Raw genomic sequence first — 57,671 nt, forward strand, 5'->3', positions numbered from 1 at the left:
GGCGAGTCAATAAAAAGCACCTCCTAGTAAGTTGATATGTTCATCATACTAGGAGGTGAGGTGATCTTATATGCGTAGTTTTATTGGGGGCTTACGTTATTCGCCACATTCTTATTAGTATTCGCCTAAGTAGTCGAGCTACTCCAATCGCTTCGCTTTATTCGCCAAAATGAACTACTTATTTGCCAGTTTCATTGAGTTATTCGCCACATTCTTATTAGTATTCGCCTAAGTGGTTGAGCTACCGCAATCGCTTCGCTTTATTCGCCAAAATGAACTACTTATTCGCCAACTACATTGAATTATTCGCCACTTTCTTAATAGTATTCGCCTAAGTAGTCGAGCTACTCCAATCGCTTCGCTTTATTCGCCAAAATGAACTACTTATTCGCCAACTACATTGAATTATTCGCCACTTTCTTAATTGTATTCGCCTAAGTAGTCGAGCTTCGGCTATGCTGCTCTGTTTCATTCGCCAAATCTTGTTTGAGTTATTCGTAATCCCTGAATTACTTACCCACTCACACTCACCCGCCCACAACATACTATAGTAAAAAGAATGGAGGTGTTTAAATGCATCATTCTCGAAAAACTTGGTCTCCGATTGAAGTGGTTGGGTTAGTTATTGTCATCGTTGCGCTGGTTGCATTATTATTTGCTCCACATTCACTTTCCCAGTTATTCGATTTAACGATCAATGAAGTTTATAACGTTGTAGTGCCCATCTTTTTAACGGGGACTGTTGGTATTGCCATCATTGTAAGTGTGATTTTAGGTAGAATTTTAGAACGACTCGGATTTACAGATGCGTTGATTCGTTTGTTTGTTCCAATTATGAAATGGATGCGTATCAATCCAACAGTCATAATTCCGAGTGTTTATAATATTTTAGGAGATATTAATGCAGCAGGAAAAATAGCAGCCCCTGTGTTAGATAAAGCACACGCAACAAAAGCAGAACAAAAAATAGCAGTAGCTACAATGATTCAATCTCCACAATCCTTTGCAACCTTTGTTCTAGGTTTATTTGCCCTATCTGCTGCAGGTATTAGTTTATTTCCAGTAATTGTCCTTTCAATTTTTGTTCCCCTAATCATTGTTCCATTTTTACTTTCAAGAACTATTTACCGAGATACAAAAAAAGTAGATTTACACGAACTACCACGTTTCACACCAAAAACAAAACCACTAGAAACTCTATTCCAATCAGCAAAAGAAGGAACAGAACTTCTATTATTAGTCATTATTCCTGCAGTGGCTGCAGTATTTTTCATCATTGGTATTTTAAAATTTATTGGTGTATGGGAATTTATTAACTCAATTCTAACGGTTACTTTAACTTATTTAAGTATTGAACCATCTTCTGGTATTATTTCAATTCTTGCTGCCCCTACTTTAGCTGTTGCACAATTAGCGGAAATTGCGAATTCAATTCCGCCTGGTCTTGTTGTTGGTTCCTTTGTTCTTGCAAATTCTGGTTTACCACTTTCGGTAATCTTTGGTCAGATGCCAGCAACGTGGAAAGAATGTTCAAGTCTGAAGGAAAAAGATGTTATAGAAGCTGCACTTGTTGGACTTGTAATTCGTTTTGCTACAGCATGGTTCCTTGGTTTTGTAGTAACTCCATTTTTGGTGGTGTAAGCGTTGTCAATTACGATTGTGAAAGCAAAGAAATTTGTAACGGTTTCAAACCTTGGCACTATCGATGATGGAGCACTCGTCATCCAAAACGGAAAAATACTCGACATCGTTCCATGGCATGAAATCAAATTAACATACAAAGATACAACCGAAATAACCGACTATGGAAATTTAACTATCTCACCTGGACTCGTTGATTGTCATACACATTTGCTAGAATTTGCTCCTACATCCCTTTATCCTGTAACAAAAGAAACCCAAAACCTTGCTGCAAAAGCAATTTTATTAAAAACACTTGCTTCTGGTATTACAGCTCTTGGTGAACAAATATGCGGAAGCCCCATGTTACACTCTGATGTAAATGAATTAAAAAACTCGATAAAAGATTTCCCTTTAGATATCGCATTTGCAACAACAAGTATTAGTATAGGTCTTGATCCAATTCTCCATTTTACTTCTGTAACAGGTTCCCTTGCAGTTGAAAGAGACGTTCTCGTTCAAAATAACATTATTATGTCAATTGCCCAACATAGTGAGTTTGCAGGGGAAAATATTTTCATTAACGCAACACCTGCAAACTTTACGCAGGATCTTATACCAAATGCAGGTGAAATAATATATTCACAAGAAGAGTTAAATACTATTGTCTCTATTTTCCACTCTATGAATCGTAAAATAGGAACCCATGTAGCAGGCGAAAAAGGTATTGATATGGCCCTAAATGCCGGATTTGATGTACTACATCACGCCCATGGTATTACTAACGAACAAATAAAACAAGCCGCGAATCAAAACATAAAAATAGTTGCTACCCCACTTGGAGGAACCCACCTACTACCTAATACTATTGAGGAAGTTATGAAAATGCACGATGCTAACATTACAGTTGCCATTTCGAGTGACGGCTTTTTACCACCACATAAAAACACAGTTACTTTTCCAAAGATTATGCAAGGATTAATTGGACCGGATTCGCTCATGGCAATTGCCAACCCCTATTTAAAAGCAATGATTCAAAACGGAATTAGTGAAAATGAGGCACTTGCTCTTATTACATTAAATCCTGCAAAGATCCTAGAAAAAGATAATCGTTTTGGAAGTTTAGAAATCGGTAAAGATGCCAATTTCTTAGTATCGGAAGGAATTCCAGGCGTAGAAATTGTTGATGTCGAAAAGATTAAAGCCGTGTATTTCCGAGGAGAAAAAATGATACAACGTAATGTATAAAAATAACCCGTTTCTGTAAAGGGATTTACCTTTTAGAAACGGGTTTTTATCATTATTTCGATGTTTCATTATTGCCAGCATTAGCTAAAGCAGTTTTTAAATCATCCCCTGATGGATTTTGGAATATGCGTATGCCGAACTCTGGAGCTACAGCAAATAGATGGTCAAAAATATCGGATTGAATCGTTTCATACTGAGCCCATACTGTTGTATTGGCAAATGCATAAATTTCTAATGGTAAACCATTTTCAGTCGGTTCTAATTGTCTTACCATTAGTGTAGATTCCTTATTGATTCCCGGGTGGTTTTGTAGATAATTTCCTATATAAGCACGGAATACCCCAATATTTGTTAATGCTCTACCATTTACACTATTGCTACGGTCGAATTTATTTTTTATATTGAAGTTTGTAATTTCTTTTTCTCTATCTATAATGTAATCCTGTAAATAGTGAATATTTTTACATTTCTCAATTAGTTCCGGAGAACAAAATGAAATACTCGTCGTATCGATTAACAGTGAACGTTTTAATCGACGTCCTCCAGATGCTTGCATTCCTCGCCAATTGATAAATGAGTCCGATATAAGCGCATAACTTGGAATCATTGTAATTGTTCGGTCAAAGTTTTGGACTTTAACTGTATTTAAAGAAATATCAATGACATCCCCGTTGGCACCAAACTTTGGCATCTCAATCCAGTCACCAACTCGAACCATATCATTGCCACTTAATTGAACGCCCGCAACAAATCCTAAAATTGAGTCTCTAAAAATTAACATTAATACAGCTGAAAGCGCACCGATACCACTTAAAATAATAACCGGGCTTTCCCCCATCAGATTTGCAATGATAATAATCGTACCAATGATGAATAGAACAATTTTCGCTACTTGGATATACCCTTTAATCGGGCGAACTTTTGAAATTTCATAGGTTTGATAAATATCATTAAGCGCATTTAGCAAACTATTAATGACACTCATTGCAACAATGATAATATATAATACTGCAAACTTTTGAATTATTCCTGTAAAACCTGTGAAGCTCGTTGCAAAATAGTGAATAATGATCGCAGGAACTACGTGAGAAAGTTTATGAAACACTTTTCTCTCGAGAAGTATATTGTCCCATTTGTACTTATTATTATTGATAATATGTGTGATGAATCGCATGACGACTTTCTTTGTAATAAAATTGGCAATTATACATAATAATATTATTGCTAATATCAGAATCCCCAAAGCTAGATAGTCAGCCCAAACATCATCGAACCCAGATTCAAGGAGGTAATCATGAATGAATCCCACTACTGTTCCTCCAATCTATGTATTATTTAATGAAGTGTATTCTAAAAACAAAATCTATTATACCTACAAGATTTAAACAAGCAAAATTAAAAACCATTTCCTTATGTTGAGTGGTACCAGCACTTAACGGAAACGGTTTTCTTTTTTGAATCGCTTGTATTCTGTTTTTATTATATAATGGCTAAACTAAACAAACAACCGGTAATTTCAACCAATGGAATTATCAAATCGGCTTGCTCCAACCTGCGAAGCCATAAAAGTTTATACATTCTCTCCGTTTAATGCTTCTTTCCATACATCATAAAATTCTTCAACGGAAGCAAACCTTTCATCCCTATCATTATTGACTGCTTTAATTGCCACGTCATATAGTTTATGGCTAGCTTCCCATTTCGAAATGTCACGGTCAAGCTCCCCTCCAAGCAGTCCGAATGAGATTGCCCCCATATTAAATACGTTTGTTCTTTCATCAATCTTTGCACCTAGCTCAAATTCCTCTGGGGACATGAATCTTGACGATCCCCACATCCTTCCCATTGTATTTATAACGGGTTTCTTCCTATATAAATCTATATCACAAATTTTTGTTTCTTTTTTACTAAAATCATATAGAATACTACCATCGTAAAAGTCAATGGCTTCATAGCCCTTCTTTTCCATATGTACATGAAATTCTACTATACTAAGAAACGATTTTAAACGTTCGCCTATAGGTAGCTGTCTGTATTGAAAATAAGGCGATTCTGGATGTTTGTGTTTATGAGGGGGTGGAAATTTCCAATGTGGATGAAGATTCTCACCATCAAACCATTCAAAAACTAATGCGTACCCTACTCCAATTTCAAAATGATCTATCAAATTAACCAAATACTTATGCTGTAAATCTTTATAAATCTCTACCGAATTTTTTAAAGTCACAATTGCATCTTCAGGTTTTCCTGTAAAGTTAATTGGTTTAGCACCTGCATACTTCACAAATTGTTTAACTCCATCTTTTTCTATGCCAAAACTAACATTTCCCGAATCCTGTTCAGGAAAAACCGTAAATACCTCGCCTAACTCTTCTAACCAGTTAAAACAATGCTCTGTTTTTAATTGAAAAGCAACCTTACCTACATGTACATTATATAAATCATTCACAGAAATCCCTCCAATTACTATTCGAAGAAAACATTATAATGGACTAGTTCTACTATGTATTTATACTTTGATACTTTAATTTCTACATAAAATACTATAAATCCTTCATTATGTTTCAATACTTGTTAGGATGTATTTGAGTCGTCAAATTAAATAATAAAATTTTAAAATTCAACTTAAGCAGATGTACAAGAACTCGATGAAACCAGAAATGGAAGCCTTTTCAAAAAGTCTTCAACAAAATATTTCCAAAAGTAAAATTGCAAGCGAATTCATCATTTTGCCTAAAAAAATTATGTCTTTTTTTTAAACTCTACGTGACTATTTTATGAATTAAACACCGTTTTTACAGTGAAAACATTTTTTATCGGAAATTATTCTATTACAATGAATGTAATGATTATAAGAGATCATTATGAAAAAAAGTTTTTGGTATGTAAAAGGGGAAAGGAGTATCCTAATGAAAATTAAATGGGCATTGTTAGTATCACTAACATCGCTTGCTGCCATTCTTGCAGGTTGTGAACCATTACTTGTATTAGATCCAAAAGGTCCACAAGCAGCAAGACAAGCAGGTGACATTTCATTATTGATTGTGTTAATGGCATTTATCGTTATCGCAGTATTAACTATTTTAGTAATTGTACTATTTAAATACCGCGCGTCAAAAATGCCTGACGATTATGAACCACCTCACATTGAGGGGAATATTTGGGTAGAAGTAATTTGTATAGGGATTCCTATTATTATTGTTGCATTTTTATCTTTTGTTTCGGTAAAAAGTAACTATATTGTAGAATCAGCTCCAACTGGATATGAGGAAGAACCTTTAGTTATTTACGCATCTTCATCAGACTGGAAATGGCACTTCAGTTATCCTGAACAAAATATTGAAACAGTTAACTACCTATATATCCCTACTGACCGACCACTTGAATTCAAGCTTTACTCATATGGTCCAATTACAAGTTTCTGGATTCCACAACTTGGTGGACAAAAATATGCAATGGCCGACATGGTCACAACATTACATTTAGCAGCGGATGAGCCTGGAGAAATGCTTGGGCGAAACGCAAACTTCAGTGGTAAAGGCTTTGCAGAAAATAGATTCAATGTAACTGCAATGTCACAAAAAGATTTTGATGAATGGGTTGAGGAAGTTCACGAAACAGCCGATCCACTCACAGAAGAAGAATTTAACAGATTATTAGAACCTGGTCACTTAGGTCAAATGACGTTTACAGGTACGCATTTAGATTTCAGTCCAGCTCCTGAACATGATCATGGTTCAGATGCTGATGAACATGAAGAACATTCAACACACGATGAAACAAATGAAGAATCTGACCATAGCGGTCATTAATCTATTATGAAAAAGCTAGATTTTGAGAATACCCTTTAAATCTAGAAAGGAGAATAAGGATGGAATTCTTTGAACGATTCGCCGTACCTCATGCAAGTCCAATGATCTATGCCTCAATGGTTGCCATTGCGTTAGTATCTATTGGTATTGTTGTTGGAATCACGTATTTCAAAAAATGGGGTTACTTATGGCGTGAATGGTTTACAACTGTCGACCATAAAAAAATCGGGATTATGTATTTAATCTCTGCCCTACTCATGCTTTTCCGTGGAGGCGCAGACGCGATTTTAATGCGTGCACAACTTTCTGCACCTGAAATGAAATTATTAGACGCACAACATTATAACGAAATCTTCACAACTCACGGGGTTGTAATGATTATCTTTATGGCGATGCCATTTATCTTCGCCTTTATGAACTTAATTGTTCCATTACAAATTGGGGCGCGTGACGTTGCGTTCCCACGCTTAAATGCTCTTAGCTTCTGGTTATTCTTTGCAGGGGCAATGTTATTTAACATTTCATTCGTAGTTGGTGGATCACCTGACGCTGGTTGGACATCATACTTCCCTCTTGCGGGTAATGATTTCAGTACATCAGTTGGTACAAACTACTACATGATTGCAATTCAGATCTCTGGTATCGGTTCTTTAATGACAGGGATTAACATGATTACAACAATTTTAAAAATGCGTGCACCAGGCATGACTCTAATGAAAATGCCAATGTTCACTTGGTCAGCATTTATTGCTAACGTAATTATCGTATTCGCTTTCCCAGTATTAACAATTGCTCTATTAATGGGTACTACTGACCGTTTATTCGGAACAAACTTCTTTACTACGACTAACGGCGGTATGGATATGCTTTGGGCAAACTTCTTCTGGGTATGGGGACATCCAGAGGTATACATTTTAATCTTGCCTGCATTCGGTATTTACAGTGAAGTTATTTCAACGTTCTCAAGCCGTAACCTTTATGGTTATAAATCAATGGTAGGTTCAATGGTACTCATTTCCCTACTTTCGTTCTTAGTTTGGACGCACCACTTCTTCACAATGGGTCAAGGTGCTTTAACGAACAGTATCTTCTCTATTACAACAATGGCGATTGCTGTTCCTACCGGTGTGAAGATCTTTAACTGGTTATTTACAATGTATAAAGGGAAAATCCGATTCACAGTACCAATGTTGTACTCTCTTGGATTCATTCCATTATTTACAGTTGGTGGGGTTACAGGGGTTATGCTTGCAATGTCAGCAGCGGATTACCAATTCCACAACACAATGTTCTTAGTAGCTCACTTCCATAATACGATTATTCCTGGTGTTGTATTTGCGATGTTAGCTGGATTAACTTATTACTGGCCAAAATTCTTTGGTTTCATGTTAAATGAAAAAATTGGTAAAATTACATTCTGGTTATTAACTGTAGGTTTCGTACTTGCCTTCTTCCCAATGTATATCACTGGTTTAGACGGTCAAGCACGTCGTATGTACACTTACTCAGAAGCAACTGGATTTGCTCCATTAAATATGTTGTCATTCGTAGGTGCTGCTTTAATGGCGATTGGATTCGTAACAATCGTTTATAACATTTACTATAGTTTCAAAAACTCACCACGTGATATCGGTAGTGACCCTTGGGATGCACGTTCATTAGAATGGGCTACTCATACACCAGTTCCAGAATACAACTTTGCTAGAGTTCCACAAGTGGCATCAAGTGAAGCATTCTGGGATATGAAGAAAAAAGGTCATCAGTTATTTAAAGGTGAGATTAAAGATATCCATATGCCAAATAATAGCGGCGTTCCATTCGTTATGGGTATTATCTTCTTCATCGCAGGGTTCTCATTCATCTTTGCTATGTGGGTACCTGCAGTAATTGCTTTAATAGGTATATTTGTTTGTATGGCTCTACGTTCATTTGAGCAAGATCATGGACGCCATATTCATGTGAAAGAAATAAAAGAGATAGAAGCACAATACGGGGAGGTGCCGGGTAATGAAAATCGATCACACACAACCACTAGAGTATAGTACTGATCAAAATCAGTTAAATATTTTAGGCTTCTGGATTTTCCTTGGCGCTGAAATTATGTTGTTCGCTACCCTATTCACGTCTTACTTCATTTTCGAAGGTAGAACGGGTAGCGGCCCTACACCTGCAGAAATTTTTGAAATTACACCAGTACTTATTGAAACATTTGTTTTATTAACAAGTAGTTTCACAATCGGTCTTGGTGTGCATGCGATGAGACTTGGTCGCAAAAATGCAATGCTAACTTTCTTTGGAGTTACACTATTACTTGGTTTAGTGTTCCTTGGTGTAGAGATTTATGAATTTATGCATTACTACCATGTTGGTGCAACATATCAAACAAGCGGCTTTACAGCTGGCCTGTTAACATTATTAGGTACACATGGTGCTCACGTAACGTTAGGTTTATTCTGGGGATTATTCATCATCCTTCAAGTGAAAAAACGTGGATTAACACCTGAAAATGCAAACAAATCATTTATCTTCTCACTTTACTGGCATTTCTTAGACGTAGTTTGGATCTTTATCTTCAGCTTCGTCTATCTGAAAGGAATGATGTAATATGAAAGAATTATTTCCTGCCAAACAGGTGATGGGCTTTGTCTTTTCATTGATTCTAACAGTAGTAGCGTTACTAGTTTACTTTACGGATATGTCCTTTGCAGTAGGTATGACGGTACTATTAATAACAGCGTTCATTCAGGCATTTTTACAACTAGTTGTATTTATGCACGCTGGTGAATCAAAAGATGGATCAGCCATTTATACGAATGTATTTTATGGTGTAGTTATCGCCTTAGTTACAATTTTCGGTTCTTTACTAATCTTAATCTGGGATATGTAAAACATAAAAAAGCTTGAGAGTTCATCTCAAGCTTTTTTGTTTGATTAAAATACACCCTATTCAATATTTAGTCTTCTATTACTAGCCTTCTGCGTATGATTTTCTGACTTATTTTCTAATAAACTAAAGAACATCCCGATGATAAAAATATACATACTGCTTTTTGCAATTTCGATTCCATACCAAATGGAAAGGCTTCCAAAAGCACTTATACCCATTAACACAATACCTACTATAAATAGAAAAACAGAAAAGTATTTAAACCCTTTTACCATTGTGATGCCACCCCTTTTTCTCATTCATATGCGAACAGTTTTACGTTCACATTTTAGACACCCTTTGTTAACAAAATTGTAACATATTAACCATAAAAAGAAAATACTTCTTTCTCAACTATTGACAAAGAGTGATTGATTGGTGAAAATAATTCTTTGATGCTAAAATAAAGTAATTATATTTATATAGTTCATATTTATTAGTGGCAAGATTTCGAGGAGGATCTAAAAGTGGATTTAAATTTGTCTGAAGTTATAATTGAACGTTGTGATAAAGAAACAGAAGATGTTATTTCAAAAGAACAACCTTCTTTTTTAAACACATCATTAAAACATGTAAAAGAGTTTCCGAATGAGTTTATTTATATCGAGTCCCCTACTTTTGAACAGATTAAAGTAGACGCAATTTCATTGGAATTAGACGATGTTTTTCAAACTTATACAGCTTTACTAGGACTAAGAATGCAAAAGAAACATACAGCCGCGATTAAAAACTATTTTAATGAGCATTTAAAAGGTGAAAACAAATATTTTAGTGCAAGTTTTTCTGGAGACGAAGGTATGTGGGACTTAAACATTCCCCTTGATTATATGGATGGTTTTTCAGAAGATATGACAGTTAACGATGCAATTTCCTTAACTTATCTTTTAATTGAAACATTAGTAAAAGAAATTGAACAATAACAAATACAAGAAAAATGCCTTTTTAATTATTTGCATTAAAAGCGAATGATTAAAAAGGCATCTTTTATTATTTTGTATTTTAATGTGCGCTCGACAACATCATAGATCTTGCGATATTATACAAATCCTCGCCATTCAGTCGAATATCTGATCCCAACGAGACTGACAGCTCGTACTTACCTAACTGATCTTCACGTATTTCGCCTACTCCATTAAATACAACAACTTTTTGAATAGTAAGCAATTCTTTAATTGCCCAAAATTTGTCTAAGTAACTTTTGTTAAGCGGTTCTTTTTTAAAACTCTCCTCAAATACTATTTTAATATCTTCATCCTCATACCCAACTATAATTTCTGCAACTGAATCTATTAGTTCAACGTCTTTTACAAATCCTTTAATAAGGCGTACTTGTCCAATGTCTGTTGAACTTATTGCATTAACAAACTTTGATAATAGCTTCTTACCTTTAAGTTGCTCATCACCATCATTAAGTTCTCCACCAAATAATTTCATTTGAACAGTTTGATCTTTAATTTCTCCCTCTTTTTTCGGGCTTTGGTTTGCAATAGGTTTTAGTTTGTTATGTTCTGTGTCATCTGAATCTAATTGAACCATTGATTTATAAGCTCTTGTCAATGCGTTATACTTTCTTTCATTACTAATATTCATCGTAATGACGTTCTTATGACCGAGTACGAATTTTCTGCCTGTTCGTTCTAATCTGTATATACAATTTGATGAATGGTTACTATGTCGCCAAGTTTTATAATGTGCTTTCGGACCACTACAATAGGATAGTTTTGCCATACAATGATCAGTCGGACAATAAAGATTTCCTTTATAAATAGCTTCGTACTTCTTCTTCGTTATTTCTTTAATTGTTATTATCTTGATGTCATCTTCTGTTATATATCTTGCTGAAGGAATTCGCATATATATACCTCCATGACTCAATATTTTCTATTTCAGATGCTATTAAATTTATTATAGACTTTATTACTGACAATAGAAAGAAAATTCAAACAATTTAACAAGTAAACTTAAGAAAATAAAAAACCAGTCATTAACTTTAACTGACTGGTTTAATGGCAATTCATATCTTCATAATATTTTTATTACCTATTTTCTTTTTTCTGAACTGGAAGCCACACTTCACTGTATACCTTGTCTGTTGACCCACCATGTTTTGTAAATGAAATACTTGGTAAATCTACAATCTCATAATCTGATGAAGGCAACCACTCAGAATAAATTTTTGCAGTAGTTTCTTGTAGTGCTTGAGGAAATGGACCAACATTTGGGAATATTGCCCATATACTTTGTTCAATCGTAATTTGCTCTAAATCATCAAATGTATTTTCCTTTGTTGTTGCAAAACCAATCATATGTGTCAAATTTCCCTTTTCTTCTAAGCGTCCCTCATCAAAATCATATGATACATTCAACACATAATGAGGATATAAGTCTGCAAGCTTGTGCATTTCCTCTCTCTGCTGCTGGGTGATTGACTGTGCCAATTCTAATATTGACTGACTTACTCCTTCAAATTGAATCGGCACCCTTTTAGATACTCCAACTATATTAAATTTTTCTTTCTTTTCTATTTTGAATTCCATAGAAACCCCACCTTTTATATCGATAATAAATGTAAATTTAGGAAATGACTTTTGAATTTTATTTTTTGCAACTTCTGAAGGTAAAAAACCACTCCACTCACGAAATGCTCTCGAAAACCCTTCAATCGATTGATATCCGTATTTAAAGGCAATATCAGTTACTTTCTCACCGTTTATTAACTCCACATTGGCTAACGATAATCTCCTGTTTTTTATATACTCATTTAACGACATACCAGCTAAATACGAAAACATTCTTTTAAAATGATAGTCGGACATTCCTACAATTTTTGAAATATCATTACCCGAAATTTCTTCCGTAATATGATTCTCAATGTAATCCATTAGCTTATTGAATTGTTGGATCATCCATTTCCCTCCTTTACATCTACATCGTACCGTGAAAATTAATCATTCACTCGATAATTTTTATACGGAAAATATCGAAACTATTCTAATTAAAGAAAGTGATTTCAAATTTAATTTTCACTATAAAAGAGACTTACAATACATTAGTAAGTCTCTTTTAACATACATTTATTCACAAACAATCACTTGTCGTTCAAACTGTTGCTTCTTAGCAATTCCTCTATCTTTAATTGTGAAACCTGCTTTTTCGATCAGGTGGTCAATGGTATCGACAGTAATAAATACAACACGATCTGCAATGCGTCTAGCCTGTTTGACAATGTCATATTCTTCTTCAGGTGTAACATGAGAATATATATTATAAGGCATATCAATAATAGCCACATCATAATGTTCGTTAACCTCAGAGATTGGACCCTTTGTGATAGTCCCATCCAGCTCAAAATATGCTAAATTTTCTCTTGCACCGACACATACAAGGGGACTAATATCTCGTCCAACAATATCAACGCCCATTGAGAGGCCTTCTACGACAACGGTCCCGATACCACAACAAGGATCTATAACTTTCACATTATCAATGACCGGAACAGCAATATTAACAACTGTTCGTGCTACTCTTGTACTTAGTGCAGTTGAATAGCTCTTTGGTTTATGCATATGTTTACGCCAAACAGATTCCGATTTTACATGGATCCCGAAATACCAATGATTCTCCAGTAAAAGTAACCCAAAAACGATTTCTGGATGATCTAACTCCGGTTCCCCTTCTATACATAGTCCAATTTCACGCTCGATCAAACGTCTATCGGGATGATGAATCTTCTTCGTATCTCCCAAATCCATTGTATTTAAACAAACTACTTTATACGACTCTGCAGTAATGTTTAACTTTTCTACGAGTTCTTTCATCTCTTCAATACTATTACTTTCATACAATACTTCGAGACGATCTTGAATAAATGGGCTCCTACTTGGGGCCACCTCAATATCACTCATTAAATAATTCAGTTCTGTATCAAAATGAAAAAAAGATCTCATTTCCAAACGACATAGATCGTATTCATCTTCGTGGTGGGAATAAGTGTATATAAATTTACGATTTGTTTTATTTAGTTGCAATCTTAGTACCATCCTTACTTAATAATAAAAAATAGACAGTCGAAAATGACTGCCTTGTTATTCATTTTATTTCTACTCAAATTTTCTTATTATAATATTAGTATACACTTAATAGAAAAGCATTTCTATTGAATCCGTGATTTTACAGGTTTTAACACGAAACAAAAAGCTGAACCAACAAACTGGCTCAGCTTGAATAATTATTTTTGATAGTAATCTAATATACTACTTAATTTCAAAAGTTGGGAAAGATCCCCTTTTGCTTTAATCTTTCCAAAGAAAAATGCAGTTTGCGGGTTCAATTCACCTGCAACAAGTTTTTCAAAGTTTTCACTCGTAATTTGTACAACACAAGCTGCCCTTTCAACATTTTCGATAAGCACTGCCTTATCGCCTAAAAATTGAACACTATACTTTTCGCCTTGATCTGTAAACTCAAATTGAATAATATTTTCATAACCTTTTAACCCACTACCATCTTGGTCTATTTTTTCTATCAGATTATTAATTGCAACAACACTCATATTTTTATCCCCCTTTTCAAATCCCCTATTTCTAATTAAATAATACCAATATATCCTTACTTTTCAACTATAATTTCTACTCTGTGCAAATTTCTTATCCAATCTGATTTATATTAGTATTCAACAGATAATATAAATATTTTAAGAAAATAATAAAGACACTCTAAACACTTTAGTTTAGAATGTCCATTAGAGATTAATTGTTTAATGAAAAACGATCGTCTTATTCCCTTCAACGATAATACGATTTTCCAAGTGCCATTTTACTGCCTTCGATAATACTCGACGTTCAATTTGACGACCAATTTTCTTTAATGTCACTACATCATCACGATGATCAACACGCTCAACGTCCTGTTCAATGATTGGTCCTTCATCTAAATCGTTTGTGACATAATGAGATGTTGCACCAATTAGCTTAACACCTCTTATATGAGCTCGTTCATAGGGGTTTGCACCTATAAACGCTGGTAAAAAAGAATGGTGAATGTTAATGATACGATTCTCGAAATGATCCACAAATTGTGGTGTTAATATTTGCATATACCTCGCCAATATTAATAAATCAACATTATATTCTTCCATTAGTTGAATTTGCTTTTGCTCCACTTCTTTTCGAATTTCTTTATTTGCAGGCAAATAATAAAATGGTATTCCATAAGATTCAACAATTGGCCGCGCATTTTCATGATTACTGATGACAAGAGCAATATCAGTATCTAAATCCCCATTTTGCCATTCCCATAAAAGCTCTAGTAAGCAATGTAACTCTTTTGAACAAAAAATAGCGGAACGTTGACGTTTATGTAAATAATGAAAATAATAATCCATAGTATATTCTCGAGCAATTTCCTCAAATTCGTTTTCTAATTGAGAAGACTTATTAGACAGTCCATCACAGTGAAATTCAATTCTTATAAAGAAAGTTCCGTTTTCAGGGTCACTTGAGTATTGGCTCGACTCTACAATATTCGCATTATGTTTAAACAAAAAACTAGATACTACTGATACGATTCCTGGCTTATCAGGACATTTCACTAATAATCTTGCTCGATTTTCTAATTGTCTTAATTCCATTACTTGTTCCATGTAAACCTCTCCTAATCTTATAAACATTTCTATTTTCACAATTATCTATTATTTTGACAAAATGAGCAATAAGCTATTTTCCTTCTTGTACCTTCTTCCATGTCATAAATATCGAGTAAAAAATAGTTACTAAAATTTCCGAAAAAAATATTGTAGTGGCTAGGAATAATTGGTAATTTTTCCGCATATAGTTGAATAGCTTACGAGAATTCTGCCCTAATTCAAGTAATGGGCAGTTTCTTATAGGGAAAGGGAGAATAATATGATCGTTAAACAAAGGTATTTATTAAAAGATGATGTAGTATTTTGTAAAGAATCCGACCCTGCCTCAAAAGTATTAGAAAAATTGTACGAATCAGGCTACAGATGCATCCCAGTTTTAGATGACGCAGAAGAAAAATTTGTTGGAAATGCTTATAAAGTACACATACTTGAACATCAACTTGAACATAAAGCAGATGTACCAATTTCCGAACTACTTGTTGACCAAGATGGTGTGATTAGTAAAGAAAGCTCCTTTTACAAAGTCTTTTTCTCCATAAAAAAACTACCTTATTTAGCAGTAGTAGATGAGGATGGATTGTTCGCGGGGATTCTTACTCACTCAAAGATTTTTGAAATCCTTGAAGAAGCTTGGGGTTATAAAACAGGTAGTTGTGCATTAACTATCGTATTCCCAGAGACTGACGGAATTTTAGCAAAAACATTATCAGAAATTAAGAAAAAACATCCTATTCAATGTGTTTTATCATTAGATGATCAAGAATGGTACTTAAGAAAAGTTATTGTTACTTTAAGTAAAGGTGCAACATCTAAAACAGTAAAGAACATTGAAACACTTCTCCATAAGATTGGTGCGCGAATCATTGATGTTGAAGTATTTGATAAAGATAATTTTTAACAAACATAAAGGCCACTCACATGGAGTGGCCTTTTTTATTGGATGTATTCTTCTAAATTAAAATGATAAATTTTGCGATCATTTAATGGTTGAATGGGACGGTTATTTTGGGAATAGATCTTTGCAAAAGCTTCTATTTGAACGACCGACATTTCAATCGGATCTTCAAATAATATCCAAGTTACTCCTTCTGTACATGGAGGTGTTGTTAAAGAACCACTGTATTGAAACACATCCAAGTCGTCTGGTAGCACTTCGAGTAAATCAATTGATTGATTCATTTCATAAGGTTGTCCATTCATTTCATAAGGCATGACAGACCATAACTCAGCCAAATCATTATTTAATTTACCTTCTTTAATAAAAAAACCAATAACTGCTATTTTTCCATCTTCTGAATGATGCACGAGATGACCTTCCATATTAAACGACTGACCATTTAACTTATGTTCACTTGGTAGATGAAAATGAATTTGCACCAATGTAAATTTCTGATCATCGATTGTTATTGTGTTTTCGCCAGATGAATCCCTTACCTCTATGGTATGGCCATTATTGACAACTATAAATTTTGTAGGATGATAATCTAGATGAATCTTTTCAAAGCTCCTCTCTTCCCATATACTTTCTTTCTCAATGTTTATAGGTGATTGTTCGTATCCACCACCACAAGCATAATATGAAGGGTCAATACTTACCCATTCCTTTGGGCCATTTTCTTCACTATATGTCCAATATACTTGTTGGGCCTCTTTATTTTCGACTGGGGCTTCTTCCAACTCCATAGGAACCGAACTTAATGAAACATAAACAATAATGGCAATAACTATCTGAACAGATAACAAAAACAAATAATATTTTACCCTACTCAAATCGTTCCCTCCCTTGCTGTAATTACATGCTGTTATTACTAAATTATCCAAAAACTTCGTATCTTAACTGCTTCAAATAAAATAAAAACACCTTCCTATTAATTGGAAGGTGAAAAGGAGGGGTTTCTGGGTTGATGTATTAAATACATCATTAAGAAATTTTGCTACAAATTTTGCTACAGTAGGAATTGAATTGGATAGCAAATTGAATATATAGTTCTCGTTCCTATTCGAAGGATATTCCCAGTTGGTGATGGGTTGCCATGTGAAAAATGGCAACCTAACTTTTTAAATAAAACAACCCGCCATTAATAATTTCCACTTTAATTCTCGGATTGAAACGTTCTTCAAGTGCTTTCTTTTCTATTTCATAACTTTCAGGTTTTTCTTCGACACCTTCATAAAAATAATCTAATACTTCTTGCTCTTTTTCCCATCTCATTTTAGCTTCTTGTGCCCATGAATGATCATCATTTTGTACAATGGATTGGATCATTTCATCTAATCTTTCTAATCCTCTATGGGGTTTAATAATGTATGGTAAACAATAGATATTCTCTGTTGGTTCATTAGTTAAATTAAGATTACAAACAGATTCATGAAAATCATCATGTATATTACCATTGACCAAATTTATCCCTAAAGAATACATTTTTTCTTTTGTTTGATCGCAGTAATAAGAGATTTTATAATTTACACATAAATAGGGTGTTAAAGTAGATCGGTTTCCATTTTCAGCTTGTTGTACTTTTTCATACATTTGAACGAACGCACCGAGCTCTTTTGTAGCCTTAAAAATTTGATTTAATCTTCTTGAACCAAAATGGATAATTTCACCCATAAATGGATTGTCAATTTTACTTCGGTCTGTAATTAATGTTAGTCTTGCTGGATTTGGAGGGCTACCTGTTGTTTCAATATACTGCCAGTAGAAAGGACGATTCATGATTTTCTTGTCTATATCAATCGTTAATTGGACAGTCAACATATATCCTTCATCGGATTCTATTTCACAATTTGTCTCATGAAAGAAGGTTCGTAAATATTCATGAACTTGTGGTGCAAACATTTGCTGTATTCCCCTTTCCATTACTAAAGCTATTAAATCAAGTTGCTAATATGTCATCTAAATCACCAACAACTTTTTCAAAGACGTTTATTTTATCTCCCAATAAGTCTAATATTTTTTGTTCAATAGTATTTTCAATCGCTAAATTATAAATATGAACATCCTCTTCTTGACCTAAACGATGAACACGTCCAATTCGTTGTTCAATTTTCATCGGATTCCATGGTAAATCGTAGTTAATAACATGATGACAAAATTGAAGGTTAATCCCCTCACCACCGGATTCCGTTGCAATTAATACTTGATCTCTTTCTCTAAATAATTGTTTTACCCAATCTCGTTTACTTTTACTAAATTTACCGTTAAATAGTACACTTGAAATGCCCTTTGTATTTAAATACCATTGCAAGTAAGCTTGAGTTGCACGATATTCTGTAAAGATCAAAACCTTCTCATTACATTGTTCAACTATCTCTAGCACTTTTTCTGCCTTGGAATTCACTTCTAAATACATTAGTTTATTAATAATCTCTTCAATATAATCGATTTCTTCTTTTGTTATACACTTTTCTAGCATCTTTTTAAGCGTTAAATACGTTGCTTCTTTACTACTACACATTTCTTTCAACAACGTAACCATCGTAAAGGAGCTTGAAAATACAGAAGAAACGTTTTTTAAATTATAAAGCATATCGTAAACTTCTCTTTCTTCTTCTGTAAAATGAACCGGTATCGTTTGAACTTTACGATTTGTCCATTCAATTCCTGTATCCTGCCTACGATTTCGCACCATTACTTGATTGACAAGTTCTTTTAAATATTTTTCCTCTTTTAAACTGTGTTTTGTTGCAGAAAACGAGGATTGGAACGTTTCAAAATTGCCTAAATGTCCAGGTTTTAATAAAGAAACAAGATAAAATATTTCAAATACATCATTTTGAATCGGTGTTGCTGTAAGTAGTAAACAAAACTTCTTTTTTAAACTTTGTACAAATTCATATATTTGAGTTTTATGATTTTTTAACTTATGAGCCTCATCAATAATGATCATGTCATAATCTTGTTCATAAATTTTCTCTCTATGAGGGCTTTTTTTTGCCGTATCCATACTCATAATCACCACATCATAATGATCTAATGGGGTATTCTTTCTATAAGGAATAGCTGGGATGAAAAAACGAACGTTTAATTCAGTAACCCATTGGTTTTGTAGTGAAGCTGGTACTAATATGAGCGCTTTCTTTACTAAACCTCGAATCATATACTCTTTTAAAATCAACCCTGCTTCAATGGTTTTTCCAAGACCTACTTCATCACCAAGGATCGCCTTGCCGTTCATTTTTTCTATGACGGTTTTAGCCGCTTCAAGCTGATGTGGTAGTATTTGAAGATTTGTTAAAAACTTCGGTGCTTGTAAGCCTGAAAACTCAGGAATTAAGTTCATTTTTTCAATTTCGTAACTCATTTTATATAATGACCAACTATCCCAAGGCCCATTTTCTTCAAATCGTCTATTAAAATCTTCTCTCCAATTGGTTGGTCTTTCTATATTCAATGAAATCACCTCACAATTTCTCTATCTTATATTGTCCAAAATAGAATAACGTATGTCCTAATTTTACTCACTTCTCTCTAAAGGATAATTAGTATTTACGAATTTGAGATTTCTATTAAATAATTGTAAATTCTTTTTAAATCTAGTTAATTTATTCATTTCCAATGCATAGACTATATAGAATGGGAATATTGTGGTAAAATTCGACTTACGATATATATGAATTCACTAAGTTAAAGTATAAAGGGGGTACTATATATGCCAACAAAAAGAGAAATGTTAGAAGAAATTTTGTGGAAATTGGAAAGTATTGTGGAATCACAAAGTGAAATGAAATCATCGATCCAAGATTTACAATCATCACAATTTAATTTAAGACAATCGATTAACGAACTAGAGAAACAGCACAATCAACTAGATCCTGTACTTGAACAATCGCCCAATTCTGAAGTCGAATCAGAAATTGAATTATCTACTAGTACGGATTCCCAAAGTAACTTTTTAGTACAAGCATTAGTTTTAATTGATTCTTCACAAAAAGCCATGAGTTCCTCCATAGCTGAACTACATTCTGAAATTAACCATATTAAATCATCTCTATTAAAACAAGAACTTGAGAACCAAGCTAACTCAATTAAGTTTGACGATAAAATATCGAACACTTATGTAAAAATTAATGAAACACAAACCTCTATTTCAACTTTACAAAAATCAATCGATCAAATAACAGTGACTATCAATGACTTGCACAATTCACAAAGCATATTGAATAATCAAGTAATAGAAATTAATGCCTCACAAGCTAATTTGAAACAATCATTCGATGAAATTTCAAATACAGAAACTCAAATTGACCCTCAATTCGTCGAAGAATTAAAAATACCAATAGAGAATTTACAAGATTCCATTGATGAAATCAAAAATTCAATCTTTGAATTACAAGCTGCTCAAAGTATTTCAAACGTAACTATTAATGAAATGAAAGAATTACAAACAAATTTACAACATGCAGTAGCTGAACTTCAAATTACAACTATCGATTTAAATAATACAATTTTTGAAGTTTCTACATCGCAGACAAAGATTGAAGAAACAATTACTAAGTGGCAGACTTTTGATGAAATTAAAAACGAATTTGCAGATTTAGTGCAAATTGATTTACACCCAATCACTAGTCAAATTGAAAAATACGGTAACCGTATTAATCTTCTTAAAAATTATATTGACCGTCTTAATGATAATATAGAAAGAGCATTTGAAGAAATCGACACAATTAAAGGACATTCTATTAAGAACTCCACACTGTTGACACCGTTAAATCATATCGTTCCAAAGGTATTGCAAATTGAAGCTGATATGAATAGCTTGAAAAAACAATTGGAATCAAGTTCTTTTCATTTAACACAGGAACTTCTTAAAAAAGTAAATGTAATGAATCCTTAAACAAATTAAAATAAGGCAGAATCCTATTATAGGGTTCTGCCTTGTTTAATTTTTCAATTATTTTGATTCCGCTACTCTTTTCACACGATCAACGAACTGTATAACCACTTTATCTGATGCGAATTTAAGCATAATTTTAATAAACCACTTTAATGGGTTATTTGTAGTAGTATATTTAAAATATGTTTTGTTTTCTTCTAACCTTTTTAATTCATACGCTGCTGTAATATCAAACATATTGGCAAGGTTAAATGTGATTTTCAGTTTTTTGATTTCAGGATTGTTTTCATACTCAAGAACTTTTACGTCATACTCCATTATTCGTTTACCCTCACGATAACTTTGTCGGTGGATACTACCAACCTTATCTTCAGTTTCGTGGATCACTTCATTTGCTACTACTTGTGGCATTATCTTTTGCATATCTTCCAAATTACCATCGAAAAGTTGCCATATTTTTTCAATCGGTGCGTTTATTACAATATCTTTAGTCCAAGTTTTCATTTCGTTCCTCCATATAATGTAACGAATTTTTAATTTTATAATAGCACATAAACTTTTAATGATTTTGGCTCAACTGAATGTATTTAACCGAAATAAAACACTCTTTATATATATATTTGTGTGTTTGCCAATGTTAAGAATAGTCATATACATAAAATATGAAGTGAAGAAGAAACGAGGTGTAAAAAATCATGTCGAAAAACGAACATTCTGACCATCATGGTACTGGAGCAAAATTTCTTGTTGCCGGTGGATTTATATCCTCTCTAGGTGAATTTATTCAAGCAATTGGCGGCTCACTTCTAGCCATTGAAAAAATACAAAAACATAAAAAAATGGAGAAAGAATTCAATCATAAAATTTATGAGTTAGAAAAGGAAATCCATATTCTAAAGAATGAAATTCATAACATGAAAAAAAGTAAAAACAAGTGACCCTAGTATTTTAATTCATAAAGCTATAATAATTTAAATTATTAATCTTTGAAAATATGTCGTCATTTCTTTTATTTTTAACGGCTGACAACTACTCGTAAAAGTGTAGATACTACAATATGCATAACGATCTTGATTGTCTAGAGTCACCGCACCATTTACAGCACCGACTAAGTCGTTACATATAATCGATTCTAACTTTAATTCTATTACTGGTAATTTACCATTACTTTCCATCATTTCAATGACATTATCTTTTCCTTTCAATCTTTTTACTGTGAGAATATTCCAAGTAATATCATCAGTAATATGATCATAGAAGAATTGCATATTCGTTTTTGCCATTTGAATATTTAATTCTTGAATAAATTTAATACTTGGTGAATGTCCACTATTTGGTGGAGGTATAATTGATATTTCAGTTTGTTCCATAATATTTCCTTTCTAATAAATCATCTATCGATACTATATCTTAATTTTCAGATAAATTCTATTTAAATGAAACAATTTCTCGTTTAAATACATATTTTGTTTTTAATAGATTCTAAATTATGAGTTATTTAATTTGTAGACAAAAAAAGATAATAGGTTTTTGAACAATATGTGAATAGTTTCACTTTCTATTTCCTTATTTCACTTTTGAGTGTACAATGGATTCAAAGATTGATATATAACACGATTCAAAAAAGAGTTGATTTGTGAATTTGTTATATAACAAATTCGCAATATAAAAATCTAAAATAAAAATTTATACCTAGGAGGCGTTCCCAACATGAAATGGATACTTACAGTTTTTGAACAAGACACTATTCATATGTTTGAATATGAAACAAAAGAGGAAGCACTACAAGCTCAAGAAAATACAGAAAGTCCTTCCATTATTACATTTACGAATTTATCTTTAGCTGCATAAGCATTGTAACTAATAGACGACCTGTATGTTTACAGGTCGTCTATTGTCTTTATATATACGTTTTGTAAAAGATTTTGTGTATTGATAATTTAATTTAAAAAAACATGCTTCCGATCATTACGAATAAAGCCATTAATAAAAGAGTAATATTGAAAGGAATGTCTATATACTCTTTTCGATTATAATGAAAGATCGTAGCAAAGAACATAAGCACCACGAATATAAAAGATGAAATTGGTGTTAAAATCCTAAAATGTTCATAAACGATTGGTATAATTAACCCCAACCCTGCAACGATCTCTACATAACCTACGAATATGACCAGTGATTTCGGTACATCTCTTACCCAAGGTATATTTTCTTTTGCTATTTCATATTGGAACGCTTTTAAAACGCCATCCATGACAAATATTAACATGAGTCCAATTTGTAAAACCCATAAAACACCATTCATTCAACTTCCCCCCTGTAATTGAATGATTACACAAATTTACTACAACATACGAATTGTCAATTTTCATCTATTTATCTATAGAATATTCAGTTTGCGTAAAATTGGGAGTAAAGCATGAACATGTTTTGAAATAAAAAAACGCATGGAAGGATCATACTTCTTCCATGCGTTAATTTTTTATACATTTAAAGATTTTACTTCCCCGATAAATTCAATAAAAATATTTACTTTTGCATCAAGGAAATTTAAAGTCGATTCATCTACAAGACGCCCTGTTGATGCATCAAACTTTTGAGCTGCAAAATTCACTAATACTTCATTTGAAGCTGGTGGCAATAATTTTGCTTGAATACCCGGTGAGGATAAAATATCTCGTAAATGTAATTGAGCACGAATTGTACCCATTGCACCCGGTGTTGCACCAACAACCATTACAGGTTTACCAATAAATACTTTGTCTTCTCGAGAAGTCCAGTCAATTGCATTTTTAAGTACGCCAGGAACTGACCAATTATACTCAGGTGTCACAATTAACACCCCATCAGCCTGGGCAATTGAAGTTTTAAAATCCTTTACAACTTGTGGAGGGTTTTGTTCTTCGTCCTGATCAAAATACGGTAATGCCCTTAAGTCTGCTACTTCAATTGATAACTTGTCTTTATAACGGTCTTTCATTGTAGTTGCTAACTGCATATTGAATGAGTCTCTTCTTAAACTTCCTACTAGTGCGATAATTTTCACAATAATCCTCCCCTTCTATTAGATTACAAGATTCACTATATTGTTATAATTTGCAATTGTCAAATTCATTCCATTCCTACTCAATCATATATTGTTAATAATTTGTAAATTAGGATTTAACATGTATCCTATAATTTTACAATGAGTAAAATTAGTTTGATAGCAAGGTGAAAGCACGAAAGCATAAGTACAACATTAATTAGGAGGAAAGACGTGAAAGCTTATTTTACAAATAAATATGGTTCACCAGATGTTTTAGAACTCCACGAAGCTGAAAGACCACATTTTAAAGAAGACCAGGTACTAGTAAAAGTAAAGGCAGCTTCGATTAACTACGGTAATATTGTATTGTTACGTGGTAAACCCTTTATAGCACGATTTGCATTTGGAATTACCAAACCAAAATATAAAATACCTGGTGGAGATATTGCAGGAATAGTTGAAGCAGTTGGTAAAAATGTTACACAATTTCAAATAGGAGACGAAGTATTTGGTGATTTATCAAGTAGTGGATGGGGTGGTTTTGCAGAATATGTCGCTATTCCAGAAAAGGCAATTGCAATTAAACCAAAAAATAGTTCCTTCGCAGAAGCAGCTTCTCTACCAATGGCTTCCACTACTGCACTTCAGGCATTACGGGACAAAGGAAATATCCAGAAAGATCAAAAAGTTCTAATTTATGGTGCTTCAGGTGGTGTTGGAACTTTTGCTGTACAAATTGCAAAGGCACTTGGTGCAAATGTGACAGCTGTTTGTAGTACAAGAAACGTTGAAATTATTAAATCTTTAGGTGCAGATCACGTAATAGATTATAAGAAAGAAAGTTTTTCTGAAAAAGGAAATAATTATGACTTAATACTTGGAGTAAATGGTTTTCAGCCACTATCCGATTACTTAAAAGCGCTAAAACCAAATGGGAAGTTTGTACTCGTTGGTGGTTCTCCTAAGCAAATGCCTAAAGCAATGTTTCGCTCTATCGTTAATAAAAAGATAAACATTTTCATGCAATTTCCTAAAAAAGAGGACTTACATTTTATAAAGGAACTTGTTGAATCTAGGAAACTAAAAGCAGTTATTGATAGAAGTTACCCATTTTTAGAGTTGCCAGATGCTATAAAGTACTTTGAAGAAGGCCATGCACGAGGAAAAGTTGTTATTACCTTTTAACGAAAAAGTGGATGTCAGGAAAGTATGACTTTCTTAACATCCCTTTTTTCTATTCTAATTAATACCCTAAACTTCTGGGTATAAAACAATATTATGCATGTTTTTTATATAATATTTTGTGAAATCGTTAACAAATTGAATAATTTGTGAAACAATTCACTATCTATTTATTTTTACTAATTTTGGATGTACAATAGGTATAGTTGATATATAACACATTTACAATCAACGTAATCATATTACATTGTTATATAACAACAGAATTTACTTGAGAGGAGATTTAACCATGTGGGTTGTTACAGTTTTTGAACAAAATTCTTTCAGAATGTTTGAATTTGAAGAAAAGAACGAAGCTGCAATGGTAATGGCAAACTTTACAGGATCTGCAATCTTATCTTATACAAAGTAAATTAATAGATAACATCATTTTTTTTCATAGCATTTTGAATTTTTTAAAATAAATATCATATTTTCACCATGTAATTATCTGGTTTTAATATATGATAATTTCAAACAAATTTTTATAAAAAACTATACCGTAATACAAAGTAATTCTTACCTAAAGCGTCGAATTTTCGATGCTTTTTTATTTGACTTTTTTCATTTTACCGTTTTTAGAATCCATTTTTAACACAAAATTTACTCGAATCTACATTTTTCTTCTATCATTCGTCATATTTCTATGAATTTTCACGCAATTCAGAATTTAATTGTGAACAAATGAACGGTTAAATTGTGACAAATTTGTGAACAATGCTTTTTCGAACACAATCCGACAAAATTTTTATATTTTCTATTATACAATGATAAAGCTTCAAGAGTTTTAATAGAGTTTGATAGAAAACGATCACGATAAATATACGGAGGAAGGAAATTATGAAAGACTTTTTATTTAGAAAAGTTCTAAAAGTAGCCATCGAAATGAAGAGAAAAGATATGTACAAAAAAGCACACGACCTTGGATTTACACATCCAGATACAGTTACTTGTAGCCAAGAGCTAGATGCTTTACTAAATGTATATTCTCATAAAGTGGCTTAAACCAACTAAATATAAAGTAGGAAAAACTAATATAATATTACATATAAAATATATATGTCGATGCCAGTAAAGCTAGATTTTAATCTACTTTACTGGTTTTTAATTTTCCCAAAAGTAGATGAATATACTACATCATGGTACAAATTATAATGAAATAGGAGAGCATTATGACTCAGTCAAAAGTTCATCAACCTCAATTTCATTTAATAACTTGTCTTTTGTCGATTTCTGGACTATTTATTTTAATGAGTATGTATGTACCTATACCTTTAACAAAAACTTTCATGTCACATTTTACAGTTACGGAAACTGAAGGGATTTGGATTGGTAGTTCATTTTCTCTTTGTTATGGAATTTGTTGTTTAATTTATGGTCCCCTTTCTGATCATTATGGTCGAAATGTATTTTTAATCTTTGGAATCACTTTTTTAAGTATCGTTACTTTACTTTGTGGATTTGTTGACCATTATCCTACTTTTGTCTTCTTAAGGATCCTTCAAGCAATCGGAGCCGCTGCATTTGTACCCATCTCCTTGGTTTATGTTGCAGAATTATATCCACCAGAAAAACGGCTGACAGCTATCGGTTTTATAACTTCCGGATTTCTAGTTGCCAGTGTCGTATCTCAAATTTTTGCAACAATTATTCATTTCTACTTTGGATGGAAAACTATTTTTTTCATTCTAGGTATCATTTACTTTCTACTTACAATTGCTTCTATTACCTATTTACCCAATATAAAAAATAATAAACATGAAAAAAGTATATTTTCTCAATTTTCTAAAATAAAATTACTTTTTTATAAGAAAGAATTGTTATTCTCATTTTCAATTACGTTTTTATTATTATTTTCATTAATCGGGATGTATACGATTTTAGGTGAGTTTTTGTCTGAATCACCTTTTAATTTTTCCGAGCAATTTATTTTATTTGTACGTGCAACTGGTTTAATTGGAATAATAATTACGTTTTTTGCAAGCCGCATTTCAAAACGATTTGGTGTAAATAGTACTTTCCGGTTTAGTCTTATTATTTCTTCCTTATCTCTTTTTTTGATGGGTATTAGTAGTCACATAGTATTTGTAATTGTTTTTAGTGTGTTTTTTGTTGCAGGAATTGCCCTATTAGTCCCTATTAATATTATGCTCATTAATATATTTGCTGGTGACCAGAAAGGGACTGCTGTATTATTTAATGCGTTTATATTGTTTATTGGCGCAAGCGTAGGACCATTACTAGCTACCTTTTTAATGCAAAAAGGAAATTCATTAATAGCTTTTACTAGTTTTAGCGTCATTCTTTTTTTAGGATTTATCCTATCAATTTTTATGAATAAAAGAGATGTAATTTCTTAAATGGGTATACTAATTACTTCCTTTTTAACCCATTTCCAAATAGTTAGACTAAAATTAATGAAATTAGTTACAAGCAATTTCTAATTTTTTTTTAATTATATTCTTATGATTCCTAATTTTAAAAGGGGTGAACCTAACTCAAATGTTCGTTCACCCCTTTCATCATCATTTTTGTATTGGATTATCTATACCTTCTCTGCCAGAATAGTTTTGTTTTGCATTCACAAACACAAATTCTTTTTCCGGATATCGATACGTCGTTAATTTACCACCAAATACTAATCCTTGGTCAATATTAATCGTATTATTTATAATCATTGGTTCTGGTTTTGGATCGTGCCCCCAAATAATCAGTAACTCTCCTTTATGGTTTAAAAACCAATCCCTTCTTATAGGTTTACCATTTTCATCAGTCCCAGCAACATCGCCGTAACGACAAAAATCTTTTATTCGCGAAGTTTCTCTACCTATAAATTCATCTTTTATGCCAGCATGTGTACAAACAATTTTATCTATATTATTTTCTTGGAGAATATAATGAGAAGGTGTATTCATCAACAAATGTTTTAGATCATTTTTTAATTGTTTTGTCCTTTTAGTACCATGCAGTTGTTCATAAGCCAAAAATTCTTGTTCCACTAGTTCATCACCATGTTTTAACTGAACTTTACGACCATCTAACCATCTTGCAATTTTCCATCCATGATTGCTATCCGTCATATAAGCTAGCCCAGCTTTCACATGTTTCAGAAAAAACTCCATACACGCAATCGATTGTGGACCTCTACTCATTACATCTCCTAAAGAAATTAATGTTCTACCTTCTGGGTGTCGGTAAAGTCCATCTCCACCATTTCTATAACCTAGTTTTTCTAACATTTCAAGAAATTCTTCAAAACATGCATGAATATCACCAATAATATCTACACCAATACCTATATCTATTTTCAATATGATTTACCCCTTTTAAATTTAAATGAAAAAGCACACCTTTATTAGTGTGCTTTTTCGGATAATGTTATGTTAGATGCACGTTTATTCTCTACTTTTCGAACGAGATAAATACTTATTTCATATAAGCCTATCATCGGAATTAAAATTAATAATTGACTTATAAAGTCAGGTGGTGTTATTAGAGCAGAAACTACAGCCATTATTATATATGACCACTTTCTGACCTTTTTCATCGAATTGGATGTTAATATACCGATGGTTGAAAGAAATAATGCAACAATAGGCAATTCAAAAAGTAAACCAATAGGTACTGTTGTCATAATGAGAAAATTTATATAGTCAGTAGCAGTAATCATTATATCAAAGTTCATTTCGCCTAGACTAATTAAAAATTGATAACTCATTGGGTTAACAACAAAATAGCCAAAGGCAAGTCCAATAAGAAATAATATAAGCATAATCGGTGAATATAAACCTATAAACTTTTGCTCTTTTTCATAAAGACCAGGCTTGGCAAATTGCCAAAGGAAATTACATATAAAAGGTAAAGAGAGTCCTAATGATAGTGTAACCGAAATAGAAGTATAGGTTTTTATAACTTCTAGGGGACCAAGTATAATTAAATTATGTCCCCTAGATATGAACGGAAACCAAAAATTAATAGTTGAAAAAACCGCAATGAAAAGTGTTACAAAAACAATTGAACTTTTAATCAGCTGTTTCCTTAAGTCAACAATATGGTCAAACCACGAGTCATTATTTTCATCCTGCTTGGATGTTGTTTCAAGGCTGACAGCAGATTCTTCAAGTTCCTTTGTCCCTTCTGCTTTTTTGTTTTCATCAGTTTCATCGGTTGAAAGTTCCTGTTCCTTCTTTTTCTTCTTATCCAAAGGGCTTAAGTTGTTGTATCCATATGGATCCATTATTGATCACCTACTATGCATCTTCGGTCTTTTTTATATCCTTTATAGTCGTTTTTTTATCAAAATCATCGTCATCAATAACTTCCCGGGCTGACTTTTTAAATTCTGATAAAGTTTTACCGACAGCTCCACCAATTTCAGGTAACTTCTTTGGACCAAAAACGATTAGCACAATGACTAAAATGATAATTAACCCCGGAACACCGATAGATCCAAAACCACCCATAATAAATTCCTCCTATTATTTAGACAAGACTGCCACCAGTTTTACTGTAATTAATAATCCCTTCTGCACAGCGGTAAGCAAGTGCTCCAGCAGTACCAGTCGGGTTGTACCCACCATTATGAGCAAAGTTCCCTGCTCCTACGACGAATAGATTTTCTGCATCCCAATGTTGCAACCATGTATTCACTACGCTAATGGCTGGGTCGGTACCCATAACAGTTCCACCAGTATTATGAGTTGTTTGATAAGGTACAATATCATAGTCCGTCAGCGGATTTGCTGGAACCACTGTTTTTGCACCCATTTCCTTCATAATCTCAGCAGTTTTTTCAGAAAGGTATTTATGAAGCGCTCGATCTTGATCAGTAAAATTGTACGTCACTTGCAATAATGGTAAACCATAAGCATCTTTATAGTTTGGGTCAAGTGACATAAAGTTTTCTTTATGTGGCATGGAAGCCCCTTGTCCACCAATATTTAATGTTCTAGTGAAGTAGTGAATGGATGCCTTTTTGAAATCAGCACCCCAAGCCGGTGTATCAGGTGGTACTGGGTTAAATTGAATTGGACGTTGACCAGTTTGAGTAATTGTTAGACTTGCACCATGGATAAAATCAAGGTCCGTATGGTCAAATGAATCACCATTGAAATCATCAATTGTCATTCCCAATGCCCCTGCTCCCATAAAGGTATTGAATTGTTCTTCAAAAAATCCTGTAGCACTAGGCAATATTTGATAACAATAGTTTCTACCGAGTGTACCTCTTCCTGTATCAGGATCATACATTTCACCTATATTAGAAACCATTAATAATTTTGCATTATTCAAAACATAAGATGTTAAAACTACGATTTCAGCAGGTTGAATAAACTCTTCACCAGTAATCGTGTCGATGAAACGAACTCCAGTAACTTTATCTCCTTGTTTTAGTACTTCAACTACATTCGAATGGAACCGTATATCAAAATTCCCTGTCTCCAATGCAGTGGGAACTACTGTTATTTCTGCTGAGGACTTCGCTCCATACTCACAACCGAAACGCTCACAAAATCCACAGTATTGACAAGCTGCTATCGTTGACCCGTCTGGATTTGTATAGGATTCAGAAAGGTTTGCTGATGGCATCATGAATGGATGATAGCCAAGATTTTTGGTAGCTTCTTCAAATCGATTTAAAATAGGTGTTTTTTTCATAGGTGGTGTTGGAAACGGTTTGGATCTTTTTCCCCAAAACGGATTATTATCTTCACCTGAAATTCCTGCTGTATATTCAAATTTTGTAAAATATGGTTCTAGTTCATCGTAAGTGATACCCCAATCTTGAAGATTGTAGTCACTACCTAGTTTGTTAGGACCATATTTTTCCTCTGTCATTGATTTAATTTCAAAATCGTATGGTAAGAAGCGCCAATTATGACCATTCCAATGTGTACCAGCTCCACCTAATCCTTCTCCTAATAAAAAAGATCCCATCATACGCATTGGTAATGCATTCATTTTTCTATGATTTCTAAATGTGATCGTTTCTTTTGATAAGTTTTGGAATAATTCATAGCGAATTGCATAACGAAATTCGTCATGGGCCATATAGAAATCTTCTGTTCCTCTTTTTGCTCCACGCTCTAATCCACGTACTTTTAAACCTGCTTTTGAACATTCAGCGGCAATAATGCCTCCCGTCCAACCTACACCAACTGTTACTACATCAACTTTATCTAAAGTAGTAGCCATAAATCTATTCCTCCAATTAATGTGTCATACTACTAATTGACTGCGGCTCAATTTTTTGAAACTCTTCGCTTTCGATTTGCCCTATATAACTCATTTGATGGCCCGGGAATCCTTTCATCTTCCAACCTTCCATGTTTTGATTACCACTATAAATAGGATCAGCGTAAGCTCCTTCAAGTGTTGCTTGACGTAGAAGTTTAAAGAAGAAATCTGAAGTTACTGCCATCATTTCTACTTCACCTTTTTGGAACGCAGTTAGAATTTCATCCATTTGTTCTGGTTCTAATTCGGCAAAGCCCTTTTGATATCGAGTACGAGCTTCTTCATCTAACTTTGCTATTCCTTGGGCAAAGATTTCAGCACGTGTTAACCTACTTTGATAGCCTTGAGTACTTGCACCATCTGCAAAAGGCCCTTGCATGTATTCTTTTGCATTCATACCATAGGAACCAGCTAATTGGTTATCAATAAAATATGGAACACCTAGTCCAATTGCACCTGGGCCAAGTTCATCTTCTGGGAATATTCGTTCAGTCGCTTGAGATAGAACGTTAAATGCAGTCATAGTGGTGAAGAACTTTAGACCAACATTTAAAGGATGATCTGCTGTTTGACCGCTACTATTTGTTCCCTTTTGGTTATTAGTTGAAATGGCACCTTTATCGCGATTTACGTTGTAACCAACAAGGCCACCAATGATTCCTCCTCCAATTAAAGTACCCGTAGCAATACCTGTTGTTTTCATGAAGTCACGGCGAGATACGCCTTTTTTTTCATTTGCCACGATATAGCCTCCTTAGTTGTTAATTTTTAGCTTCTAAAAGTATTGGATAAAATTTAGTAAATTAAACAAATTTATGTGAAAAAGATTATCTTTGTATGCAACTACAATCTATAGATATTTTTGTAAGGTACTTTTGTAAAATTTTTGCACAAAAAAACGCAACCAACGTTCGGTTGCGTTTGAATTCAAACTATAGTTTAATAGTCCAGCCAAAAGTATCTTCTATAGATCCGTTTTGGATTCCAGTTAATGTATCATAAAGCATTTGTGAAACTTCACCAATTTTATTGTCATTAATAATCAATTTTTCGTTTTGATATTTCAATTCTCCAACTGGAGAAATAACAGCTGCAGTACCAGTACCAAATACTTCTTCTAATGTTCCGTTGTGAGATGCTTCTACGATTTCATCAATCGATATTAGGCGCTCTTCTACTGGAATATTTTTAGATTTTAACACTTGAATCATTGAATCACGAGTAATACCAGCTAGAATACTTCCATTTAATGCTGGTGTAATGACAGTACCATTAATTTTGAAGAAAATGTTCATACTACCTACTTCTTCAACGTATTTATTTTCCTTACCATCTAACCATAGTGTTTGTGCGTATCCTTCTTTTTCGGCAATTTCTTGACCTTTTAACGCACTTGCATAGTTTCCACCTGTTTTTGCTTCACCCGTACCACCTTTAACCGCGCGTACAAATTGTTGTTCAACCATAATTTTTACAGGGTTAATGCCTTCTTTATAGTAAGAACCTGATGGAGACATAATAATAATAAATTTATAGTTTTTTGAAGGATGAACTCCTAGATTTGGTTCTGAAGCAATGATAAATGGACGTATGTACAAAGATGTACCTGGTGCATTTGGAACCCAATCACGGTCAATGGAAACAAGCTGTTTAAGTGCCTCTAATGCAAAATCTTCATCGATAGCTGGAATAACTAGACGTTCGTTTGATTTGTTCAAACGAGCAAAGTTACGGTCTGGACGGAAAAGAAGTACTTCCCCATCTACTGTTTTATATGCTTTTAACCCTTCAAATACTGATTGACCATAATGGAAAACCATAGAAGATGGCTCCATTGGAATCGGTTGATATGGAATAATCTTTGCGTCATGCCATCCTTGACCTTCTGTATATTCAACAATGAACATATGATCAGTAAAATAGTGGCCAAACCCTAATTCATTTATTGCAGGTTTTTCTTTTGGATTTGTTGTTAGTTGTGTTTGAATATCTATCATAGTAAAGCCTCCAATTAAAATAAGAATGTTCTGAAATATTTGGCGTATATGAATCGTTGAATGCAATTTTCTTTCGAGATTCTTGCATCTAAAAATTGAATATACCGCTATTCCTATTATTATACTCATTAAATAGTATTTTCTCTACCATATATTCCTCTTAATATTCATAATCATCTCTAAATTCTGCTAACATTTCATTAAACTGATTGTAATCATCTTCAACTTCATTCATTTTCGTTAGAAATTCATTCCCTTCCAAATAATTCATAGATTCTAATGTCTTTTGAGCTTGTTGCGCAGCTTCAAGTAACGATTCATTCATTTTCAGTAATTGGTTTTGGAGGGCTTCTGTTTCGTCAATATTAGGGTGATTACGAATAATTTCTATATTTTCTTCAAGTATTTTTATCTTTTCTGAAATAGTTTTAAGTTGTGCTGTCGTATCGGTTTGATTTATACCGTTGTTGTAATTTTCTACTAAACTATTATATAGAGCCACTGATTTTTCGTTATACTGATCAATTAACCAATTTAATTCATCTAATACGGGGTCTCTATGAAGATTAAAAAGTGCTACCTTTTTCTTTCCTGTTACATAATCGCCTAATCCAACTTGAGTCGCAACCTCAACAAAGCTGTGACTTTTAATAACGTTTTGAGGAACTAATAGAATTGCGAATATGATGATTGTCGTTACAATTGTTTTAAAAAAACTTGTGAATAGCCCTTCTTTAATAAATACTTTCGAAGCTGGGAACCACATTCCAAGAAGCATACCAGCAAATAATCCACCTAAATGACCTGTTATAGAAATCCCAGGAATTAAAAATGTGGAAATGATATTTATGACCGTAATTCCAATGATAGGATAGGAAATTTCCTTCGTTAACAGTGGATGTTGTTTTACCATTAACGCAATGTAAATCCCCAATAGTCCAAATACAGATCCGGATGCCCCACTACTTGTAAGATCTGAAGTAAATAATAACGTTACTAGACTTCCAAAAATTCCAGTTAAATTAAATAAGATGACAAAAAGTATCGTGCCAAAAATTCGTTCTATAAAAGGAGCAATAATAACGATGGCAATTAAATTACTTACAACATGTAATATTCCCCCAATGTGTTGATAATTGGATGTAAGTAAATAAGGAAATTCGCTCCATTCTTTATTATTTGATAGTAATGCACCGAATTGTCTTGCTGTTTCAAAATCCGTTGCACCATTACCTACAACAAACGCTAGGATGTGAATCATAATTAAAGCAAAAATAATCGTTGATGTTGCAGGATACCTTTTCACATATTGTTTCCAACTACTTTCCGTAATCACTTTGCACTCACCCCGACTGATTCTTACCGTTTATTAATTTAAAAATACGCTTTGTATTTCTCTATGAAAACAAAGCGCATCGTCTTTTTAAAGCGGTAATAATGTTACCTTTTCTTTTCCTTCTAAATTCTCAATCATATTCACCCATTCAGTAGGCTTATTCGATAACACTGAATAGTAATCTTTTAGAAAATCTGTTATTAATGTAGACGGAATATCAATGATTGATTCATCTGTTGGCATGAAACAAAAATCAAGCCCTTTCACTGCTTCCCCGTCATTTTTCCAAGATGGGTGAACATAGTCAAAATCAAGCTTTTTATAACCTAGGTGAGATAACACTTCTCTTCGTACAAAAGGATTCATTGGCTTCACGCCACCAAAGTCAAAGTCTTCACGAACGTATGGATCATAAATTTCAGCAAACATTCCAAATAGAGCTTTACCATTTTGCTCCGCTAAGGAATGTAAATCTTTTTCACGATTATTTGCAAGGAAACGCCCAATTGATAATCCTGGACGACCAATAATCGTGAAATCTGTCATCGCGATATTCCATTGTGGATAGTAACGATACTCAGTTGCCCCAACTACTTCATCATTATGAACAGCAACAAATACACGGATTCCCGGATCTTCTAATGGTTCTTTCCATAGCTCAAACTCCAATACTTCCTCAGGTGGAAACACTTCTCCTAAAAGTTTGTGCATTTTCGCAAATAATGGATCTTCAATCGATGTGATACGGATATATTGCATTTCATTATTCTCCTTTTAACAAATTCTTTTTTAGCAATCTTTATTCTACTTCGCCACTTATTATACAAATCCTTCTTCTATATTAATTTGTTGTTTGTATTGTAAAAAACTTCATTTTTTAATTGTTTATAGTATTCAGATTATTAATTGAAATAAGGGGTTATTACATGGTAAACTGAAGTTATATTTATTATTAATACAATACTAATATATTGACACTTTTTAAAATTTCGTGCATATTTATTTGAAATACATAATTTTAGCGTAACGAAGATTAGTATGTAGTCACTCATTGAACAGAGAGCGATTGTTCTTGGCTGAAAAACATCGTACTATTGAAACTACTGAACCTACTTCGCTAGCTTCTAGCAAAACTAGACGCATGCTCAAGCGTTATATGAGTTTAAAGTGGGATTATTATAATCCAATTTAGGTGGTACCGCGGAAAGTCTATTACACCCTTTTCGCCCTATTTATATATAGGGTGGAAAGGGTTTTTTATTATATTTAACAATTATTTTTAATGAAAATATTTAAACGAGCTTAAAAAACTGGGCACAATTATTCAAAGAAGAATTTGATTTACTATTTTGGAGGGAATTCAAATGGTCATAAAAAAAATGCGAGTTGTCGTAAAAATCGGAAGTAGTTCCCTGACAAATTCAAAAGGTGAAATTGATCATGAAAAACTACAAGATCATATAGATGCAATCTCAACATTAAAACGTAAAGGTCATGAAGTATTACTCGTATCATCTGGTGCTGTTGCTGCTGGTTTTAGAAAACTAGGCTATCCTTCAAGACCAATTACACTAAAAGGAAAACAAGCAGCGGCTGCTGTTGGTCAAAGTTTACTAGTGCAACAATATTCAATAGGTTTCCAGGAATACGAAATAACAACTGCACAAATTTTACTAACACGGACTGATTTCTCTAAAAAAGACCGTTATAAAAATGCCTATGCAACATTTACGGAATTACTCGAAAGGTCCATTTTACCGATTATTAATGAAAACGATACTGTTTCTGTAGCAGAATTAACTTTTGGAGATAATGATATGTTATCTGCTTTAGTAAGTGGGCTCGTTCATGCAGATCAGCTAATCATCTTAACAGACGTCAATGGACTTTATGATGATAACCCAAATAAAAACCCTAATGCCAATCGGATCAATCATTTATCTGATATTACGGATGATTTATTAGCTTTTGCATCTGGATCTAGTTCGAAAGTAGGTACTGGTGGAATGCAATCAAAGCTTCTAGCTGCACGAACTGCACTTCAATCAGGTGTTAAAGTATTTATCGGAAAAGGAAACGGTGCGAATAAGCTAATCGATATTTTAAAAGGAAAAGGCGATGGTACTTACATAAGTAGTGACAGTGCTCAAACTTTACCGAACACGAAACAATGGATTTCATTTACTGAAGTCTCAGGAAAAATATTCATCGATGAAGGTGCAAAAAATGCACTATTAACAAATGGTAAAAGTTTATTGCCTGCTGGGGTATATCAAATTGAAGGTGAATTTATTAGCGGTGATGTTGTAGAGGTTTATTGCCACGATACATTACTTGGACGTGGTGAAGTTTTATATTCCAGTGATGAATTATCACTAGCACTAGGTAAAAGAACAGAAGACATTTTGTCAAATTCCATCGAAGTTATACACCGTGATAATTGGGTAGAAATATAAAATTAGGAGGACTAGTAATGACTAATATTTCAACAGAAAGCGAAGTTCAACGTAAAGGAAAACTAGCGAAAAAAGCAAGCTCATTATTAAACATGAAAACAACTGAAGAAAAGAATCATGCACTTATTAAAATTGCTGAACAACTTCTTTTAGATCAAGCTGAAATTATAAGTGAAAATGAGAAAGATATTACTTCAGGTAAAGAAAGAAGCTTATCTGATTCAGTTCTTGACCGTATTCTTCTAAACGAAGGTAGAATTAAGGCAATTGCTGATGCAGTTCAACAACTAGTTGAATTAAACGATCCTGTCGGTGAAGTTTTAGAAACGATTCAAAAAGAAAACGGACTAAAAATTCAAAAACAACGTGTTCCTCTTGGGGTTATTGGAATGATTTATGAAGCACGCCCAAATGTGACAGTGGATGCAGCTACACTATGTTTGAAAACTGGTAATGCGGTTATTTTAAGAGGTAGTTCATCTGCTAAGCATTCTAACCAAGCTTTAGTTAAATCGATTCACCGCGCATTAGAGAATACTTCCCTTCCAATTACTGCAGTTCAATTAATAGAGGATACAAGTCATGAAACTGCAAAAGAGTTGTTCAACTTAAACGAGTATTTAGATGTGCTAATTCCACGTGGTAGTAAAGCATTAATTGATTTAGTAGTAAAAGAGTCGACTGTTCCAGTTTTAGAAACGGGTGCTGGGAATTGTCATATTTATATAGATTATAATGCTCAGTATAAAATGGCTGAAACGATTGTACTGAATGCAAAAACACAACGCCCTTCAGTTTGCAATGCTGCTGAAAATCTATTAATTGAACGTACATGGTTCGATCAAAACGGTGAACAATTATTAAATCAGTTGCATAATCATGGTGTTTCAATTATTGGCGATGAACATGTATGTGAAGTTCTATCTTCAGCGACAAAAGCTAAAGAGGAAGATTACGCAACTGAACATTTAAGTTTAACTATTAGTGTAAAAGTTGTTGAAAATGTTGATGAAGCGATTGAGCATGTAAATAAATATAGTACAAAACATTCAGAAGCAATTATTACAGAGGATGTTTTAAATGCAGCGAATTTCTTAAATAATGTGGATGCAGCTGCTGTTTATCACAATGCATCAACAAGGTTTACAGATGGGTTTGAATTTGGCTATGGCGCGGAAATAGGAATTAGTACGCAAAAACTACATGCACGTGGTCCTATGGGGTTACCTGCTTTAACATCATCAAAATATTTTGTTTATGGCAATGGTCAAATACGTAATTAATGAAAATGGTGGGGAAATCTCCCCACCATTTTTTCATATACAAATTAATAGAATTCATTATTGTTTAGCAGTATATTTTTTGATAGCCGGTAAAATTTCATTACCAATGATTTCGATGTTTTTCATTAACTTTTCGAATGGCACTCCACCAAAATCCATTTGTCCAATATATCGCTGATGACCAAATAACTCATATTGATAAAGGATTTTTTCAATAATTTGTTGGGGGCTACCAACATTCATAACATTATGGAGATCTCCACCTTGCATAAATTGGTACTCAGGAAAACCACGGCCGTTTGTTACTTTCATTCCTTCGTCAATAAATGGATGATATTCTTTTAGTGCATCCTGTGTTGTTTCTGCAGCGTAGAAGAACCCTGCAGTTGCGACAGGAAATTCTTGTGGATCGAAACCATTTCCCCTTAACGTTTCACGATATGCATCAATGGAATATTTAAAACTCGTAGCGGGTCCTCCAAGCATCGCAAGCATCATTGGTACTCCAGCTTGTCCAGCTTTAATGGCTGATGCAGGCGGTCCACCTACTGCTCTCCAAATAGGAAGTGAACCATTGAGTGGGCGAGGTAAAATTTGAGCATTTCTTAATGGCGCACGAAATTCCCCACTCCAATTAACGATTTCTTCTTCATTAATTTTTAATAGAAGATCGAACTTTTCTTCAAACAATTCTTCATAGTTTCTAAGATCATAACCTAAAAGACTAAATAACCCAACACGTGACGCACGTCCAGCAATAATTTCAGCACGCCCATTTGAGATTAAATCGATTGTAGCAAAATCTTCATATACCCTTACCGGATCCAGCGTACTCACGATTGTTGAAGAGCTTGAAATTTTTATTTTACTCGTTGCTTGAGCTATAGCCGACAATACAACGGAATGGGCTTGTGTTGTGAAATACTCCTGGTGACTTTCCCCTACACTAAAGAAATCAATACCAGCCTGCTCCGCAAGTTTTGCTAACTCAATGATTTCTTTAATTCTTTGTTGTGATGAAATTCGTTCTCCTGAATAAGGGTTTGGGATATGGTCTCCTAAAGTATAAATGCCAAACTCTAAACCATTATTAGGATTAATGCGATATTGTTCCATATTTTATTTCAACCTTTCCATTAACATTCCTTATACAAGTATTATCCCTCGAATTCGAGATTTATGATATACACCTTTTGATTGAAGTTGGGTTTGATATTATAGAAAGTAACCTTTTCCCATTTCATCCGTACTAATTTCAAAGGAGTTGAGTAAATGAAAAACTTATTATTGTTAATAGGTTGTATTATTTTGCTGTCGGGTTGCTCTTACGATACGGGTCAAACTCTCAATTCGAGTTCAACTAAAAATTCAGTACTTAACTTACCCCCCAGTTTAGAAGTAGTAGTAAACAACATTGAGTATCCAACTAGACAAGGTTCTTACTGTTGGCGAAATGGCAACACCTCAAAATGTGTTGACATGGCTTCCCCATTTGAGATGATTACAGAAGTTGATATAATAAAGGTTTCCCTAATGAGACTGTTTCACTAAAAATCAGTCGTATCCTAGCTGAACAAGAATTAAGTATAGAATCAATGGATCTACAAGAAAGTCAATTGGTACAAATAGATGGTACTACATTCAAAGCACCTTCTGAAAAAGGGTCTTACTATTATTTATATTTCGGAAGATGGGATGATAATGGCACAGGGACGGCAGGAGACAGTTCTTGTGGATTTATTATTGAAGTGGAATGATTTTTTCAGGAATTGACAATAGTCATGAATGCGGAAGTGATAAAAGACAGTTCGTGCTAACTTTATCTCTCTTTTGTCTTTTAAAAAGGCTATCAAAGACTATTGGTGCTAGTTTTAGGCGTCTTTTGTCTTTTATAGGGGTTATTAAAGACAGTTGGTGTTAGTTTTAGGCGTCTTTTGTCTTTTATAGGGGCTATTAAAGACAGTTGGTGTTAGTTTTAGGCGTCTTTTGTCTTTTATAGGGGCTATTAAAGACAGTTGGTGCTAGTTTTAGGCGTCTTTTGTCTTTTATAGGGGCTATTAAAGACAGTTGGTGTTAGTTTTAGGCGTCTTTTGTCTTTTATAGGGGCTATTAAGGACAATTGGTACTAGTTTTATAACTCTTTTGTCTTTTATAAGGGTTATCAAAGACAATTCTCCCTATTTTCATCGTCCTTTTGTCTTTTAGAAGAGTTATCAAAGACATATCGAAATGATTTTCAATCCCAAATGTCCTTCATCCCCATTATGAAAGACATTTCAGAACGATTTTCAATCCCAAATGTCCTTCATCCCCTTTATGAAAGACATTTCAGAACGATTTTCAACCTCAAATGTCCTTCATCCCCATTATGAAAGACATTTCAGAACGATTTTCAACCTCAAATGTCCTTCATCCCCATTATGAAAGACATTTCAGAACGATTTTCAACCTCAAATGTCCCTCATCACCTTTATGAAAGACATTTCAGAACGATTTTCAATCCCAGATGTCCTTCATCACCTTTATGAAAGACATTTCAGAACGATTTTCAACCTCAAATGTCCCTCATACGCTTCATTAGAGTCTAGATGCACTATAAAAGAAAAGCCTGTTCATTTAATTCCCACCCTGATATCTATGAATAGTCATCTACTCAACAAAAAACCGCCTCGCGACCCCGAGACGGTTTTGAACTTTATCAATTCTTATAAAGTTTTACTTTCTCTATTTACCCTCTAGTATATAGAGTAAAGATCGACAGCTATTGAGCATCCCTGTACTACATTAATAGCAGTCTTAATATTTAGCAATTAAATCAATTGCTTCGCTTTCTCGATTTGAAGGCGTACTTGGTCAAATCCTGTACCGCCTAATGAATGACGTCTACGTACAGCAGCTTCCGGACGTAAAACATCATATACATCTTCTTCGAGTAAATCGCTTTCGGCTTTCATATCTTCAAGAGGTAAATCTAATAAATAAATTCCTCTTTGAATACAAGTAAATACTAGTTTCCCAGTAACTTCATGAGCTTCACGGAATGGCATGCCTTTAGTAGCAAGGTAATCCGCTAACTCTGTTGCATTAGAAAAATCACTATGTACTGCTTGATGTAATCTTTCTTCATTTACTTTCATCGTACGAACCATGCCTTCAAAGATTTTCAAAGAACCAAGGATTGTATGAACTGTATCAAACATGCCTTCTTTATCTTCCTGCATATCTTTGTTATACGTTAACGGTGTACCCTTTAACACTGTTAATAAGCCCATTAAGTTTCCATAAACACGGCCAGTTTTACCGCGAATTAATTCCGCCATATCTGGGTTTTTCTTTTGCGGCATAATTGACGAACCAGTAGAAAATGCATCGTCTAATTCAATAAATTTAAACTCATCTGTAGACCAAATAATAATTTCTTCTGCAAAACGAGATAAATGAGTCATTAATAAACTTGAATTTGATAAAAATTCAACGATAAAATCACGATCACTTACTGCATCCATTGAATTTTCATAAACTTTGCTGAATCCAAGTAATTCAGCAGATTTTAATCGATCAATTGGGAAAGTCGTCCCAGCCATCGCTCCAGCACCCAATGGCAGAATGTCAATACGTTTCATCGATTCAGAGAAACGTTCTTTATCTCTCTGTAACATCCAGAAATATGCCATTAAATGGTGAGCAAAACTGATTGGTTGAGCACGTTGTAAATGTGTATATCCTGGTGCAATCGTTTCAACATGTTGCTCAGCTTTTTCTAAAATCGTTTTTTGGAATACATTGATTAAATTAACCACTTCTACGACACGCTTTTTCAAAAATAAATGCATGTCTGTTGCTACTTGGTCGTTACGGCTTCGGCCAGTATGGAGTTTTCCTCCAACTGGGCCGATTAAATCCGTTAACATTTTTTCTAAATTTAAATGGATATCTTCATTTGCTACACTAAACTCGAGCTCTCCAGCCTCTGCTTTCGTTTTTAGCTCTGCTAAACCGCCAAGGATTTTCTCTACATCTTCAGTAGACAAAATCTCTTGCGCGCCTAACATTGTTACGTGTGCAACACTACCTTCAATATCTTCCATTACTAACTGTTGGTCAAAACCAATTGATGCGCCAAATTCATCTACCCAGCTTTCAGCTGATTTTTGGAAGCGGCCACCCCATAATTTTGTCATAATGACACCTACTTACTTTCGATCTAGCGAATTATTTTGTAACTTTATCTGTGTTTTTTGCAACTTCAGCTGCTACAACTGTTGGAAGACCCCATAATTCAATGAAACCAACCGCTGAGTTATGGTTGAATTTATCAGCTTTTGAATAAGTCGCTAACTCTTCAGAGTATAGAGAGTTTGGTGATTTACGTCCTTCAACAATTGCATGACCTTTATATAATTTCACGCGAACTGTACCGTTTACATATTTTTGTGTTTCTTTTAAGAATGCTTCAAGTGCTGTACGGATTGGGTTGAACCATAAACCTTCATAAATAATTTCAGAAAGCTTTTGCTCAATAATAGGTTTAAAGTGTGCTAATTCTTTAACTAAAGTAATATCTTCTAACTCTTTATGAGCTGTTAATAACACTTTAGCACCTGGAATTTCGTAAACTTCACGAGATTTAATACCAACTAGACGGTTCTCAACATGGTCGATACGTCCGATACCATGAGCACCCGCAATTTTATTTAACTCTTGAATAAGATCAGCAAGTTTCATTTCTTCACCATTGATTGAAACTGGTTTACCTTCAACGAACTCAATTTCAATATATTCTGGTGTATCTGGTGCGTTTTCGATTGAAACAGTTAATCCGTAAGCTTCTTCTGGTGGAGCTACCCAAGGATCTTCCATTACGCCTGCTTCGTTAGCACGGCCCCAAAGGTTTTGGTCGATTGAGAATGGTGAATCAATTGTTGCAGGAATTGGAACACCATGTTTTGCAGCGTATTCGATTTCCTCGTCACGACTCCATCCCCATTCACGAACTGGAGCTAGTACTTCTAAATCAGGATTTAATGCTTTAATTGATACTTCGAAACGAACTTGGTCGTTCCCTTTACCAGTACAACCATGAGCAACTGCATCCGCACCAACTTGGTTTGCAATTTCCACTAATTTTTTAGAAATCAATGGACGAGATAATGCAGAAACAAGTGGGTATTTTTGTTCATACCATGTGTGACCTTGTAAAGAAATAAGTGCATAATCTTCAGCAAACTCATCTTTTGCATCAACCATATATGATTCAACTGCACCTACTTGAAGTGCTTTATTTTTAATAAATTCAAGATCTTTACCTTCACCAACATCTAAACATACTGCAATAACATCCCAACCTTGTTCTTTTAACCAAGGAATTGCTACTGATGTATCAAGACCTCCAGAATATGCTAATACAACTTTTTTGTTTGCCATAATATATTGCCTCCGTTAATTCTTGTCTGTATTTTTATACAATTAATTAAAAGTTTATACACGAATAGTACCATGTTATAAAAATAAAAACAAGTGAATTTTTATTATTAAAAGACAATTCAAAAAATGAGCAGAAACCAATACTTAATAAGCATAATTGGCTCTACTCGAAGGATTATTATTTTTTATTAAAAAACCCTTTTCCTACTCTTTCTACAAACCGTGGTGCGATTGCATATAATTTGCTTGTTATTCCTAATACTTTCGGTAAATTTACTTCCCGAACTGGATGTTCAATGCATTTAACAACGCAGGCTGCAACCTTATCTGGTTTTAATAGAAATTTTTTGATTGTTTCACGGTATGTATTAGTAGAATCAGCTTTTTGTAAAAACGGCGTGTCAATTGGTCCAGGATAAATTGCAGTTACTTTCACATTATAAGATTCAAGTTCCAATCGGAGTCCATTAGCAAATCCTGTAACTGCATGTTTAGAAGCTGCATAAACACTTGCTTTTTTAGTTGCGACTTTACCTGCTTGTGATCCAATAAATATAATATGCCCCGAATTTCTTGCAACCATATTTTTAGCTAATCTACTTGTTAATAAAATAGGTGCTTTTACATTCACATCAATCATCGAATCGATTTCTTCATCTAATAGATCAAAGGCATTTTGAAAAATACCTAAACCTGCATTCATAATTGCAACATCAATTGGTGGAAGTGAGTTGCAAACTTTTACGATATCCTCTTTTTTAGTTAAGTCGGCTTGAAATACATTTGCACCTAGTTTACTTAACATTTCAAGGGATGGTTCATTTCGACCAGTTGCATATACGGTATGTCCTTCCCTAATACACAATTCTGTTATTAGTCGACCAATTCCGCTAGTTGCCCCCGTCACAAAGATAACTTTACCACTCTTCATATTGTATGTTCCTTTCTTAAAAAACCATACTTTTATAGCCACATAGAAAAAAGGATATAGACAATTTCTATACCCTTCTAATTTTAGCCTATTTCATATTTAGTAAATTAAACAATTCATCTTTTGAAGTCAAAAAGTCTGCCAATGTATATTGGTCTAATACATTTAAATAAGCCTTTAATGCTTCACTTAATGCATTTTTTAACTGACAGGCAGGTGAAATCCTACACAAATTATTTTCCGAACTAAAACACTCAACAAGATGGAAATCCTCTTCTGTTTGGCGTACCACTTGCCCTATGGATATATCTTTTGGATCTATAGCAAGTCGAATACCTCCACCACGACCACGGATTGTTTCAATATATCCGTGTTGACTAAGATCATAAGTTACCTTCATTAAATGATTTTTAGATATATGGTAAGCATCTGCAATTTCTTGGATGGTTGTTAACTTTTCAGTACCTTTTACACCGAGATATAGCAAAGTTCTTAATGAATAGTCTGTATATAATGTTAAGCGCATAGTAACACCACACTTTCTGAATACATTATATCATCATTATTAATTTTATTTAAATATGACATATTATTTTACCATTTTAAAAGATGTATTCTAAATATTACATTGTGTCAATTTTGTTAAAGATGTATTTCGAATACTTATTTGTGACTGTTTTGTTAAAGATGTATTTTCTATATTGCTTTAAAAAAATACGAGGAGTATATTGGCATTAGAAAGGACGTGTTATTATGTTATCTCAACAAACTATCGATATTGTGAAATCAACTGTACCTGTATTAGAACAACATGGCGTGACAATTACAAAAACTTTCTATCAAAACATGTTTAATGAACATCCAGAATTACTAAACATTTTTAACAAAGCAAACCAACAAAGAGGTCGTCAACAAACTGCTTTAGCAAACACAGTTTTAGCTGCAGCAAAATATATTGACAACCTTGAACCAATCGTACCTGTAGTTATGCAAATCGCACACAAACACCGTGCATTAGGTATTCTTCCTGAACATTATTCAATTGTTGGAGAAAATTTACTTAAAGCAATTAAAGAGGTACTTGGAGATGCTGCAACTGATGATATTATCGGAGCATGGGCAAATGCATATGGAGTAATTGCAGATGTATTTATCTCTGTGGAAGAAGATCTTTACCAAAAAGCTGAGGCTAATGGAGGATGGCGATTATTCAAACCATTTAAAGTTGCTAAAAAGCTAACGGAAAATCCAGAAATTACTTCATTCTATTTAGTACCAGAAGACGGTTCTACTTTACCACCATTTGAACCAGGTCAATATATTACAGTACGTGCAAAAGCACCGGGTGAAGAATATATCGCTAATCGTCACTATACGTTATCACAACCATCAAATTCGAACGAATTCCGCATTTCTGTAAAACGTGAAGATGCTTGTGATCCAAAAGGTGTTATTTCTAATTACCTTCACAACAATGTGAATGAAGGCGACACAATTGAAGTAAGTGCTCCAGCTGGTTTATTTACTTTAGAATCTTCGGACAACCCTGTATTATTTGTAAGCGGTGGTATCGGAGTTACTCCGTTAAACACAATGTTACAATCAATCGAATCTGGTCGTGATGTTACATTTGTTCACACAGCTCGCAACGAAAATGTAATCGCTTTCCAAGAGCAAATTGAAAACAAAGTGAGCGAATTAAACGGCACATACAGAGCGTTCTATTCTGATTCTGAAGGCTACATCACAAAAGAAGTGTTAGCTCCTTACGTAAAAGAAAACACAGAACTTTACGTTTGTGGACCAACACCATTCTTAGAAACAGTTATCTCAATCGCTAAGGACTTAAATATTCCTAATGAAAAAATTCACTATGAATTCTTTGGTCCGGCAATGACTTTAAAAGCATTATCACATGCTTAATTAATACTTGTAATTTAATTTTAACATCCATTCCTAACATAAATTTTACCCCAAATAATTGGCCACCATCCAATAATTTGGGGTCTTTTTTATGTTCTGGAAAAAACATTAATATCGTCAACTAACTGAGCAGTGACCATTCCTTTACTTTCTAAAAGATCTAAATAACCAATTGCTTTAGATAAAGTTAATCCAAGTTGAGTTTTATATATTGTTGAATATAATGACTTAGTTATTTCAATAACTGTTTTTGGTTCATTAAGTAGTTCGTATACTTGTTTTGCTCTCAAATAGTCTCTTTGAAGTCTGAGGTTAATTAACTCCGAAACGTTGTCAATATCATTCCCGTGCCCAGCATAAACCTTATTGACACGAAGATCTCTAAGCTTAATTAAAGAATCTCGGTATTGCAATAATGCTTTTGGACGGGAGTAACTTAAATCTATTGGGGGCTCGATTAACGGATTTGAAGCTACACTATCTAGAAGTAAATCTCCTCCAATAACAGAATTTGTTTTCTCATCATGAAAAATAAAATGACTTTGCGCATGACCTGGTGTATAAACGACTTTCATACCTGGATGACCTGGAACCTCATCCCCCTCTTTCAGACAATGGGTTAAAGGGTTTGATCCAAAATAATTCATTTCTTTTCGATTTTCTAGATACTTTTCAATAAAAATTTCTGGTATTCCATTTCTTTTTAAATGGTAACGATAAAATTCATTACGGTATTCTAGAAACTCAGGACTTTTTCGTAAAAATTGATCAACGTATTCATGCCCTAAAATTTTTGCATTTGGAAAGGCATCACCCCAACCTGCATGATCCGGATGATGATGTGTCAATACCACCTGTTCAATATCATTCATGTTATATCCTGCAGCACTAATTCCCTCTTTAAGTGCCTCATAAGCTTCTTTCGTCTTTGGTCCAGCATCAAACAATGATAATGCTTCCCCTTTTACTAAGAACGCATTCACATCGCCTATATCATAAGGCGTAGGAATGACAATTTTATGTATATCCATTACAAATCCCCCTAAAATAAAAAAACGTTAACAAAACTGAATCACTATTCATTTTACTCCCTTTTTAATATTCCGTCCAATTTAAAAGTTGACATATTTTCATTTAGTGCATATAATTTGCATAATTCAAATATTCAATACGATGATGAAGCCAAGTAAATGAATCGATGGTAAAAGAGAGTGCTATAGATGGTGCAATTAGCATACCCACTCGAATTCGTTGAACCTACTTCTGAGTAGTTATGACAACATAACCGTGACCTTTGCGATAAAAAGGATTCAAGTTGTGCCATTATTTTTGGCGAACTAAGGTGGTACCGCGGAAATTACTATGCATTTTTCGTCCTTAATTATTAAGGATGAAAAATGCATTTTTTTTATACTCAGAAAAGCAAACACTATTAGATGGAGGGATTGTTATGCAGAAAATTGTTTTTGTTGGTGCAGGTGCTATGGCAGAAGCAATAATCCAAGGTTGGATTGAACAAGAAGTGATAGAAGCAAACAATATTTATGTAACAAATCGTTCCAATTTTGAGAGATTGGATTACTTAAGTACGAAATATAATGTTGAAGTTCTACAAAATAAGGATCAATTGATTGATGCGGATTTAATCGTATTAGTTGTTAAACCAAAGGATGGTAAATCGGCTATGAAGGCTATTAAACCTTACATCGCTGAAAATACACCGATTTTAACGGTTATGGCAGGAATCGCTATGGACACGGTTAGTGATATTCTTGGCAAAAGATCAATTGCCCGTGTAATGCCTAATACGTCAGCTACTATTGGAATGTCCGCTAGTGGGATTGCCTTTAATGAATACGTAACGGAAAAACAAAAGAAACAATTTATGAAAATGCTAGATGCAATTGGGATTGTAATTGAAGTAGAAGAAGATAAACTTCATGCAGTTACAGCATTATCAGGAAGTGGTCCTGCATATTTGTACTATATGATGGAGGCATTTGAAAAAGCTGGAACGGAGTTTGGTTTACCTAAGGAAACTGTACGGAAACTGATGGTGCAAACTATCGCAGGTTCAGCAGCGATGCTTGATCGAGTTAAGGAAGAACCAAATGAGTTAAGACGTAAAGTTACAAGCCCTGGAGGAACAACTGAAGCAGGTATTCGTGCTTTAGAAGACCATCAATTCAGTGAAGCGATATTTGAATGTATTAAAAGTGCAGAAGCAAGATCTCGTGAATTGGCTAAAAGTGAATAATGCACGCTAAAACAAATAGGTAGTTATACAGGATGATTTTCAAATGTAAGACTGAATTCTGGCACGTAAGTCTGGAATACGAGACAATTTTTCAGAAAAACAGCCAATTTTGTCTCGTAAATCCGTAATACAGGACAGTTTTTCGAAAAGACACCCAATTCTGTCTCGTAAACCCTAAGTACGGGACAGTTTATCAGAAAAATACCCAATTCTGTCTCGTAAACCCTAAGTACGGGACAGTTTATCAGAAAAATACCCAATTCTGTCTCGTAAATCCGAAATACGAGACACTTTATCGGAAAAACAACCATTTCTGTCTCGTAACCCCCGAAATACGAGACAGTTCAAAAAAACACCCTAAATTGTCTCGCAAAGGAAAACCATAAGTGAAACAGCATATTTAATGAAGCTAGAAACCTATAATCCGAACCTTTATTATAATGTTCCAGCCTTTATTCTTTTAACAATTGAATATGTAGTGTATATGGCCATTGGCGCCAAAACCGCGGTAATGATTAACCATATATTTAAAGCTCCTGCAGCTTGTAACCCTTTGAAATTTGTAGCAATATAAATTATTAACCCAAATAATAAAAAATAACTTAATACATTAGGAAATATGACGAGTAGTCTTAAAAGCGCTGGATTAATCTTTGTTTCATTATTCATGAATACCCCTCCCCTTTTCTACATTCTACTATAAAACTACTCGTTAATTCTATTTTTTTCTACATTTACTATAAAAGGTAACTTGAAATTCAATCTTCAAGTTACCTTTTTACTAATCTTCTTTAATTAGCGTATTGTTTTTCCAACTAAACTGATTAAAATCATTTACTATATAAGAATTAGGGAAAATTTCTTTTGCTTCTAATAACAATGTTTGGATATCCGAAGGTAAAAATCGAGCACTAATATGATTTAAAATTAAATAATTTGAACCAGCTTCTTTTGCAATTTGTGCTGCTTCAACATTCGTAGAATGACCATAATTCGCAGCGTGACTAGCTGTAGTGTGGTCGAATGTTGCTTCGTGAACTACAATATCAGCTTCACGACTTAGTAATTTAGAATTTTCACATACTCTTGTATCCCCTAAAATCGTTACAACAAACCCTCTTTTAGGCGGTGAAGTTACCTCTTTACTTAAAATAACCTGTCCATTTTCTAATGTAATATCTTCTCCATTTTTTAATTTCCCTAATAATGGACCTTTTGGAACTCCAAGCTCTCTTGCTTTATCGATTAAAAGTTCACCAGGTAATGCCTTTTGCTCGATTCGAAATCCAAAACACTGTATAACATGCTCCAGCTCCATAGCAGTGACGATAAATTGATCATCTTCAAAAATAACCCCTTCTTCTATTTCCACATATTCGATTGCATAAGTAATATGTGTATTTGATATCTCAAAAGAAAATTGGACCCATTCTCGTAATCCTTTAGGGCCATATATCGTTAATGTATCCTCTCCACCTAAAAAGGATCTTGAACTTAATAATCCTGGAAGACCAAAAATATGGTCACCATGTAAATGGGTAATAAATATCTTTTCGATTTTTCTTGGCCGAATGGTTGTATGCAAAATTTGATGTTGTGTCGCTTCACCACAATCAAATAGCCAAATTGTACCTCGTTCTTCTAATAATTTTAATGCAAGTGCACTCGTATTCCTTTCTTTTGAAGGCATACCTGCACCGGTTCCTAAAAATTGTAACTGCATATTCACACCACGTTCTATATATATTTCTAAAATAAATAAAACTTTATTTATTAATCTTTTAAGTCTTCTAAAAAGTCCTTACTAAAACTTGTTTTTGACGCATAGGTTGATTTCTTTTCAACACTAATTCCTCTTTGAATAAAGCCTTTCCCAAATTTCTTCTCAATATCATCTATAACATCGTAAATTGGTTCATCTTTTGCATACTGTTCATAATTATCAAAGGTTAGTTGGACTGGAACGTTTGTTATATCTTTAACATTTGAAACAGTAATTCCTAATAAGCGAATGGGTGCTCCATCCCATGCTTTATGAAATAAATTAATAGCTTCATCACATATATCATTTTTTAAATAAATAGGATTTTGTAAAGTTTTACTCCGAGTATGGTTGTTCCAATCTGCATCCCGTATTTGAATACTGACAGTCGTCCCACATAGTTTCTTAACCGCTAACCTCTCTGCTACTTTATCGGCTAAACGTTCAAAGGTTTCTTCTAATTTTTCAATATCCGTTTCGTCATATGGTAAAGTTGTAGAGTTTCCTACACTTTTCGTATCATAAATGGAATCTGGGTCTACTTTCCGCACATCATTTCCATTTGCACGTTCTCGCAATCTAACTCCATTCTTCCCAAGTTCCTCTTTTAAAAGCCCTTCATTTGCATTCGCTAAATCACCGATTGTATATATTTTTAATGATGCTAATTTTTTGGATGTACTTTCCCCGACTCCATGCATTTCAATGACTGGTAATGGCCATAGTTTAGTAGGTACATCTCTTTTCCTAAGTACTGTAATTCCCATTGGTTTTTTCATATCTGAGGCGGTTTTTGCCAGAAATTTATTTGGGGCAATTCCGATTGAACAAGGTAAATCTAATTCATGTAAAATGCGTAGTTGAATTTCTTTTGCAAGCTCAAGTGGATGCCTTTCCTTTGAAAGCGCTGTAATATCTATATAACCCTCGTCAATTGAAACTGGTTCTACAATTTCCGTGTATTCACTTAATATAGAAAACATTGCTTTTGAAGCAATTCGATACTTTGGAAAGTCTGGTGGTAAAACAATTAGATCAGGACATTTTCGGAGCGCCTCTCCTACATTCATCGTTGTATAGATACCTTTTGCTCTCGCTTCGTATGAACTTGTAACAATAATTCCACGTCTTTCTTTAGGATTACCTGCAATCGCAACCGCTTTTCCTTTAAGGTCAGGATTATATGCTTGTTCAACTGAAGCATAAAAACTATTCATATCAACATGAAATATGATACGTACCGATCCCATTATTTCCACCTCTCTTCCTTAAAATAGTATCACAAAATCCTTTTTTTATAAAAAATCTTATTGACAAAAAATTAAATCTATAATAATCTCATTTGTGTAAACTTTAATAGAGTATAGGTTAACGCAAAGGGGTTATTAAGATGAAATCTAGAACACAAATGTATGTAATCACAGCCTTTGCAGCAGCAATTATCGCAGTACTTGCCCAAGTATCTATACCGTTACCTTTTGGTGTTCCAATAACAGGACAAACGTTAGCGGTAGGATTAGTTGTTACAATCTTAGGTACAAAATATGGTACGTTGGCTGTATTGGTCTATATTCTTCTAGGAGCAGTTGGAATGCCAGTATTCTCAAGCATGTCAGGAGGACTTGGTATTCTTGTTGGACCAACTGGAGGATATATTATAGGTTTTGCTGCACAAGCATTTATTCAAGGATTATATATGGATAAATTAGGCTACAATTATGTTCATGCAATTATTTCTAACTTAATAGGTATGGTTGTCACTTTAGCCTTTGGTACAGCATGGTTAAAGGTCGCTATGAGTATTTCTTGGGAAGCGGCATTTATGGGCGGAGTTGCACCATTTATCGTATTAGGAATTGTTAAAGCTGTTGCAGCAGCATGGTTAGGTATTCTTGTTCGTAATCGTTTAATGAGCGCAAGATTGCTTCCGAAATACGCATAAACATAGAAAAAGCGAGCATTTAAGCTCGCTTTTTTATTCAACTCGAAAAGTAGTCCAATCAGTCACTCTTGGAATTGTAACATGTTCATTGTAAGACTGATCTTTCACAAAAACTTTAGTAGTAATATCATTTAAAGTTTTTAATACTGCAGGTTTATCATCAAAATAATAATCCAATTGTAAATCTTTAATAATATTTATTTTTTCATCGTCCTGCATTCCACAAAAGAAATGTTCATCTTTTACAGGGAAACCTATTTTCTTAACCCATTCTTTCGTTCTGGGACAATATTCTTTAGGTCGTGAAGTAATATAAAAGATTTCATGACCATCAGCTTGTAATTGATTTAAAAATTGTATAGCACCATCAAACGCTGGACAATCTGTAAAGTATATTTCTTCAAGTAAGCTTGTCCACATTTTTCCACCTTCAACTTTATCCATTCCGAAGGCTTCGTGAATTTCCACTGTTCTTAATTGTCGGAACACTTCAAGTCCAACGTTGCGGTTTAATTTCTTATTATATATATGGAAGGCATGCTCCCTTAAATTAATGAGCGTATCATCAATGTCAAATCCAAATCTCACTTTATCACTACCCTTATATTTTATGAATAAATGACGAATTGCGTAGCGAAGCTTTGTTCCTTTTCAATTTGAATCGCTTGTAATCGTTCAATTTCCCTTTTTCGTTCCGTTTCACAATTAATTAAGTCTAATTTATTTATTTCTTCAGGTGTAATGATTTGTGCTAAACAATCAGCATCTTTCATCGCACTATTTAAGCCAAATGCACCTGTAGGGGTCATAGTATGTACGGCGTCACCAACGAATGCAACACCATTTCCTCCCCAATTTTCACTAAAGTTACTATGAACATCAAGAAGAACAAAATCATTCCATGACTGAATATTTTCTTTTACAGATTGCTCTAAAATAGGAAAAGCCATAATTAATTTATCTATAAAAGGTGTAAATGGTTGTTTACGTAATTCTGGGAAAGATCCCTCTTCAATATTCCAGCCTATTTGAACATAGCCTTTTGCTTGGGTAAATAGAGAAAGCTGAAAGCCATCAATTAATGCCATTTTAATAGATGGCTCCCAACCAGGTGGTGCAGGAATTCTTGCCCAAAGTAAGTCATAACCGTGTTTTCTTTTACTAACTTCAATGCCCGCTTTCTTTCTCACTGTAGAATAACGCCCATCCGCTCCAACTGTTAAACCGCATTCTATTGACAGTTCTTTCCCTTCATTCAATGCTTTTACACCATAAATATTATTTTGTTCGTTAACTAACAAATCAACAACCTTTGTATTCGTCAAAAGTGTAAAGTTAGGGTACTGTTTTGCTTCTTCAATTAAAACTTGTAAAAGATGCGCTTGTGGCACATGAATTCCAAGGTGACCTACTTTTGGGTCAGGCTGTATTTTCTTCAACAACTTTCCATTTTCCCAATATTCAAGGGATTCCATCGCAAGCATTCCTAACTCTTCTACTTTAGAAAACAAACCGTGTTTTTTTAGAATCGCTTCGCCTTCCTCGTTTAAATGTTCTCCACGAAAAGCTTTCGCTATTTTTTGATGGCGTTCAATAAGTATGACAGATACATTTTGTTTGGCTAATAAATATGCAAGCAATGCTCCACCAGGTCCTGCGCCAACAATACATACATCCGTTTTATAATTCACTGATTTCACCTTTTCTTTGGATAAGCTACTACATATAAGTCTTGTCCTAATTGTTCATAGGATTCGAAGTTAAGTTCAATTGCCTCATCCATTGACTGTAAATCTTCACCTAAGAAAGGTGTTTTCGAATTTTTACCACCTAGCACTTTAGGTGCAATGTAAACGAGGTATTTATTTATTAATCCTTCTCTTAGGAAAGAAGCATTTACTTCTCCCCCACCTTCAACTAATATGTCTGTAATCCCAAGTTTATATAATTCATCTAACATTTGCTCTAAATTTAATCTATTTGCTTTTTTCTCGACAAAAAGAATGGTAACTCCCTTATTTTGAAGAGTTTCCACTTTCTCTGAGTCAACATTAGAAGTAGATGTAACAATGATCGTTTTAGCCTCGGTTGTATTTAACACTTTTGCCTCTAATGGAATTCGTAATTGACTATCCAGAATTACTCGAATTGGATTTTTTCCATCATAAGTTTTTAAACGAGTAGTCAACTGAGGATCATCTGCAATTACTGTTCCGATGCCAACTAAAATTGCATCTACCTTATTACGAATTTCATGAACATGGCTTCTAGCTTCTTCTCCACTTATCCATTTAGAGTGACCATTTTGTGTTGCAATTTTACCGTCTAAAGTCATAGCAAATTTTGAAATTACGAAAGGACGGCTCGTTAACATGTTATGGATAAAACGCTCATTAAGCTTTAAAGCTTCCTCTTCTAGTACACCAACATCAACTTTAATGCCTGCATCTTCGATTAAACGAATCCCTCGTCCTGCAACCTCTGGGTTAGGATCCCTTGTAGCTACGACAACGCGAGCGACTTTTGACTTCACCACTAAATTAGCACAAGGTGGTGTTTTACCAAAATGCGAACACGGCTCTAAAGTAACATAAAGGGTAGCCCCTTCTGCATGTTCTCCAGCCATATTAAAAGCATGCACCTCTGCATGAGGTTCTCCCGCTTTTCGGTGTAACCCTGTTCCAACAATTACACCATTCTTTACTAACACTGCTCCAACAACAGGATTAGGATTTGTATTACCTAATGCAGAAGCTGCTAAATCCAATGCTAATTGCATATAATCTCTATCTGTTTTCAACATGCGCACCTACTCACACACTAATTTTAGTATCAGTAATATGTCCTGATTTTTCGATTTTTGTACTTAAATAAAGGCGATTTGTCTCCGTTAAACCACCCCAAATTGAAATATGTTTTTCTGCCAGTAATCCGTGATTTTTTAATGCTGCTAGTTTGTTTGGATTGTTCGTAATTAATGTAACAGGTTTTTCTCTTAAAGCCTCTAACACTTGAATAGCTTCTTCATATGATCGTGTATCGTCTTCAAAGCCTAGCGCTTCATTTGCTTCAACAGTATCATAGCCTTCTTCTTGTAATAAGTATGCTAATGATTTTGAAAACAATCCAATTCCACGACCTTCGTGGTTTGCTAAGTAGAATACAGCTCCACAACCGTGTTCTTTAACCATTTTCATCGATTCATGTAATTGGTATCCACAATCACAACGTTGACTACCAAATATATCGCCAGTATGGCAAATGCTGTGCATACGGATGATTGCATCATCACCATTTGTAAAATCACCATATACTAATACAGAAGATTGTTGTTTTGAAGCCAGATTTTCATTCACTATTAAATCAAGTATATCTTCTTTTGTTTTTTGACCATCAACAGTTAGCCATGTGTACCATTGAAATGTAGTCTCGAAATCTCCTTGTTTAACTGGTAGTTTAACAGGTCCAACTATGCAAATAGTTTGTTGTTCTTTATACTGTACGATTTTCATTTTATTTAATAATATTTCTTTTTTATTTTTCAAAATAACATTTTTCATAAGACATCACCCATTCATTTTCAGCTGTATATTCATTACTTACTTTTCGTAACCTAGTTTACAATAATAAAGAAAATGCGTCAAACCATTGTATGTATACATATATTTTTTACCTATGATGAATATCCAATATGTCATAAAATAATACAATAGAAGAACATACTAGAAATAACAATTATAAAGTATGTTTACCGTTAGATACAGTAATTCGTTCTAAAGAAATGCGTGAAAGTTGGTGATGAGTAATGAAAGAAAAAATAGCATGGGTGACAGATACTTCAGCCATGTTAGATGAAGAGTTTATTGTGAAAAATAATATTTATGTAGTGCCAATCGTAGTTATTCTCGATGAAGGTCCATTGAGAGAATCAGTGGATATATCGTTAGAAGAATTTTATATGAAATTAAGAACGTCAAAAAATCCAACAACATCACAACCTGTCATTGGTGAATCCGTTGACTTATATAAACGTTTGAAATCGGAAGGCTATACATGTGCTATTGCAGTACACCCTTCAAAGAAACTATCGAATACACTTGAAAGTGCGTATACTGCTGCAAAATTAGCAGATTTCAAAGTATATCCAATCGATTCTAAAAATATCTCTTATCCAATGAAAAAATTAATAGAATATGGAAAACAGTTAGAAGCTGAAGGGACATTAGTAGAAACAATAGTTCAAAAAATGGAGAGCATGGCAGATCAATTTGTTTTAACTGGTATACCATATAACCTCACGCAACTCCAAAAAAGTGGTAGAGTTCCTGGAATTGCAGCATTTCTCGGAAACTTATTACAATTAAAATTAATTCTTTCATTTGAAGGTGGATTAGTTCTACTAAAAAATAAAGTTCGAACGATGAAAAAGGCAAAAAATTATTTAATTGATTTTTTAAATACTGATTTAAACCGTTTTTTAATTGATGAAGTTGCAATTGTCCATTGTAATAACGAAGAAGAAGCAGAAATCTGGAAAGGTGAACTTCGACACCTTTATCCAAGTATAAAATTTTTAATTTACCCATTTAGTTCAGCTATTGCTGTTCATGCTGGTGAAGGTACTATCGGGTTAAGTTGGTTACGCAAGTAAAGTAATACAAAATATAAAGGTTCCACATTAAATGTGTGAACCTTTTTTAATCGTTATAAACTTGCAAATCGGTGATATACATCATGTAATGTTTTACAGCCCAACATCTGGACTTTATCAATGTAAATACCCCAAA

Annotated in this window: 59 protein-coding genes and 1 other annotated feature (1 of these 60 running past the window's edge); of the genes, 22 read left to right on the plus strand and 37 right to left on the minus strand. The window is 33.8% G+C overall.

From position 1 onward, the window contains the following. The first annotated feature begins 573 nt into the window (after positions 1–573). Complete coding sequence (locus CRO45_RS02675) at positions 574–1,641, plus strand: nucleoside recognition domain-containing protein (protein WP_097148100.1); 1,068 nt, start codon at positions 574–576, stop codon at positions 1,639–1,641. Between the two features lie 3 nt (positions 1,642–1,644). After that, a complete protein-coding gene (locus CRO45_RS02680; RefSeq protein ID WP_097148101.1) occupies positions 1,645–2,868 on the plus strand; it encodes an amidohydrolase family protein in 1,224 nt (407 codons plus the stop codon). A 52-nt stretch (positions 2,869–2,920) separates the two neighbouring features. Here the strand turns inward: CRO45_RS02680 and CRO45_RS02685 are convergent, their stop codons facing one another. After that, the gene (locus CRO45_RS02685) at positions 2,921–4,177 is read right to left on the minus strand and encodes a mechanosensitive ion channel family protein (protein ID WP_097148102.1); all 1,257 of its coding nucleotides are present in this window, start codon (positions 4,175–4,177) and stop codon (positions 2,921–2,923) included. Between the two features lie 261 nt (positions 4,178–4,438). Further along, positions 4,439–5,317 carry a protein kinase domain-containing protein gene (locus tag CRO45_RS02690; protein ID WP_097148103.1) on the minus strand — a complete coding sequence of 293 codons (879 nt, stop codon included), beginning with the start codon at positions 5,315–5,317 and terminating at the stop codon, positions 4,439–4,441. 460 nt (positions 5,318–5,777) lie between these two features. Between CRO45_RS02690 and qoxA the strand changes: the two genes are divergently transcribed. The 4 genes from qoxA to qoxD are packed head-to-tail and all read left to right on the plus strand — an operon-like array spanning position 5,778 to position 9,567. After that, on the plus strand, positions 5,778–6,680 hold the full coding sequence (gene qoxA, locus CRO45_RS02695; protein WP_097148104.1) for a cytochrome aa3 quinol oxidase subunit II: 903 nt from the start codon (positions 5,778–5,780) through the stop codon (positions 6,678–6,680). Positions 6,681–6,739: 59 nt separating this feature from the next. Continuing rightward, positions 6,740–8,722, plus strand: coding sequence for a cytochrome aa3 quinol oxidase subunit I (qoxB, locus tag CRO45_RS02700; protein WP_097148105.1), 1,983 nt, complete (start codon positions 6,740–6,742; stop codon positions 8,720–8,722). Further along, positions 8,688–9,284: a cytochrome aa3 quinol oxidase subunit III gene (gene qoxC, locus CRO45_RS02705; protein ID WP_097148106.1), complete on the plus strand. Its 597-nt coding sequence runs from the start codon at positions 8,688–8,690 to the stop codon at positions 9,282–9,284. The genes qoxB and qoxC overlap by 35 nt, the downstream gene beginning before the upstream one ends. 1 nt (position 9,285) lies before the next feature. Then, on the plus strand, positions 9,286–9,567 hold the full coding sequence (qoxD, locus tag CRO45_RS02710; RefSeq protein WP_097148107.1) for a cytochrome aa3 quinol oxidase subunit IV: 282 nt from the start codon (positions 9,286–9,288) through the stop codon (positions 9,565–9,567). Between the two features lie 56 nt (positions 9,568–9,623). Here the strand turns inward: qoxD and CRO45_RS02715 are convergent, their stop codons facing one another. Further along, positions 9,624–9,842, minus strand: coding sequence for a hypothetical protein (locus CRO45_RS02715; RefSeq protein WP_097148108.1), 219 nt, complete (start codon positions 9,840–9,842; stop codon positions 9,624–9,626). A 231-nt stretch (positions 9,843–10,073) separates the two neighbouring features. Here CRO45_RS02715 and CRO45_RS02720 point away from each other — a divergent pair, with 231 nt between their 5' ends. After that, entirely contained in the window at positions 10,074–10,526 is a 453-nt protein-coding gene (locus tag CRO45_RS02720; protein WP_097148109.1) for a protoporphyrinogen oxidase, read from the plus strand. Positions 10,527–10,605: 79 nt separating this feature from the next. Here the strand turns inward: CRO45_RS02720 and CRO45_RS02725 are convergent, their stop codons facing one another. From CRO45_RS02725 to purU, 5 genes are all read right to left on the minus strand, one after another. After that, the gene (locus CRO45_RS02725; RefSeq protein WP_097148110.1) at positions 10,606–11,460 is read right to left on the minus strand and encodes a hypothetical protein; all 855 of its coding nucleotides are present in this window, start codon (positions 11,458–11,460) and stop codon (positions 10,606–10,608) included. A gap of 182 nt (positions 11,461–11,642) precedes the next feature. Next, a complete protein-coding gene (locus tag CRO45_RS02730; protein ID WP_097148111.1) occupies positions 11,643–12,512 on the minus strand; it encodes an AraC family transcriptional regulator in 870 nt (289 codons plus the stop codon). A gap of 168 nt (positions 12,513–12,680) precedes the next feature. Further along, entirely contained in the window at positions 12,681–13,634 is a 954-nt protein-coding gene (locus CRO45_RS02735; protein ID WP_235864512.1) for a TRM11 family SAM-dependent methyltransferase, read from the minus strand. A 200-nt stretch (positions 13,635–13,834) separates the two neighbouring features. Next, entirely contained in the window at positions 13,835–14,158 is a 324-nt protein-coding gene (locus CRO45_RS02740) for an SCP2 sterol-binding domain-containing protein (RefSeq protein ID WP_097148113.1), read from the minus strand. Positions 14,159–14,362: 204 nt separating this feature from the next. Continuing rightward, positions 14,363–15,247: a formyltetrahydrofolate deformylase gene (gene purU / locus CRO45_RS02745; RefSeq protein ID WP_097148114.1), complete on the minus strand. Its 885-nt coding sequence runs from the start codon at positions 15,245–15,247 to the stop codon at positions 14,363–14,365. A 262-nt stretch (positions 15,248–15,509) separates the two neighbouring features. Here purU and cbpA point away from each other — a divergent pair, with 262 nt between their 5' ends. After that, positions 15,510–16,148, plus strand: a complete 639-nt coding sequence (gene cbpA / locus CRO45_RS02750) for a cyclic di-AMP binding protein CbpA (protein ID WP_097148115.1) — start codon at positions 15,510–15,512, stop codon at positions 16,146–16,148. Between the two features lie 35 nt (positions 16,149–16,183). Here cbpA and CRO45_RS02755 read toward each other — a convergent pair whose 3' ends face one another. From CRO45_RS02755 to CRO45_RS02765, 3 genes are all read right to left on the minus strand, one after another. After that, the gene (locus CRO45_RS02755; protein ID WP_097148116.1) at positions 16,184–17,020 is read right to left on the minus strand and encodes a carbonic anhydrase; all 837 of its coding nucleotides are present in this window, start codon (positions 17,018–17,020) and stop codon (positions 16,184–16,186) included. Positions 17,021–17,300: 280 nt separating this feature from the next. Further along, entirely contained in the window at positions 17,301–18,089 is a 789-nt protein-coding gene (locus CRO45_RS02760) for a YqhG family protein (RefSeq protein ID WP_097148117.1), read from the minus strand. A gap of 37 nt (positions 18,090–18,126) precedes the next feature. Beyond that, positions 18,127–19,650, minus strand: a complete 1,524-nt coding sequence (locus CRO45_RS02765) for a DEAD/DEAH box helicase (protein ID WP_097148632.1) — start codon at positions 19,648–19,650, stop codon at positions 18,127–18,129. 252 nt (positions 19,651–19,902) lie between these two features. On the opposite strand from CRO45_RS02765, the gene CRO45_RS02770 reads away from it, so the two are divergent. Then, on the plus strand, positions 19,903–21,087 hold the full coding sequence (locus tag CRO45_RS02770) for a coiled-coil domain-containing protein (RefSeq protein ID WP_097148118.1): 1,185 nt from the start codon (positions 19,903–19,905) through the stop codon (positions 21,085–21,087). Between the two features lie 57 nt (positions 21,088–21,144). On the opposite strand, the gene CRO45_RS02775 is transcribed toward CRO45_RS02770, so the two are convergent. Continuing rightward, positions 21,145–21,591, minus strand: a complete 447-nt coding sequence (locus CRO45_RS02775) for an SRPBCC family protein (protein ID WP_097148119.1) — start codon at positions 21,589–21,591, stop codon at positions 21,145–21,147. A 191-nt stretch (positions 21,592–21,782) separates the two neighbouring features. On the opposite strand from CRO45_RS02775, the gene CRO45_RS02780 reads away from it, so the two are divergent. Continuing rightward, positions 21,783–22,025, plus strand: a complete 243-nt coding sequence (locus CRO45_RS02780; protein ID WP_097148120.1) for a hypothetical protein — start codon at positions 21,783–21,785, stop codon at positions 22,023–22,025. Positions 22,026–22,058: 33 nt separating this feature from the next. On the opposite strand, the gene CRO45_RS02785 is transcribed toward CRO45_RS02780, so the two are convergent. After that, positions 22,059–22,457: a hypothetical protein gene (locus tag CRO45_RS02785; RefSeq protein WP_097148121.1), complete on the minus strand. Its 399-nt coding sequence runs from the start codon at positions 22,455–22,457 to the stop codon at positions 22,059–22,061. A gap of 340 nt (positions 22,458–22,797) precedes the next feature. On the opposite strand from CRO45_RS02785, the gene CRO45_RS19970 reads away from it, so the two are divergent. Next, positions 22,798–22,938: a hypothetical protein gene (locus CRO45_RS19970; RefSeq protein WP_170949389.1), complete on the plus strand. Its 141-nt coding sequence runs from the start codon at positions 22,798–22,800 to the stop codon at positions 22,936–22,938. Positions 22,939–23,032: 94 nt separating this feature from the next. Here the strand turns inward: CRO45_RS19970 and CRO45_RS02790 are convergent, their stop codons facing one another. Further along, complete coding sequence (locus CRO45_RS02790) at positions 23,033–23,392, minus strand: DoxX family protein (RefSeq protein WP_097148122.1); 360 nt, start codon at positions 23,390–23,392, stop codon at positions 23,033–23,035. A 177-nt stretch (positions 23,393–23,569) separates the two neighbouring features. Continuing rightward, positions 23,570–24,133, minus strand: coding sequence for an NADPH-dependent FMN reductase (locus CRO45_RS02795; RefSeq protein WP_097148123.1), 564 nt, complete (start codon positions 24,131–24,133; stop codon positions 23,570–23,572). A 213-nt stretch (positions 24,134–24,346) separates the two neighbouring features. Here CRO45_RS02795 and CRO45_RS02800 point away from each other — a divergent pair, with 213 nt between their 5' ends. The 4 genes from CRO45_RS02800 to CRO45_RS02810 all read left to right on the plus strand — a co-directional run bounded on the left by CRO45_RS02800 (position 24,347) and on the right by CRO45_RS02810 (position 27,696). Next, a complete protein-coding gene (locus tag CRO45_RS02800) occupies positions 24,347–25,300 on the plus strand; it encodes an NAD(P)-dependent alcohol dehydrogenase (RefSeq protein ID WP_097148124.1) in 954 nt (317 codons plus the stop codon). Between the two features lie 286 nt (positions 25,301–25,586). Next, the gene (locus CRO45_RS20330; protein WP_268878114.1) at positions 25,587–25,709 is read left to right on the plus strand and encodes a hypothetical protein; all 123 of its coding nucleotides are present in this window, start codon (positions 25,587–25,589) and stop codon (positions 25,707–25,709) included. A 467-nt stretch (positions 25,710–26,176) separates the two neighbouring features. Further along, a complete protein-coding gene (locus CRO45_RS02805) occupies positions 26,177–26,341 on the plus strand; it encodes an aspartyl-phosphate phosphatase Spo0E family protein (RefSeq protein WP_097148125.1) in 165 nt (54 codons plus the stop codon). Between the two features lie 167 nt (positions 26,342–26,508). Further along, positions 26,509–27,696 (plus strand): MFS transporter, encoded by a 1,188-nt coding sequence (locus tag CRO45_RS02810; RefSeq protein WP_097148126.1) that lies wholly within the window; start codon positions 26,509–26,511, stop codon positions 27,694–27,696. Positions 27,697–27,861: 165 nt separating this feature from the next. Here the strand turns inward: CRO45_RS02810 and CRO45_RS02815 are convergent, their stop codons facing one another. The 8 genes from CRO45_RS02815 to CRO45_RS02850 all read right to left on the minus strand — a co-directional run bounded on the left by CRO45_RS02815 (position 27,862) and on the right by CRO45_RS02850 (position 35,665). Continuing rightward, a complete protein-coding gene (locus tag CRO45_RS02815) occupies positions 27,862–28,647 on the minus strand; it encodes a metallophosphoesterase (protein WP_097148127.1) in 786 nt (261 codons plus the stop codon). A 44-nt stretch (positions 28,648–28,691) separates the two neighbouring features. Next, the gene (gene tatC / locus CRO45_RS02820; RefSeq protein WP_097148128.1) at positions 28,692–29,573 is read right to left on the minus strand and encodes a twin-arginine translocase subunit TatC; all 882 of its coding nucleotides are present in this window, start codon (positions 29,571–29,573) and stop codon (positions 28,692–28,694) included. A gap of 13 nt (positions 29,574–29,586) precedes the next feature. Next, a complete protein-coding gene (gene tatA / locus CRO45_RS02825; RefSeq protein WP_097148129.1) occupies positions 29,587–29,799 on the minus strand; it encodes a twin-arginine translocase TatA/TatE family subunit in 213 nt (70 codons plus the stop codon). Positions 29,800–29,818: 19 nt separating this feature from the next. Then, on the minus strand, positions 29,819–31,531 hold the full coding sequence (locus CRO45_RS02830) for a GMC family oxidoreductase (RefSeq protein WP_097148130.1): 1,713 nt from the start codon (positions 31,529–31,531) through the stop codon (positions 29,819–29,821). Between the two features lie 16 nt (positions 31,532–31,547). Continuing rightward, entirely contained in the window at positions 31,548–32,315 is a 768-nt protein-coding gene (locus CRO45_RS02835) for a gluconate 2-dehydrogenase subunit 3 family protein (protein ID WP_097148131.1), read from the minus strand. A 190-nt stretch (positions 32,316–32,505) separates the two neighbouring features. After that, positions 32,506–33,570: a branched-chain amino acid aminotransferase gene (locus tag CRO45_RS02840; protein WP_097148132.1), complete on the minus strand. Its 1,065-nt coding sequence runs from the start codon at positions 33,568–33,570 to the stop codon at positions 32,506–32,508. Positions 33,571–33,730: 160 nt separating this feature from the next. After that, positions 33,731–34,906, minus strand: coding sequence for a rhomboid family intramembrane serine protease (locus CRO45_RS02845; RefSeq protein WP_097148133.1), 1,176 nt, complete (start codon positions 34,904–34,906; stop codon positions 33,731–33,733). An 87-nt stretch (positions 34,907–34,993) separates the two neighbouring features. Then, positions 34,994–35,665, minus strand: coding sequence for a GNAT family acetyltransferase (locus CRO45_RS02850; RefSeq protein ID WP_097148134.1), 672 nt, complete (start codon positions 35,663–35,665; stop codon positions 34,994–34,996). 611 nt (positions 35,666–36,276) lie between these two features. Here CRO45_RS02850 and proB point away from each other — a divergent pair. Together proB and CRO45_RS02860 are read left to right on the plus strand one after the other, a co-directional pair. After that, positions 36,277–37,362 (plus strand): glutamate 5-kinase, encoded by a 1,086-nt coding sequence (proB, locus tag CRO45_RS02855; RefSeq protein ID WP_097148633.1) that lies wholly within the window; start codon positions 36,277–36,279, stop codon positions 37,360–37,362. A 17-nt stretch (positions 37,363–37,379) separates the two neighbouring features. Then, positions 37,380–38,645, plus strand: a complete 1,266-nt coding sequence (locus CRO45_RS02860) for a glutamate-5-semialdehyde dehydrogenase (protein ID WP_097148135.1) — start codon at positions 37,380–37,382, stop codon at positions 38,643–38,645. Positions 38,646–38,702: 57 nt separating this feature from the next. On the opposite strand, the gene CRO45_RS02865 is transcribed toward CRO45_RS02860, so the two are convergent. Further along, positions 38,703–39,761, minus strand: coding sequence for an LLM class flavin-dependent oxidoreductase (locus CRO45_RS02865; RefSeq protein WP_097148136.1), 1,059 nt, complete (start codon positions 39,759–39,761; stop codon positions 38,703–38,705). A 479-nt stretch (positions 39,762–40,240) separates the two neighbouring features. On the opposite strand from CRO45_RS02865, the gene CRO45_RS19975 reads away from it, so the two are divergent. Beyond that, the gene (locus tag CRO45_RS19975) at positions 40,241–40,402 is read left to right on the plus strand and encodes a hypothetical protein (RefSeq protein ID WP_170949390.1); all 162 of its coding nucleotides are present in this window, start codon (positions 40,241–40,243) and stop codon (positions 40,400–40,402) included. Positions 40,403–41,455: 1,053 nt separating this feature from the next. Here the strand turns inward: CRO45_RS19975 and argH are convergent. From argH to CRO45_RS02890, 4 genes are all read right to left on the minus strand, one after another. Then, positions 41,456–42,826, minus strand: a complete 1,371-nt coding sequence (gene argH / locus CRO45_RS02875) for an argininosuccinate lyase (protein ID WP_097148138.1) — start codon at positions 42,824–42,826, stop codon at positions 41,456–41,458. Between the two features lie 31 nt (positions 42,827–42,857). Then, positions 42,858–44,069 carry an argininosuccinate synthase gene (locus CRO45_RS02880; RefSeq protein ID WP_097148139.1) on the minus strand — a complete coding sequence of 404 codons (1,212 nt, stop codon included), beginning with the start codon at positions 44,067–44,069 and terminating at the stop codon, positions 42,858–42,860. Between the two features lie 178 nt (positions 44,070–44,247). Continuing rightward, the gene (locus CRO45_RS02885; protein WP_097148140.1) at positions 44,248–45,000 is read right to left on the minus strand and encodes an SDR family NAD(P)-dependent oxidoreductase; all 753 of its coding nucleotides are present in this window, start codon (positions 44,998–45,000) and stop codon (positions 44,248–44,250) included. A gap of 88 nt (positions 45,001–45,088) precedes the next feature. Beyond that, positions 45,089–45,526: an RrF2 family transcriptional regulator gene (locus CRO45_RS02890; protein WP_097148141.1), complete on the minus strand. Its 438-nt coding sequence runs from the start codon at positions 45,524–45,526 to the stop codon at positions 45,089–45,091. 227 nt (positions 45,527–45,753) lie between these two features. Here CRO45_RS02890 and hmpA point away from each other — a divergent pair, with 227 nt between their 5' ends. After that, entirely contained in the window at positions 45,754–46,923 is a 1,170-nt protein-coding gene (gene hmpA, locus CRO45_RS02895; protein ID WP_097148142.1) for an NO-inducible flavohemoprotein, read from the plus strand. Positions 46,924–47,012: 89 nt separating this feature from the next. On the opposite strand, the gene CRO45_RS02900 is transcribed toward hmpA, so the two are convergent. Continuing rightward, positions 47,013–47,954, minus strand: coding sequence for an MBL fold metallo-hydrolase (locus tag CRO45_RS02900; protein WP_097148143.1), 942 nt, complete (start codon positions 47,952–47,954; stop codon positions 47,013–47,015). Between the two features lie 133 nt (positions 47,955–48,087). Further along, positions 48,088–48,305, plus strand: a binding site (T-box leader). A gap of 68 nt (positions 48,306–48,373) precedes the next feature. Here CRO45_RS02900 and proC point away from each other — a divergent pair. Further along, the gene (proC, locus tag CRO45_RS02905) at positions 48,374–49,180 is read left to right on the plus strand and encodes a pyrroline-5-carboxylate reductase (RefSeq protein ID WP_097148144.1); all 807 of its coding nucleotides are present in this window, start codon (positions 48,374–48,376) and stop codon (positions 49,178–49,180) included. Positions 49,181–49,615: 435 nt separating this feature from the next. On the opposite strand, the gene CRO45_RS02910 is transcribed toward proC, so the two are convergent. The 3 genes from CRO45_RS02910 to CRO45_RS02920 all read right to left on the minus strand — a co-directional run bounded on the left by CRO45_RS02910 (position 49,616) and on the right by CRO45_RS02920 (position 52,192). After that, positions 49,616–49,849 carry an acyl-phosphate glycerol 3-phosphate acyltransferase gene (locus CRO45_RS02910; RefSeq protein ID WP_097148145.1) on the minus strand — a complete coding sequence of 78 codons (234 nt, stop codon included), beginning with the start codon at positions 49,847–49,849 and terminating at the stop codon, positions 49,616–49,618. Positions 49,850–49,961: 112 nt separating this feature from the next. Next, entirely contained in the window at positions 49,962–50,903 is a 942-nt protein-coding gene (rnz, locus tag CRO45_RS02915) for a ribonuclease Z (protein WP_097148146.1), read from the minus strand. 50 nt (positions 50,904–50,953) lie between these two features. After that, complete coding sequence (locus CRO45_RS02920) at positions 50,954–52,192, minus strand: DNA polymerase IV (protein ID WP_097148147.1); 1,239 nt, start codon at positions 52,190–52,192, stop codon at positions 50,954–50,956. Positions 52,193–52,332: 140 nt separating this feature from the next. Between CRO45_RS02920 and CRO45_RS02925 the strand changes: the two genes are divergently transcribed. Next, positions 52,333–52,884: a biotin transporter BioY gene (locus tag CRO45_RS02925; protein ID WP_097148148.1), complete on the plus strand. Its 552-nt coding sequence runs from the start codon at positions 52,333–52,335 to the stop codon at positions 52,882–52,884. A 33-nt stretch (positions 52,885–52,917) separates the two neighbouring features. On the opposite strand, the gene CRO45_RS02930 is transcribed toward CRO45_RS02925, so the two are convergent. The 4 genes from CRO45_RS02930 to CRO45_RS02945 are packed head-to-tail and all read right to left on the minus strand — an operon-like array spanning position 52,918 to position 56,396. Continuing rightward, entirely contained in the window at positions 52,918–53,472 is a 555-nt protein-coding gene (locus CRO45_RS02930; protein ID WP_097148149.1) for a 5' nucleotidase, NT5C type, read from the minus strand. Positions 53,473–53,492: 20 nt separating this feature from the next. Beyond that, positions 53,493–54,575, minus strand: coding sequence for an FAD-dependent monooxygenase (locus CRO45_RS02935; protein ID WP_097148150.1), 1,083 nt, complete (start codon positions 54,573–54,575; stop codon positions 53,493–53,495). 5 nt (positions 54,576–54,580) lie between these two features. Continuing rightward, entirely contained in the window at positions 54,581–55,687 is a 1,107-nt protein-coding gene (gene ribD, locus CRO45_RS02940; protein ID WP_170949391.1) for a bifunctional diaminohydroxyphosphoribosylaminopyrimidine deaminase/5-amino-6-(5-phosphoribosylamino)uracil reductase RibD, read from the minus strand. 10 nt (positions 55,688–55,697) lie between these two features. Beyond that, positions 55,698–56,396 (minus strand): GTP cyclohydrolase II, encoded by a 699-nt coding sequence (locus CRO45_RS02945; RefSeq protein ID WP_408057107.1) that lies wholly within the window; start codon positions 56,394–56,396, stop codon positions 55,698–55,700. Between the two features lie 293 nt (positions 56,397–56,689). On the opposite strand from CRO45_RS02945, the gene CRO45_RS02950 reads away from it, so the two are divergent. Next, a complete protein-coding gene (locus CRO45_RS02950) occupies positions 56,690–57,535 on the plus strand; it encodes a DegV family protein (protein WP_097148152.1) in 846 nt (281 codons plus the stop codon). A 53-nt stretch (positions 57,536–57,588) separates the two neighbouring features. Here the strand turns inward: CRO45_RS02950 and CRO45_RS02955 are convergent, their stop codons facing one another. Continuing rightward, on the minus strand, positions 57,589–57,671 hold the 3' end of the coding sequence (locus tag CRO45_RS02955) for an exonuclease domain-containing protein (protein WP_097148153.1). It continues 640 nt past the right edge of the window; 83 of the gene's 723 nt are visible here — the last part of the coding sequence; the start codon falls outside the window, past its right edge — the gene reads right to left on this strand; it ends in the stop codon at positions 57,589–57,591.

Source organism: Ureibacillus acetophenoni (genome assembly GCF_900220965.1).
In the GTDB taxonomy this organism is placed as follows: Bacteria; Bacillota; Bacilli; order Bacillales_A; family Planococcaceae; genus Ureibacillus; species Ureibacillus acetophenoni.

Excerpts from the sequence above, each read along its gene's own strand:
- CRO45_RS02675 (WP_097148100.1), top strand. The coding sequence starts at position 574 with ATGCATCATTCTCGAAAAACTTGGTCTCCGATTGAAGTGGTTGGGTTA.
- qoxA (WP_097148104.1), top strand. The coding sequence starts at position 5,778 with ATGAAAATTAAATGGGCATTGTTAGTATCACTAACATCGCTTGCTGCC.
- qoxB (WP_097148105.1), top strand. The coding sequence starts at position 6,740 with ATGGAATTCTTTGAACGATTCGCCGTACCTCATGCAAGTCCAATGATC.
- qoxC (WP_097148106.1), top strand. The coding sequence starts at position 8,688 with ATGAAAATCGATCACACACAACCACTAGAGTATAGTACTGATCAAAAT.
- qoxD (WP_097148107.1), top strand. The coding sequence starts at position 9,286 with ATGAAAGAATTATTTCCTGCCAAACAGGTGATGGGCTTTGTCTTTTCA.
- CRO45_RS02715 (WP_097148108.1), bottom strand. The coding sequence starts at position 9,842 with ATGGTAAAAGGGTTTAAATACTTTTCTGTTTTTCTATTTATAGTAGGT.
- CRO45_RS02725 (WP_097148110.1), bottom strand. The coding sequence starts at position 11,460 with ATGCGAATTCCTTCAGCAAGATATATAACAGAAGATGACATCAAGATA.
- CRO45_RS02730 (WP_097148111.1), bottom strand. The coding sequence starts at position 12,512 with ATGATCCAACAATTCAATAAGCTAATGGATTACATTGAGAATCATATT.
- CRO45_RS02740 (WP_097148113.1), bottom strand. The coding sequence starts at position 14,158 with ATGAGTGTTGTTGCAATTAATAATCTGATAGAAAAAATAGACCAAGAT.
- purU (WP_097148114.1), bottom strand. The coding sequence starts at position 15,247 with ATGGAACAAGTAATGGAATTAAGACAATTAGAAAATCGAGCAAGATTA.
- cbpA (WP_097148115.1), top strand. The coding sequence starts at position 15,510 with ATGATCGTTAAACAAAGGTATTTATTAAAAGATGATGTAGTATTTTGT.
- CRO45_RS02760 (WP_097148117.1), bottom strand. The coding sequence starts at position 18,089 with ATGTTTGCACCACAAGTTCATGAATATTTACGAACCTTCTTTCATGAG.
- CRO45_RS02770 (WP_097148118.1), top strand. The coding sequence starts at position 19,903 with ATGCCAACAAAAAGAGAAATGTTAGAAGAAATTTTGTGGAAATTGGAA.
- CRO45_RS02775 (WP_097148119.1), bottom strand. The coding sequence starts at position 21,591 with ATGAAAACTTGGACTAAAGATATTGTAATAAACGCACCGATTGAAAAA.
- CRO45_RS02780 (WP_097148120.1), top strand. The coding sequence starts at position 21,783 with ATGTCGAAAAACGAACATTCTGACCATCATGGTACTGGAGCAAAATTT.
- CRO45_RS02785 (WP_097148121.1), bottom strand. The coding sequence starts at position 22,457 with ATGGAACAAACTGAAATATCAATTATACCTCCACCAAATAGTGGACAT.
- CRO45_RS19970 (WP_170949389.1), top strand. The coding sequence starts at position 22,798 with ATGAAATGGATACTTACAGTTTTTGAACAAGACACTATTCATATGTTT.
- CRO45_RS02790 (WP_097148122.1), bottom strand. The coding sequence starts at position 23,392 with ATGAATGGTGTTTTATGGGTTTTACAAATTGGACTCATGTTAATATTT.
- CRO45_RS20330 (WP_268878114.1), top strand. The coding sequence starts at position 25,587 with ATGTGGGTTGTTACAGTTTTTGAACAAAATTCTTTCAGAATGTTTGAA.
- CRO45_RS02805 (WP_097148125.1), top strand. The coding sequence starts at position 26,177 with ATGAAAGACTTTTTATTTAGAAAAGTTCTAAAAGTAGCCATCGAAATG.
- CRO45_RS02810 (WP_097148126.1), top strand. The coding sequence starts at position 26,509 with ATGACTCAGTCAAAAGTTCATCAACCTCAATTTCATTTAATAACTTGT.
- tatC (WP_097148128.1), bottom strand. The coding sequence starts at position 29,573 with ATGGATCCATATGGATACAACAACTTAAGCCCTTTGGATAAGAAGAAA.
- tatA (WP_097148129.1), bottom strand. The coding sequence starts at position 29,799 with ATGGGTGGTTTTGGATCTATCGGTGTTCCGGGGTTAATTATCATTTTA.
- CRO45_RS02830 (WP_097148130.1), bottom strand. The coding sequence starts at position 31,531 with ATGGCTACTACTTTAGATAAAGTTGATGTAGTAACAGTTGGTGTAGGT.
- CRO45_RS02840 (WP_097148132.1), bottom strand. The coding sequence starts at position 33,570 with ATGATAGATATTCAAACACAACTAACAACAAATCCAAAAGAAAAACCT.
- CRO45_RS02850 (WP_097148134.1), bottom strand. The coding sequence starts at position 35,665 with ATGCAATATATCCGTATCACATCGATTGAAGATCCATTATTTGCGAAA.
- CRO45_RS02860 (WP_097148135.1), top strand. The coding sequence starts at position 37,380 with ATGACTAATATTTCAACAGAAAGCGAAGTTCAACGTAAAGGAAAACTA.
- CRO45_RS02865 (WP_097148136.1), bottom strand. The coding sequence starts at position 39,761 with ATGGAACAATATCGCATTAATCCTAATAATGGTTTAGAGTTTGGCATT.
- CRO45_RS19975 (WP_170949390.1), top strand. The coding sequence starts at position 40,241 with ATGGATCTACAAGAAAGTCAATTGGTACAAATAGATGGTACTACATTC.
- argH (WP_097148138.1), bottom strand. The coding sequence starts at position 42,826 with ATGACAAAATTATGGGGTGGCCGCTTCCAAAAATCAGCTGAAAGCTGG.
- CRO45_RS02880 (WP_097148139.1), bottom strand. The coding sequence starts at position 44,069 with ATGGCAAACAAAAAAGTTGTATTAGCATATTCTGGAGGTCTTGATACA.
- CRO45_RS02885 (WP_097148140.1), bottom strand. The coding sequence starts at position 45,000 with ATGAAGAGTGGTAAAGTTATCTTTGTGACGGGGGCAACTAGCGGAATT.
- CRO45_RS02890 (WP_097148141.1), bottom strand. The coding sequence starts at position 45,526 with ATGCGCTTAACATTATATACAGACTATTCATTAAGAACTTTGCTATAT.
- hmpA (WP_097148142.1), top strand. The coding sequence starts at position 45,754 with ATGTTATCTCAACAAACTATCGATATTGTGAAATCAACTGTACCTGTA.
- CRO45_RS02900 (WP_097148143.1), bottom strand. The coding sequence starts at position 47,954 with ATGGATATACATAAAATTGTCATTCCTACGCCTTATGATATAGGCGAT.
- proC (WP_097148144.1), top strand. The coding sequence starts at position 48,374 with ATGCAGAAAATTGTTTTTGTTGGTGCAGGTGCTATGGCAGAAGCAATA.
- CRO45_RS02910 (WP_097148145.1), bottom strand. The coding sequence starts at position 49,849 with ATGAATAATGAAACAAAGATTAATCCAGCGCTTTTAAGACTACTCGTC.
- rnz (WP_097148146.1), bottom strand. The coding sequence starts at position 50,903 with ATGCAGTTACAATTTTTAGGAACCGGTGCAGGTATGCCTTCAAAAGAA.
- CRO45_RS02920 (WP_097148147.1), bottom strand. The coding sequence starts at position 52,192 with ATGGGATCGGTACGTATCATATTTCATGTTGATATGAATAGTTTTTAT.
- CRO45_RS02925 (WP_097148148.1), top strand. The coding sequence starts at position 52,333 with ATGAAATCTAGAACACAAATGTATGTAATCACAGCCTTTGCAGCAGCA.
- ribD (WP_170949391.1), bottom strand. The coding sequence starts at position 55,687 with ATGTTGAAAACAGATAGAGATTATATGCAATTAGCATTGGATTTAGCA.
- CRO45_RS02945 (WP_408057107.1), bottom strand. The coding sequence starts at position 56,396 with ATGAAAATCGTACAGTATAAAGAACAACAAACTATTTGCATAGTTGGA.
- CRO45_RS02950 (WP_097148152.1), top strand. The coding sequence starts at position 56,690 with ATGAAAGAAAAAATAGCATGGGTGACAGATACTTCAGCCATGTTAGAT.